This is a genomic window from Qipengyuania gaetbuli (assembly GCF_009827315.1).
GTDB lineage: Bacteria > Pseudomonadota > Alphaproteobacteria > Sphingomonadales > Sphingomonadaceae > Qipengyuania > Qipengyuania gaetbuli.
Genome location: NZ_WTYF01000002.1, coordinates 1 through 47,701 on the forward strand (window position 1 = coordinate 1; position 47,701 = coordinate 47,701).

The following is a 47,701-nucleotide window of genomic DNA, read 5'->3' on the forward strand; positions in this document are numbered from 1 at the left end:
GGGTCGTTAGCCGCCCGTCCGCTCCTGGCACATCGCTAACTCGGCAAAACTGTCGCTAGATGGGTGAAAAGCGGACTTTGGGCAGCCGGGGCCTGAAGTTGACTGCTATAGATGTTGGATTGCACGCGTAGGGGATGGCAGGTCGAACGAGTCGGCACGTCCATCACGTCCAAAACCATTCTAACCGGGGGTCAATTTGCAGCGCGTTTTGATCATTGGACCCTGTGGCTCAGGCAAATCCACCCTTTCCCGGGAACTTGGGGGTCGGCTTCATCTTCCGATTTACCATATGGACCACTTGGGCTGGCTACCCGGATGGGTAGAGACCGACAAACACGAGTTGAGAGAAAAACTGGGTGCGCTCGTAGCGACTGATCGCTGGCTGATCGAGGGTAATTACGGCAGCACGCTCGATCTCCGTCTTCCGAGAGCAGACGCGATAATCTACCTCGACTTTCCCATCGGCCTCTGCCTTTGGCGCCTGATGCTGAGAGTCTTCCGACACCGTGGCACCACACGTCCGGACATGACCGAAGGCTGCCCGGAACGCTTTGACCTAGAGTTTTTCCTCTACGTCTTGTTCTGGAACCGGGGCCCGCGTCCTCGCACAGAGCAGGCACTAGAAGGTCATCAGGCCAAGATAATTCGCCTGCGCGGACCAAAAGAGCTCAAGCGGTGGCTTGCGGCACTTTGACGCGGAAGATGTCGATAAAATTGTGTCCGCAACCGGGTCGTTAGCCGCCCGTCCGCTCCTGGCTCATCGTTAGCTCGGTGAAACGGTCACGAAGTGGGTGGGAAGCGGACATTCTCCTAGCCCTTTTCAGCCAGAAGAGCCGGCATCCAGTGCAACGAGAGTGCTCTTTGCCGATCTAAGGCGAAGTGACCGCACGGGCGCGTAGTCGGCACTATTGTACCAAGCCTTAAGCGCCGCCATGTTCGGAAACTCGATGATTACCATTCGATCAGGGGTCCAATCTCTTCCCGCTTCCAAAGTTTCTGGAATTGCGCCTCGAGACAAGAACCGGCCGCCAAAGTTCGTAATGAGTGGGAGGACCGCTCGTTTGTATTCTTCAAAAGATTCGGGGTCGGTGAGCGTTTCGTCGGCAATTAGATAGGCGGGCATACGCTCTCCTCAGCAAATGCATTCCCTGAATTTCGAATTAGCCCGGGGTAGGTGCACTCGCAAGCGCCTCAGCCGGCGATAGCGGGTCAGCATTCTGACCGCTAATGACCTTTTTGCCTCCGCCGATTGCTGCCTCTTGCAGTGGGTTACCCCCTGGGGGGAAAGCAGACTTTAGCTAGAGGCCGACCGGCATAAACAGCTTCAAGCAAAAACCAGCTCGACCATTTTACACTTGTGACTGAATCTTCGAACCATCGACCTTGAGCGGCCACCAGTTCCATCCTCCTGCAAGAGTCATCAATGCAGGACCAAGCAGAGAGCGGATGATCACGGCATCGACAATCACCGCCGTGGCTAGGCCAAGACCGGTCATCTGCAGTATCACTATCCCGGAAAAGGCGAATGCGCCGAACACCACAGCCATGATCAGTGCGGCGCCGGTTATGACGGAACCGGTCGCGGCCAGGCCTTCGACAATGCTCAAAGCGTTGTCGCCGTGCCGCAGGAATGACTCTCTCATCCTGCTGATCAGGAAAATCTCATAGTCCATACTGAGACCGAAAAGTACTGCGAAGATCACTATCGGGACGCTGGTCGGGACCAGCTCCGTGGGTTCTTCCAGCCCGAAGAGGGTCGCGCCGTACCCCAACTGGAATACGAAGACCACCATTCCATAGCCTGCACCAACCGACAGAAGATTAAGTAGCATCGCCTTGAGCGCTGCCACAGGGGCACGGAACAGGACCAGCAAGAGCATTCCCGTGGCTCCCAGCACTATGCCCACGATTGCCGCGTAGCCATCTTTCATCCGCGCGTCGAAATCGTTGAAATACTGGGCTTGTCCACCGACTTCGACGAAAAGTGATCGATCATCGAGCCAATAGGGGATTTCATCGGCCAATTGTCGCAATTCCGCGAGATCGGTCTTGGTCGACGGGACAACGCGAAGCAGTATCTTGTCCTTGGCGTCATTTGTCATTTGATCTGCGCTTGGCATGCCAAATGGCGTGTATCGTGTGCCGGGCGTAAGGCTCGGGCTGAGAACTTCGGACACGCGGGGATCGGTTCCGATCTTGGCAATGAACTGCGAAAGCGCTTCTGTTCGCTCAAGGGAGATGACCGGCCGGCCGGACGCGTCGGATACGATTATGAAAACGGGCGATACGAGCCCCTTGGCACCGAGATCCTCAAGCATCGTCAGGCCCCGTGCGGATTCCAGCTCCTCGGGGAGGAAGTCGTCTTCCGGGAAGCCGAAGACAGTCTGCATTGCAGGGGCCGCGAGCAGGGCCATAATGCAGAGACTTGAGAAGATAGCCGTCAGGGGTCGTTTCACGACTATCTGACCCCACGAGGTCCAACGTGTGCCAGCTTGAGGAGGCATTCTGATGCGCAACATACGCGGCCAATCGAGCACGTTCGGAGCAATTAGAGAAAGAAGAGCAGGAAGGAGAGTGAGGGCGCTTGCGACACTGAAGATGACAGCGCAAAGTCCGCCGAGCCCGATGGACCGTGTCTGCATCAAAGGCGTCAGGAGCAATCCTCCCATTCCTATCGCAACCACCGTGCCGCTATAGAGGACGACCTTTCCGGAGTTCGCCATAGCCTTAAGCATCGCTGCCTCGCGCGCGATTTTGGCAGACTTGTGGTCACGGTCCGCCGCGTCATTCCCGAGCTCTCGGCGGTAGCGATGATAAATGAACAGCGCATAGTCGATCCCCAGCGCGAGAGAGATCATCGTCGTAATGCTCTGTGCGAGATTCGAAACTTCCCATTCCCCGGCAATAACCAAGATAGAAGCGAATGCTGCGGTTCGAGCGGCAATTGCCAAGACGATCGGGAGGATGGCTGACAGAATTGTTCCGAACGTTAGGAGAAGGACTGTCGAAGTCAGGGGAATGGCTCTGAGCTCCGCGTCGGCGCTGTCGCGCGCGCTGAAGATATTGATATCGTAGGTCAGTGCAGCGCGACCAGTGATTGCCCATTCGAGATGCGACATTGAACTTGCGACATCGGAGAATAGGCGATCGATCTTGGCCCGGACCAGTGGGACCTGCTGCTCGGTTGCGAGTGAGTTATCCAAACGGAAGTTGATGATAAGGGCCTGCGTGCTTCCGTCCCCGCTATCCTCCACAATGTCTGTGGCGGGGATCACGCGGTCGATCGTTTCTAACTGGGCCAGAGTCTCATCGACACGTTCGGCGATCTCGTCAGCGGCGGCAGCCCGGCCGACAAGGTCTTGCGAGTGATAGACCAACACCAAGGATTGGCCCTCGCTGACCTCGAATTCGGATACCAACTGAGAATCTACTCTTTGTGAGACGCTACCTTCGATCTTGCCCGATCCGCTGAGCAAACGATCCGACATTTGAGGAATAGCAAGGGCGGCTGCCAAGCAGACGATTGTCCAGCCAGCAATCACCAGCCAGGGTTTGCGCCAGCAAATCAGGCCAAGGCGTGCCACCCGATCGCTGGAGATGTCGCTCGAGCGAACCGCACTCTCCATCCGAGTCCCTCCCTAGATGTCCCGTGGATCGACTACCGGTCCGGGAAGGAGCAGCGGTCGGCCTGCGAGCTCCCGCGCCATAATCGAAAACGGAATGAGGGGCGCAAATACTTTGGGCACATCCCGCCACAATGCACCCGGGAGTAAAGATTGAGGTGGCAGGAGGATGTGACAATGATCGACATTCGCCGCCCGCCCCTTCTGCGCTATTGCAGAAAACAGCTTGCGGGCAGCGGTTTCATCCGCCGCGTGACCATCGAACACGAGCCATGATCGGAGCGTTCCGCCGATTTTTGGCACATGCGGCATGCCGATCCGGCGCGCCAGACTCCCGCCGAAGAACTTGCTGGCTAGCTTGAGGGGTGTCGGCAGCCCGACAACAACTTCTTCGAGTATATCCTTGGTCGTCCAGATGGAGCAGCTTGCGGCGGGGCCTGAAGCGCAACGGAATGAACCAATCATCTGGTCGGAGTCGAAAGCTTCGCAAGCATGGCATTGCAGCACGGCGTCCTTACGAAACCGGAGGTAGCTGGCTCGTGTCTCCTCTGCAGGCACAACTACCAGGTCATCTGCTCCACTTCGACGGAAAGTGGGATAGGCGAGCAGGCTGAACGCTGGCGCCGAGTCTGCGCCGATCCATTCCCGCGCCATCGCCTGGATCGCGCGGTTGTCTCCCATTGAATAGGCGATCCCGATTTCTGCCTTCGGCTTTGCCCACTCGATCAGCGTTTCGGTTAGCAGACGACCGACCCCTTCGCGGCGGTAAGCCGGATCGACCCTGAAGTCGTAAAGCATGAGAGAACGTGTCTCTGAACCTTCCCAGCTCACGTCCTTGATCGCCCCGCCACCGACCGCGATCAGTTGGCCCCTGTGCCATGCGCCGATAAGTCTGGCTTCAGGAAACGCATCCGTCCTTCGGCGAAATGATTCCCGCTCAAACACGATTCTGAACGCACGCCCCTGAGGGCACCGGCGTTCCAATTCCAGAGCAGCGCTGTCTTCATGTGGGCCGACTTCCCGAACGCGGATGTCGGCTGCGGCCATCATGCAAGGGAGCCCGCTTCGAAATGCGAATAGATGAAGCCTCGATCAGATGCCCTTAAAACGTCCGATAATTCGGGATCGACATTGAAGCGATAGTCCTGGCCGAAGCGCCTGGGAGCGAGCAGATTGCGGTGAGCGATCCTGGCACCTGGCTTCGCAACCCTGACGATTTCATCTTTTGCCACTTCGAAGACATCAACCGGGCTATATTCGAACACATTCGACAACGCGAAGGCGTCGATTGAATTATCGGCCAGCGCGCGCAGACCATCCTCGATGCCTGCAGTGACGACTTGGACTCGATTGATCCGCTCGCGAATGGTAGCGAAATTCTCTTCCTGGAGGTAGGTGGGCATCGAATTTCCGGAATAGCGCCCGAGCAGGATCTGGGAGAGGAAGTAATTCTCGCGAGCCGGAAGGCGGGTTAGAACATGCTGGGCCAGGCCGGTAAAATGGCGCCCGAAATCGGCAGCTTCCGAATCCGCGAACCACGTCGGATCAAGGCGGTTACCTAGCAGGGCCTTGCTACAGCCGATCCTCATCAGCGCCCGCCAGCGCCAGCCATCCCACTGCTCTTCGTAGAATGCAGGTTGTTGGCCAGGTTCAAGTTCGAACAGACGGCTCATCGTTTTGCTCCCCACTGCCAGCGCAATGATCCGGCGCAGAATGGCAAAGTATCGCTCGAACCCTCCTTGCGTCAGCAGGCCGGCTTCAAACCAGCTCTCGCGCGCATCAAAGAAATTGCGGGCTGACAGCGAAATGGTGTCCCGAACGATCCGATATTTTTCAAAGGAGTTCGAAGTGCCGTCGACGCCCAGAAGCCGAATTAGGCCGGGATAATCAAGATGCACGAATGCCGCTCGCTTCAGCTCGAAGAGATACGCTTGCGCAGGGTTGATATCGACAGCTACGATCCTCGCCGGATCGTCAAGAAGCAGATCAAGTACGTTGTCGCCACCTGAAGTGATCGCGACAACGTCGTCTCCCGATCTGATCCGCAAGGCCTTGCGATCGCATTCCGGATCTTCCCAGGACTGGGCGAACATGAGCCTTCCACCATAAGGAGTTGCCTCGGTCACATGCACCTTTCTGCGAGCCAAAGACCAGCGTCATTGAACAAGGGAGCTGGCGACACGCCATGCGTCGAGGCCAGCGCCCAAATTTCGTCGATCCGTTGCGGGGTAATTCGGCCTCGCCCCTGCGAAAACGGCTCGTACCTGCCGGCTAGGGCGAGCACCGCACCTTCAAGCATGCAGCCGTGAGCTATGCCTTGTTGAGGAAAGCGATAGAACTGCTCAAGCATGCCATCGTGGCTAGGTAGACCTCCCGATATTTCACCCATGCCACCGTGGAACAGGTGAACTCCTTGCGGAACGCGAGCAGCAAGGTTTTTAGGGTAACCTGCATCGCAAAGGAGCGTGCCTGGCCTGCACTTGTCGAGCGGAAAGGGATTGTCGGTTGTGCTTGCGGCTGCAACCACCAGCGTGGCTTGTGACAGTGCCGCAGCCACATCATAGGCGATCTCAACCCTGCCTTCACCCGACAAGATAGCTCTTTCCCGCTCGAGCCGTTGGCGATTGCGAGCTGCAAGGGTGAGGCTCCTGCAGCGACCGGCAAGCCAGCGCGAAACACCGGATCCGATATCCCCGCTGGCTCCGATCACCAGCACGTCTTCCGTCGATAGGTTGCGACCAAGGCCTGATAATGCCCGCTCGATGCCGCGAACGATCAGCGCCGCTGTCAGCGTATTGCCGCTCGTCAGCGCAGGCGCGTCGGCAGGAATCTTCGCGCCTGCTTCCACAAAGATGGACGTGAAACCGCCTAAAGTTGCAACCTGAGCGCCCTCCTTAGATGCAACCGCGATCGCTTGCTCCACCTTTTGCAGGACGCTCTTTCCCGGCCTTCCGTTCAGTTCGTCCGGTCTGATGAAAGTTTCGATATAGATCGACTCGATCCCCTCGCTCCCATTGGAAGCGCCCACTCGAAAGCGGCTGGTTACACGAGGAGGCAGGCTGTCCATCAGCGAAAGAAGCGCTGCGCGGGAAACCGGCTTCGCTCCAGCTCGTTCTCGTTGCCGCATGCCATCGACCATCGCTGCTATAGAGGGCCAGTCCTGCTGGTGCCCTATGGCCGCGAAGGTTGGTCGGCCCATTGCGTTACAGCGGCAGCCGAGAAACCCAGGCTAGGCTCCGTTCGCCCGGAATGCCGAGGGAGTCGAGGGATTCAAGATAGTGTCGCAGGGCGCGCCCACGCAATTTGCTGCGTTCAAGGCCAACCTCGGGTAGCGATTGTTTTACGCAATTCCCTGCGCACAGACCGCAGTGCGCATCCTCGCCCTCCTCACCGGCCAGCATCTCGGCGATGGCGAACATGACCTCGTCGTGGACAGCTTCCACAAGGTCGGCAAACCCCTCCGGGTCGCGTGAAGCGGCGATCGATAAATGGTCGAGCCCGGCATCGACGTGATGCGCTTCTTCCTTCGCCGTAACCGCAAAGACTTTGGCGATGCGCTTATCCGGCAATTTACCGAGTTCCGAATATAGAGCCACGGCCATGGATTCGAGCATGACCTCTTGGATCAGCAGGCAGGCGATCAGATTGCCCTCAGTTGCATACCGCAAGAATGCGGCTCTGACCTGACCCCATCTTAGTGCGCCAGGGTTGACGATCGTCTCAAGCCCGCATTCCTTTGCAACTTGCCGGAAATTCTCCGCGTGACGAAGCTCGGCGGCGGCATGGCGCACCGCAGCAGTCTGTCCGCCGATGTCTGGAGCAAGCGTCGCAAGGGATGCATAGTTCAACATGCCAACCAACTCGCCGGTAATCGCCTGCGAAAGGAGATCGCCATAGATTTGGCTGAGATCACGTTCGATTTGGATTCCGGGCGCACTTTCCATGACAACTCCCCCTCACACACCAACGCGCAAACCCTGCACATCGACGCCCAACCATATCCGCCCCAATTGGAGAGCAAGGAGTCGTCTGGTAGATTATTCTCGCAAATCGTTGAGGATGTGAAGAAGGAAATTTGGCCCGATCTTGCTGCCCTTTTTTGCGTCAAGTTTTACTGACCTGTGAACCCCGGAGCTTCATGAATGTCCATAATCGGGGCTAGCCGCTGACCGCTCCTCGCCGATTGCTGCTTCGCCGATTTAGCCTTGAATGGGAAAACCTAAGTCGACTGACGCTTACCTCTCAGTGGTTGGGTCAATAACCTTTGAAATTTCGGTAATCTTGGTGGCGGGAAAGCCCGAACGTGCAGCGTGTTCGTGGATGCGCTCTTCGCTCTCGGCAAGATAGATGCAGAAAGTCTTCCCATCGGCCACGTATGAATGCTCCCATTGTATATTGGGAATCTCTGCGAGGGCTGCATTGGAGGCCTTGGCGGCTCCACCGAGTTCGTCTTGGTTCATTTTGCCTACACCAGGCAAATCGCGCTCGATAACGTATCGCTTAAGCATATGGGCTCTCCTTCTGCCGTTCACGCGACCGCTCTTTCGCGCAATATGAACTAAGCAATTCCCGGCTGCAATCGGGTCGTTAATTGCCATTCCGCTCCTGGCATGGCGATAGCTCGGTAAAACAGGCGCGTCGTGGGTGGAAAGCGGACATTCTGAAAAAAAGCCCCGCCTGATAGCGGGGCTCCAAAGTTGAGGAACTTAGACATAAGTCTGAGCCCTTCGGGTCACGTCTGCTTTGATGAGGGAAATAAATTGCAGATTTGTTACAGGGCAACTGCACCATCATCTGAAGAGCATTATTCCCACACTCCGCCAAGTGTCTGATCATGCATGGTGAACTGACGGAATTGGTAACAAAAAGCTGGCTGGTTGTCCCAGCTTCGCCACCTCGCCGTTCGAGTCTCCTTCAAAGTCCTTTAAGTGGCAGGCGCATCAAAAGTTCATGGTAATAATGAGACCCGAGCTTGATCGCGCCCGGCTCACGGCCATACTCTTGAAAGCCAGCGCCAGTGTACATTGCCTGAGCAGCTGTGTTCCCTTCGACAACCGTCAACAAGACCTCCTCACAACAAGTTCGTGCATGATCGAGAACCTCTTCGAGCAAGCGTTTGCCAACGCCATTCCCTCGCATTTCGTGCCTGACGAACATTCCCCACAAGATGGCCTTGTGACGCAGCTTGGTCTTCTCTCGCTGCGCCAATCCCGCACAACCCACCAATTGCTCTGCTGACCAAGCGCCGAAGACCAATCCGTCGTCTAGGCGCTCCGCGAAGGCATTTTCGGAAAGCGATGATTCCTCCTCGAAGGAGGAACCGAATGCTTCAGGATGCAATTGGAGGGCGAGGAGCCGAAGCTCTCGGTACGGACCGGCGTCGTTGCGGCCAAGACGCCTCAGGAAGATAGCTTGGTTCACCCCTTCAGGTCCTTAATAATGTTCGAAGCATCGAACATCGCACGAAGAAGCGAATGACCGCAATCGGGTCGTTTGCAGAATGACCGCTTTTGGGTCCGGAAAGCAAGAAGCAGACCTTGCGGTTGTCTCTTAGAACGCGCCCGCGCGTATTAGTCCCGAAACCTGTCCCGACCACTGGTCCCCTTAGCTACGCCTACGTGCGTATTGTTCCGCCGCTATGGCTATGCGCCCGCGCGTTAAGGCGTCCAAAAATGCCGCCGCCTCACCTTAAAACCTACCCGGTCACTCGCGCCGTCCTGCGAGATTGCGACTGGTTCCGCAGCGCTTTCCCGAGATCTGCCCGCCATTCTCGTGACCAATGCCCAGAACTAGCGCAGACTTCGGTTCGGTGCCCTTCAGTGTGTAGGCGAGAACCTCGCTCAGATTGTGACCGTAGTGGGCTCCCCACGGCTGGCTAGAGCCAGCAATCTTGCGGGTGAAGATCGCGCCCGCGCGATATGTGCGCATTGTGCACCGCGCCACCCAGCGCCGGGACAACGCACCCCTCATGGTTCTGCCCTCGGGAATATGCGCCAGGATATGCACGTGAGATCCTTTTCCCGCTCCATTCTCGCGCGTCCAGAGGTAGGCCGTTTCCCCGCGACACCATTCCCTGAGGTATTTGAGAAAGGCAGTGGTCGCTGCCATCGCTTCCCGATCGGTCAAGCCAGCCGCTTCCCAGTGCACGCAGATATGACGATTGAGCGGTCGTCCGATCTGCTCTGCAATGTGGGCAGCATTTATCAGTTTCTCGGCCTGAGCTAGTGTCAGCCAATGGCTTGTACGGCTGGCGCTGTTGCGCGCTCCGCCATGCCGAAACAACGGTAAGGAAACGGGGAAAGGCGCACACCCTATCGGTACATCTAAATTTGCAAGCCTCGTGCCAGCCGGGCGCTCGGCGCGGCATTCCGCCGTTATTTCCCGTTTTTTTACGGTGTCCGGCAATTTGCCACATCGCGCGCCGTGCTCGCGCACCGAGGACCGCCATGTCGTCAGTCCTTGTCGGGACAAAAGGCGCGAGCGCGCTTGGCAGACCATGCCGCCATGGGTATTTGCTTGGTGGAAATGTCGATGCCCGAAGCCCTCACGAACTTCTGCCAGTCCTGCACGGTGCGCAACCGCGCGATCTGCGGCGACCTGCACGACGATGAGATCAACGTCCTTAACAAGATCGGGCGCCGCCGCTGGGTCGAGGCGGGTGAGCAGGTACTCTGGGAAGGCGACGACGCCGTTGTCGTGGCGAACGTGATCGAGGGCCTGCTGAAGCTTTCGACCCAGACGAGCGAAGGCAAGGAACAGATTCTCGGCATCGCCTATCCTTCCGACTTCCTCGGGCGGCCATTCGGCGAGACCACGCCATACGGCGTCGAGGCGCTGACCCCTGCCCTCGTGTGCACGTTCCAGCGGTCGGATTTCGATCACTTTGCCCGCGAACACCCACGTCTGGAGCACAAGCTTCTCGAACGCACGCTGTCCGAACTGGACCGCACGCGCCGCTGGATGCTGCTGCTCGGCCGTATGAATGCGGAGCAGAAGATGGCGACATTCCTGCTCGACATGGCCGACCGGCTCGTGCCCGCCACCTGTGCGCCGATGCCGGAAAGCAACGAGGTCATGGAATTGCCGCTGACCCGGCAGCAGATCGCCGACGTCCTCGGCCTCACGATCGAGACGGTCAGCCGTCAGTTCACCAAGCTGCGCAAGGAAGGTCTGATCGACCTGCCGTCGCGCAGGGACGTAAGGATCATCGATCGCGCGGGACTGGAAGCGCTGGCCAGCTAGGGCCGGGAGGTTTCCCGGCGCGCGTGGACATACCACAGCGCGTGCGCAGGCCGCGCCTTCCTCGGCTCCAAATCCATCCCGCCGAACTGCCACATCCACGACCGGCGCAGGTGGTAAATCCACGACCAGGGCGCGAACGGGTTCACGACGAGCAACAGCAGCGCGGCCACGACCTTGCGTGCTGTCCAGCCTACGGTGAAATTGCCGAAGTGCCGGCTCGAGGCGATCGAGCTATACTGGTAGTCGACAGTCGTGTCCTGCAGGTGCTCCACCTCGAACCAGGGTGCGCAGAGCCGGTCGAAATCTCCGATCCGCGGATAGAGCCCGGAATAGTGTGCATGGAACGAATAGGCATGGAGCCAGTCCGAGGCCGTCCATCCGCCCGAAGCCGAACTGTGCAGCGTCGCGGAAAAAACCTTGCCCGATGCCGTGTCGGTTTTCAGCGCCTCCGACGCCGAACGGAAGACAGTGGCATAGACCTCGTCGGTGCCGCTCCGGTCGCGCATCTGGTAGGATGTGCAGAAATGTTCGAGCGAGCCGATCAGCGTGACCGCATCGAAGCTGCCCGCCAGCTTTGCCGGCAAGGGTTTGCGGAAATCGAGCACATGCGCCGCGATCCCACGCGCCTCGACAATCCTTTGCTGGTCGGGTGAAAGGGTGAGGCCCGTCCCGTCGATGCCGAGTGATTTCAGATAGGCGAGAAAGTCGCCCAGTCCGCATCCCACGTCGAGCACGCGCATGCCCGGCTTCAGGCCCAGCAGTTCGACGATCCGGCGATACTTGTCGCGGGTCGCTTGCTCGATGCTCTTGTCGAAATCTCCGTCGAACAGGCCCTCGGTAAGGTCTCCGCGAGCCGCAAGGTCGGCCCGGTCGCCGAGGAAGATCGTGAACCACTGATAGACCCGCGCGACGCGTTCGGACGAAGGGAACAGCCCGCGGTGGAACACGGTAAAGGCCAGCAGCTCGTGCAAGGCCAGCACCGCATAAGCAAGGACGGGCAGCCACCACCACGAGAGACCTGCAACAAGGCAGATGGCACCCGCAACGCCGATCATGCCGAGCCAGACCGCGGTGCTGACGGGTGTCAGGAAAAGGACCGACCTCAGGTCACCGGCCTGCCGCGAAGTCGCCCGGAGGTCTGCCTCCGCTCGGATATCGGCGCTCCGCTCAGCGAGCGCCATCTACCGGGGTCCGTTTGCGGTCGAAGTTCGAACTCAGGTCCTTAGGCACCATGCAGCCGAACCAGAAATCCTGGTCCAGTTTCTCGCCAAGCCCGACGTTAGGGTCGCTGTGCATCAGCGCGGTTCCCACCGCGAGCTGGATATAGGCGAGCCCCACCTCCTGCGCGAGACAGGTCCGCTCGCCCCTGCCAAAGGGGAAGAAATAGTCGCTCCCGAGCGGATCGCTCGCCCGCCTTTCAGCGGTCCAGCGGCCCGGCCTGTAGAGTTCGGCATCCTCCCAGTGATCGGCATGGGTATGGGCATGGCGATTGCCGATGAGCAGGCTGGTATCCGCCGGCATCCGGTATCCTGCGACCACCACGTCGGCATCCGTGCGGACATTGCGCGTCCAGAGCGAAACGGGCGGCAAGAGGCGCAAGGTTTCGAGCACTGCGGCCTGCAATTCCTCGCAAGCCCTGATCTGGGCATGGGTGGCATCGGGCCCGAGTTTGGCGAGTGCATTGCACACACGCTCCATCTCCGTGTCGGACTTGCCTAGAAGGTAGAGGGTACAGGTTACCGCGCTCGAACTGGAAACGATGCCGCCGTAATACATGTTGGCCAGTTCGGTGGCGAGCAGGTCATCATCGTGGTCGCAGCCCGCCCTGATCGCATGGCGCAGGAGATCGGTGCCTACCGGGTTGGCCTCCGCCCGCGCCTTGCGGACTGCGCCGACGAAGGCCGCATGGTTGCGGTCCTGCGCCGCCTGCGCTTCTTCGGGGAGTGTATCGAAGAGGAAGGGCATCTTGCTCTTCATCCGCCGGTCGAGTTCGCTGGCAACGATGACCCAGTCGCGGAAAGTGCTTTCCCCGAACTCCTCGCCATAGAGCATGACCGAAAACGCATCGAACGCCATGTGCAGCAGCGTGTCGTAGGTGTGCTCGAAACTCTTCCCGACAAATCCGGAAATCCGTTTCTTTAGCTGCTCGTGCATGCGCGGCAGGGCGGTGTCGAGCCAGCCATCGCGTAGGGCAAGCACCATGGGATTGCACGCCATGCGTTCCGCCCAGACCTTGCCGCCTGGCTGGGTGAATACGTCCCCTTCGTCAGTCGAAACCGGGCGCAGCGCGGCGGTCGGCGTTTTCTTGTAGAAGTCGCCCGTGTCCGTGACCATGATCTGGGTGATCGCTTCCGGATCGCTGACCAGAACGATGTCCGCCCCCGGCAAGTCGACCCGCGACAAGGCTCCCACGTCGCGCGCATAGTGGAGCATCACGTTCCACGGCGGCTGGCCATCCACGAAATCGAGCATGTCGCCGAGTATCGGCAGGCCCTTGGGCGAGGGAAGGTCGTCGATCGACGGCTGATGGCCTCCACCCTTGCCCGTCATATGTTGATGCTCGCCGGGACTTTGGACGGAAGCAGGTAGACATAGGGTGCGGAGCGCGTGACTAGGTCACGGTTTTCACGGGTGATCTGGATCTCGATCTCCTTCAGGCGCGCCTGGAACACGGCGAGAGCACCTTCGACGATCTCCGGTTCGGTGATCATGTCGGAATAGGGGAAGCTGTTGGACTTGTATTCGCCCAGATGCGTGTGGTGGACGCCGCCGAGAAGCGAAAGGAACTCGGCCTGCAGCTCTCCGAACTGGAGCGGGGGCAGGAGATCGAGCCAGTCCTGCTCGGTCGCATCCCCTTCCTTCCATTCCGCCCACAGCGCGCCGGCAAGCGCGGGAGAATAGGACATGTCCGCCCACTGCGTGAAATTGACCGCCGCGTGCTGTGCGCTGGCGGTGAACATGATCATGGCCAGTGCCTTGCGCAGGTCGGCGTGGTTGGTAATCGGCGTGAAGCCCCCGATCCCGCCTTCCGACAGCGGAGATGACAAGGTCCTAGACCACGCCCCGAGTTCGTCGTCGGCAGCAACGTCCGCATCGCTACGATAGTAATAATCGACATAAGACCGCGCCCAGTCGCCGATGGCATCCCACAGGCGCAGGGCATCGTCACGATAGGGGTAGTCGACGAGCCGACCTTCCGGACCGATCTTGCGGCGTGCGAAATCTGCCGGCGGCATGGCGGCGTGGAAGTCGTATTCCGACACGGCCCGCCCGGCGAGCCGGATCATGCTTTCCAGCGTGCCGCCGAAGGAAAGGTCGATCACGCCGCCCGGCGCCAGCATGGAATGGGCCGCAGAATTGTTGATCGCCAGCGTGCCTTCGAAATGCGGCATCAGCAACTTGTAGAGCGGATGGCGAACGGACAGGTTGCGCTTCGTCGCCAGCGCCGCCGCCTCCATGATGAGATGCGTCTGGCCGAGATGGCAGACCAGCTCGTGATAGTTCGCATCGGCGACCTGCACCGCGGTCTTCGCCTTCTGCCAGGCCCACCCGTCGGCGGGGATGGAAATCGAGAAATTTGCCGGATCCTGCCCGACCTGGATCGCGACAGGGCGCAGAGACCCGCCGGTCGGCGGCACGGCGAACAGGGCAATCGGGGCGGGTGTGTACTTGCGCTCCCCGAGGATGGGGTTTGTATTGTCCTCGACCGTATCGCCGATAAGCTCGTAGTCGAGCAGGAAGAGGCGACCCTCCTTCAGGGCCGCAGCCAGCGTGTCACCGGCCTCGGCATTTACGGAATAATGTCCTTCGGTGACCGGGAATTTGGCGGGCAAGGCATCGATGCCCTTGATCAGCATCGGGTTCTGTCCGGCGACTCGCATCTGGGCGAACCAGTTGTCGTCCTGCCAAAGTTCCATGACCGGCGGGCGTTCGACCTCGCGGTAGAGGTCGTCATAGCACTGGATGGACTTCGGCCGCCCGTGCGGAGTCAGGGGCGACATCCAGGGGCTACGGGCGGTGGCATCGTGATGGCCGGTAATGTGCTGGCCGCGCAGCACCTTCTTCATTAGTGAATGGCTGGCGTCCTCGCCGAGGTGGTCGAGCAGCTCGCCCACCTGTTCGATGCCTGCCCCGAACCCCTTGATCAGACTACTGAAAGTAAGGCCCTTGGCGACCTGCTTTTCGAACGCGCTTTCGATGTTGTGTTCTTCCTCGATGCAGCGGTTGGCCACCACGTTGGCGAGGATGTTCTTGAGCGGAATGAGCGTCCGCAGCGTCCATTCCTTGCTCGGCGTCGCCTCCTCCGGCACCTGCGCCACCATCGGAATTCCGGGCACGATATCATAGGATATCGCATAGCGAGCCTGCGCGACAGCAAGATCGGCAGATCGTTTCTGCTGATCAGGGTCGTGCTGCGGTAGTGTTGCCGTATCCCCCATGAATCAAAGTCTGTCAGCAGGTTCGGCGCCAGTCAATCGGCGGTTGACCGCCTTGTCCCGTGCGGAGAACAAAGGGCTTGGTCGAAACAGGGAGGCGTTATAGGTCGGCATTCCATGAGCGGGATCTTCATTTCCTATGCCCGGGCGGACGAGCGCAAGGCGCGATTGCTGGCGGAGATGCTGCGTCTCCAGGGCTACACGGTCTGGCGCGACGACCAGCTTCCCGCGCACCGTGCTTATGCCGAAGTAATCGAGGAGCGCCTGCGCGATGCCGAAGCGGTCGTGGCGCTTTGGTCATCGGCAGCCGCGCGGTCGCAATGGGTGCGTGCGGAAGCGGATACAGCCCGGCAGGATGGCAAGCTGGTCCAAGTCACGCTCGACGGAGCGCAGCCGCCCCTCCCCTTCAACCAGATCCACTGCCTCGACATGAGCGGATGGGACGGCAAGGAAAGCCCCGCCTGGCACCGACTATTGGCGACTATCGAGGAACTGGCCGAAGCGGGCGAGCCGGTGCCCAAGGCCTTGCCCCGGCCTGCTGCAGGCAACCAAAAGGCAACCATCCCGAGCATCGCCGTCCTGCCCTTCAAGGATCTCTCGCCGCACGAGAGCGACGAGTATTTTGCCGACGGCATCGTCGAGGAAATCGCCACCGTCCTCTCGCGGTTCAATGTCCTCTTCGTTCTCGGAGCTTCGACTAGCAGGGTCTACCGCGACAGCACGTTGCCCCTGCCGGAAATCGCGCTCGAACTGGGGGTGCGCTACTTGCTCGTAGGCAGCGTGCGCAGGGCCAGCGGAAGAGTTCGCATCGCAGTGTCGCTGATCGACGGAGAAGGCGGGGCGCAGGTCTGGGCCGGGCGCTTCGACGACGAGCTGGAGGATGTCTTCGAACTACAGGACCGGATCGCCAATTCGGTCGCCAGCGCGATCGACGCTACGATCGAGGCGCTCGAAACCCGCCGCGCGGTGGAGCGGCCGACCAGTTCTCCCAGCGCCTACGAGCTCTTCCTGCGGGCCAATGCCGCCACCATGAGCTGGGACCGCGAAGACATGGAAGTCGCGATCGAGGCAGCCGAGGAAGCACTGCGTCTCGACCCGAAATTCGCGTGGGCCGCAGTCATTCTCGCGATGAGCCATGCGGTCTATTACAATTCGCAATGGGACGAGAACGGCGAGGAGCACCGGGAAAAGGCGCATCGTTACCTTGACCTCGCCCTGCGCCTGCGGGGAGAGGACACCTATGTGCTTGCCCACGGTGCCGGGGTGCTCGTGGCGCTCGGCGAAGACCTGCCCACGGCGGAGCGCCTCATTGGCCGCGCGCTGGAGGTAAATCCCGGCTCGGCCCTCACCCGCCTCTACGCCGGATGGACTGCGCTGGCCGCCGGTCGACCGGAAGAAGGCATCGAGCATTTCGAGGAATCGCTGAGGCTCGATCCCCATTCCGCGCGGCGCTACGGCCTGCTTTCGGGCAAGGGCCTGTGCCTCGTCGGGCTGGGACGGCTGGACGAAGCGCATATGGTGCTATCGGAATCGCTGCACCTTGCGCCCGATCACAGTCCCGGCATTTTCGGCCTGACATTGTGCCTGGCGGCGATGGGCAGGCCCGAGGAAGCTCGGACCATGGCCCGCAGGCTCGATCCGCCATCGGTGATCGAACGATCGCTGGCCGTCGTGCAAGACCCGGAACAGCGCGCCACGATGCAGGCCATGCTGGCGCAGGTTATGGAATAGCCTCGGGCTAATCCGCACGAATCCGGTTCCCGGCGCCCGAAACCGGGAAGGAATCTTGCACCTTCCGTTGCGTAACGGTTGCGATTTGCTCGAACCTTCCATTACGTGAGATTCGAAAGCCGGCAGGAGCTGGCCCTTACAGGGCTGGCCGGACAGAACGGATATCGGAGCCTGAGCCAATGAATCTCGAATTCACCCCCGAGGAAAAAGCCTTCCGCGACGAAGTGCGCGCCTTCATCTCGCAGAACTATCCCGCCCATCTCGCCGATTTCGGGATGCGCGAGGACATGTCGCCCGAAGACATGGTCGCCTGGCACAAGATCCTCGGCGAAAAAGGCTGGTCCGTACCGGCCTGGCCGGTGGAATATGGCGGCACGGGATGGACGCCGACCCAGCGCTATATCTGGTCGGAAGAGAACGCCCGCGTGAACGCGTTCATGCCGCTCCCGTTCGGCGTGGCGATGGTCGGCCCGGTCATCTACACCTTCGGCAATGAAGAGCAGAAGGCGAAGCACCTGCCCGGCATCCGCAGCGGCGACGTGTGGTGGTGCCAGGGATATTCCGAACCGGGCGCCGGTTCGGACCTCGCCTCGCTGAAGACCACGGCAGTCCGCGACGGCGATCACTACGTCATCAACGGCCAGAAGACCTGGACCACGCTGGCGCAATATGCCGACTGGGGCTTCTTCCTGTGCCGCACCGATCCCGATGCCGACAAGCCACAGGAAGGCATCAGCTTCATCCTCGTCGACATGAAGACGCCCGGCGTCGAAGTGAAGCCGATCAAGCTTCTCGACGGGGGCTACGAGGTCAACGAGACCTGGCTGACCGACGTGCGCGTGCCGGTCGAGAACCTCGTCGGCCAGGAGAACAAGGGCTGGACCTACGCCAAGTTCCTGCTTGCCCACGAACGCAGCGGAATTGCCGGGGTCGCCCGTTCCAAGCGCGGCGTCGAAAAGCTGCGCGAAATCGCGGCGGAGGAAACACTCGACGGCCAGCCGCTGATCGAGGATTTCGATTTTGCGCGCAAGGTCAGCCAGCTGGAAATCGATCTCGCCGCGCTCGAGATCACCGAACTGCGCACGCTGGCCGGGGAACAGGCTGGCAAGGGACCGGGGCCCGAAAGCTCGATCCTCAAGATCAAGGGCACCGAGATTCAGCAGCGCCTGACCGAACTCACGCTCGAGGCGGTCGGCAGCTACGGCACGCCCTATTACGGCAGCATCGCTAACGACACCGGATCGAACGAATATCCGATCGGGCCGGAATACGCGCACCACTCTGCCGCGACCTATTTCAACATGCGCAAGACCTCCATCTATGGCGGATCGAACGAGATCCAGCGCAACATCATCACGAAAATGATCCTCGGCCTGTAAGGCTCGAGGTACCAGCGGAGAGAGACCCGTGGATTTCAACTTCACCGAAGAACAGGACATGGTGCGCGACGGACTTTCGCGCATGGTCCGCGAACAATACGACTGGGAAAGCCGCCGCGCGGCCATCGCGAGCGATGCGGGCTGGCGGCCTGAAGTCTGGGCCCAGCTGGCCGAACTCGGCATCCTCGGCATGCCCTTCAGCGAGGACGTCGGCGGTTTCGGCGGCGGCGCGGTCGACGCGATGATCGTGATGGAAGAATTCGGCAAGGGCCTCGTGGTCGAACCCTTCGTTCCCACCGTGGTTTGCGCCGGCGGCTTCCTGAAGCATGCCGGAAGCGAGGCCCAGCGCGAGGAACATCTCTCGGCGATCATCGACGGCAGTCGCATTTTCGCGTTTGCCTATGCCGAACCGCGCGGGCGCTATGACTTTGCCGATCTCGAAACCACCGCGAAGAAGGACGGAAGCGGATACGTCCTCAACGGCCACAAGGCCGTCGTCATCGGCGCCCCTTGGGCAAGCCACCTCGTCGTCACCGCCCGCACCGGCGGTGACCGCCGCGACCGCGAAGGCGTCAGCGTTTTCATCGTCGACAAATCGGCCGACGGCATCGTGACGCGGGACTACGAGACCGTCGACGGCCGCCGCGCATCGGAAGTCTACTTCGAAAACGTCTCGGTGCCCGGCGATGCGCTGATCGGCGACGAGGGCGCTGCCCTTCCCCTGATCGAGCTAGTCACCGACGAGGCGATCGCCGCGCAATGCGCCGAGGCTTGCGGCGCCATGAAGGTAGCTCATGCCATGACCGTCGAATATTCCCGCCAGCGCAAGCAGTTCGGCGTGCCGATCGGCAAGTTCCAGGTGCTCCAGCACCGCATGGTCGACATGTACACCGCTTACGAGCAGTCGGTTTCGCTGACCTATCTCGCGACGCTGAAGCTGGAAGCAGACGAAAGGGAGCGCAAGCGCGCGGTGTCCGCCGCCAAGGTCGGTGTCGGCCAAGCGGCCCGTCTTGTCGGACAGGAATCGATCCAGATCCACGGCGGCAACGGTGTGACCGACGAATATGCGATCGGCCACTACTTCAAGCGCCTGACGATCTTCGAATCGGAATTCGGCAACGTCGACCATCACCTGAAACGGCACGTCTCGCTGGCCTGAATCCGCTGAAGGCATTCAGGCCTTCAGTTCCGGAAAGCGTCTAAACCGGCCAATGGGGCCATCGGACCAATGTCCGGTGAGCCCCCTTTTGGCTGCGCGACGAATAAAGCGAGGCAAGCCTTTGCCGCTCATGTGATGCTTTGCTCGGCCTATTCTTCGCGCCGTGCGAATTCCTTTCGGGCCAAGGATTGGAAAAACCAGTCCAACGCCTCGCAAAACCCGATTCATTCGGTTAGCCTTCTGACAACAGAAGGGATTTTCATGCGCAACAAACTCGTTCTCGCCGTTTCCGCCATCGCTCTGGCGACCAGCCAAGCCAATGCACAGGAGAGCGCGGGGGCACCGGACACATCGCAACAGGCCTCTACTGCAGATGCCGCTGGCGAAGTGCGACTGGACTATGAGAAGTTCGTTCTGGGCAACGGGCTGGAAGTCATCCTCGCGGTGGACGATTCCGATCCGATCGTCTCGCTGATGACCGTGGCTCATGTCGGCTCCGCCCGCGAAAAACCGGGGCGCACGGGCTTTGCGCATTTCTTCGAACACATGGCGTTCAACGATTCCGAGAACGTGCCGCAGGGCGCCAATCGCCGCGATATCCCTGCATGGGGCGGCGATCGCAACGGCTACACGACCCGCGACCGCACGGTCTATTATGAGACCGTCCCGATCGACGCGTTCGACAAGCTGCTGTGGATCGATTCCGACCGCCTCGGCTTCATGATCAATACTGTCACCGAAGACGCGCTCGAGCGCGAAAAGCAGGTCGTCAAGAACGAGAAGCGCCAACGGGTCGACAATGCGCCTTACGGCTATGTCGGGGAAGTCGTCGCCGGCGCGCTCTATCCGGAAGACCACCCCTACAACTGGACCGTCATCGGATCACTGCCCGACCTGCAGGCGGCAACGCTGGCCGACGTGCGCGAGTTCTATGATGCTTACTACGGCCCGAACAATGCGACGCTCGCGATTGTGGGCGACATCGATATTGCCGAGACCAAGGCCAAGGTCGAACGCTGGTTCGGAGAGATTGCGCGCGGGCCCGACGTTCCCGACGCCACTCCCCGTCCGGTAGAGCTCGATGCCGAAGCGCGGCTGATGTTCGAGGACAATTTCGCCAAGCTTCCAGAACTACGCCTTGTGTACCCCACCCCGGCCCAGTTCGACGGGGACGAAATGGCACTGAACGTGCTCGCCAACTATCTAGGCTCGAAAGCCTCCCCGCTCTACCGCCAGGTTGTCGAAGGCGGGCTGGCCGCCAACGTATTCTCGTTCCACCGGGCCGAGGAACTGGCCGGGGAACTCGCGATCCTGGTTCGCGCCAATGCAGGCACCGACCTCGATGCCGTCCTGGCCGCGGTCGACGCCGGCCTTGCCGAAATCGCGGCCCAAGGGATTCCCGAAGGCGAGCTGCTTCGCATCCAGGCCGAATCCGAAACCGGCCTCTACAACCAGCTCTCCACAGTGCGCGGCAAGGCAGAGGCGCTGGCTATCGGCAACGAATTTGCCGGAGATCCGGCATACATCCTTAAGACCCTCGCCGACGTCCGGTCCCTCGATACATCCGATATCGAGCGTGCATTTGCCGCGCACGTCGCCGGACAGCCGCGCGTCATCACCAGCTTCGTGCCCAAGGGCGAAGCCGCGCTCGCCGTCGACAAGAGCGAAGTCGCCAAGGTCTGGATCGAGGAAGTCGGCGAAGGCAGCGCCGACGAGGAAGTGAGCCAGGGTGAAGCGGCGGAGTTCGCGAAGACGCCCACCAAATACGACAGGTCCGAGCCGGCTTTCGGCGAATTGCCGCTGTCGAAGACGGTTCCGACCTGGAAAGCCGATCTTGCGAAGAACGTCTCGCTTATCGGCACGACCTTCGACGAGACCCCCGTGGCTTCCTTCATCATCACGTTCGAAGGCGGGACACGGCTCGACACGGATGAAGGCCTCGGGACGACGGCCCTGCTCGCCAGTCTGATGGAAGAAGGCTCCGCCACGCGCAGTGCTGCGGAAATCGAGCAGGCCCTGGGACGCCTCGGTGCCGGCTATTCGGTAGGTGCGAACTCCGACGGGGTTTCCATCAGCGGGACCACTCTCGCGCGCAACCTGCCTGCGGTGGTCGAGGTGTTGTCGGAAATCATCGCGACACCGCGCTTTACCCCTGAAGCTCTGTCGCGTGCACGCGACAAGCAGTTGTCTGCCATTCGTAGCGCGCAGGCCAATCCTGCTGCGATTGCGGCCCTCGCTTTCAATGCCCTGGCGTACGGCGACCACCCGGAGGGTCGCCGCGCGATCGGAACCATCGAGACGGTCGAGGGGATCGACCTCCAGGCTCTGCGCGATCGCCACGCCGCGCTCGGCTCCAACGGCGTACGCATACACGTCGCAGGCGATGTGAGCGAAGCAGCAGCGACCGCGGCCTTCGCGCCGCTGGCAGGCTCGCTCGCGCGGGACGAAGCCCCAATCAAACTGGCGCCTGCCGCGGATACAGGCGTGGCAGGCAACGTCTACTTCATCGACGTGCCGGGTTCGAAGCAGAGCGTCATCCGCGCCGGACGTCTGACGGTCGCGTCCGACAGCCTCGAGCACGAACGGATCGAGTTCGCGAACCAGAAGCTCGGCGGCTCCATCGGCGGCGACCTGGCGCAGATGCTGCGTATCGAGAAGGGCTACACTTACGGTGCCTATTCTGCTGTAAGCGGCGGCCGTGTCACTCAGCCATGGGGCGTACAGACCAGTGTGCGCGCCAATGCGACAGGCCCGTCGCTAGAGATCATTCGCGACATGGTAGCAGCCTACGGCCAGAACTTCGGCGAGGCCGAAGCGGATCTTACTCGCAACCAGATCATCAAGGACACGGCGCGATCGCAGGAAAGCCTGGGTGCCAAGCTCGGGCTCATTGCCGAGATGGCTAAATACGGCTTGTCGGACCTTCTGGTCGAAGAACGCCAAGAGCGGCTACTCGCCATGTCCGTGGAAGATTTCCGCAAGACCGCGCAGGAATGGTTCGATCCGGAAGAAATGATCTGGGTCGTGGTCGGCGACGGGGAAACCCAACGCTCGGCAGTAAAAGAATTCGCTGCGGGCCTGCCCGGCGAGTTCATCGAATTGGATACCGAGGGCAATCCGGTGGGAGAGTGAGTCCGAGGCTGACCCGCGAGCACGACCGGTAGGAGACCATTGGAGGCTGCACGGGATTAGCGGAAGGCATCGTGTAGAGGCTCGACAGCGCGTTCGGGACCGATAGGCCAAAACATGCCATCGGCCCCGACATCGCGGTGCACCCGACTGTTCGCTACTAATTTGGAAAGTGGTGCCCCATAGACGACAAAAATGGGCACTCAAATCATTGGGAAATTTTGCTCCCACGTCCATAGCATACGACAGTTACCTGCTTAGCAGTGCTTGATGTGACTGAGACGACAGGAGGTGCGATCAGCCTTTGGCGGCACCCTCTGCGATCGTTTCAAAACCATCACATATCGGTAGACTGAAGGTGGATGAGGTGAAAGGATGCCTCACGAATGAAAGACATACTGACCCGAAGTGATAGGCGGGTTGCGGTCCTTGATATTGAAGCCTCCGCTTTGGGCTCTGGGAGCTATCCAATCGAAGTTGGTTTGGCGCTGGTCCGAGGTGAGCCCAACCCGATCGAAACCGGGGCAAGGATCATCCGCCCGACGGCCTCGTGGCTAAGAAGTGGTATCTGGTCTCCGGCCTCGGAGGCAGTCCACGGATTGTCGCTCCAAACTTTAAATCAGCACGGTTATGATCCGGGCGAGGTCTGTGATTGGCTAAATGCCCTTCTCGGTCATCAGGTGATCGTGGCCACGGATGCTCCAAGATACGATCAGGACTGGCTAGACAGGCTGTTCGACGCTGCAGGTCGGAAACAGCAATTCACGGTGTATCACTTCGAAGTTCTTACTCACGGCTTCAGTGCAGATCAGCATAGACACCTGGCCTACCTATTGAAGCGCGCACCGATCCCTCATCGCGCCGCGCCTGACGCGTTGCGGCTAGCCACTAAATTGATGGAGGCTCACCTGGGCTATCCTCCACGCACCGCACCGATGGAACCGACAGCCTCCGATTGAAGTCGGAGCCCCCACCTGTCTCCAATCACAAACGGCAGGAACGGGGCCGTAAGCCGACAGTCAGCTTCTGAGTTGCGCAGGCTCGAAAGCTGCCGTTTGTGGCTAATCAATATTCGCAGCGATCACACCGTAGGGATTGTCCCGCCATCAATGACATACTCAGATCCAGTTATGGTTGCTGCTCGATCGGAAGCCAGAAACGCGATCAGATTTGCAATCTCTGCGGGTTCAGAAGGTCGACCGATCGGAACACCGCCAAGGGAATCCATGATCATTTGCTTTCCTTGCTCTACGCTCACGCCATGATCGGCTGCGAGGCGTGTGGCGAGAGCGACGGAGCTTTCCGTCGCGATCCAACCAGGCGAGACGCGCACAACGCGAACGCCCTTGGGCGAGACTTCCTTTGAAAGCGCTTTGCTATAGGTCGATAAAGCCGCCTTTGCTGCAGCGTAGGCTGTTGTAGCCTGGGGCAGTGGCAGTTCTCTCTGGATGGATGTTACGTGGATCACCACACCCGATCCTTGCGCTGTCATCGAAGGGAGCAAGGCTCGGTCGAGGCGCACCGCGGGCATCAAGTTGAGGTCGAATTCCTTGCGCCACTCTTCCTCGTCGAGCGCTTGATACCCACCGGCCGGTGCAGAAGAACCGCCGAGCATATGCACAACGATATCTACCCCGCCAAGGCGATCGAGCACGGCTTGCGCCACGACAGCGCATCCATCCGGTGAAGTAAGGTCGGCGGCAACGAAGTCCGCCTCCTCCATGTCACTTGGCTTGCTCCTAGCCGTTGTCAAAACGTGGACGCCGAGGTCCATTAGAAGTGCGACGGTAGCCGCACCTGCGCCTCGGGTCCCCGACGTGATTAGCGCCCGCTTGCCGCTGAGCGATAGAAAGTCGCTCACGGTACGATCTCCAGTTTGGCGATCTTGTCGTCTGCGAAGGCGAAGATGTAGCGCAAGTCGACCGGGCTTCCGGGAAAATTACCGACAAGATGTCCTGTCACGACGATCCGACCGTGCTCGAGAGCGATAGTAATCGGCTTGACGGTGTAGGTATATTGAGTGGAGGCATTTGCCATCCACTGGCGGATGGCCTCGCGTCCAGTGTAGGTATTTCCTTCGTCGATAACGACAGCGTCCTCAGCAAAGCATTGGACGATCGCATCAGGGTTTGCGGTCTTATCGGCCTCGAAATACTCGCGGACCACGTCGGGCAAATGGACAGGCATTATCATTCTCCAGCTCGGATTGGTGTTCGTTGAGAAGCACCGACCGGTTCGACAAAATCCAGATAGGCCTTTACTCACGTCCCGATAATCTAGATAAAATGGGATAATCTATCCGGGATTTCAGGATAATGGCCAATTACAGCTTGAGCGATTTCGATGCCGTCCTTGCGATCGGTCGCAAAGGTTCGTTTCGAGCGGCTGCGGTCGATCTGGGGATGTCGACAAGCGCCTTGAGCAGCGCAATCGCCAAGCTGGAAAGCCAACTGGGTGTTCGCTTGTTCAATCGTACGACCCGCAGCGTTGCACTTACTGAAGCAGGCCGACGCTTTGTAGATCAGGTCACGCCCGCATTAAGAGACGTCCACCAAGCGCTGGACACAGTTCGATCGCAGCAAGATACGCCTTCTGGGACATTGCGTATCAACACATTCCCCACTGCTGCACGCGAAATCATGGGGCCGCTTATCTTGGAGTTCCTGAGGCGCTTCCCCGACGTCCACATCGATCTCGTCACTGAAGGCAATCTTACTGACATTGTCGCCGACGGTTTCGACTTCGGTGTGAGGAGCCTGGACCTGGTCCCGTCCGACATGATCGCCATTCCGGTCACTCCAGCCAGGCGGCACGTCGTCGTGGCGTCCCCAGCATTTTTGGCTGATCGAGAACGCCCGCGAGTGCCAGCGGATCTGCTCTCTCACCGATGTATCCGCGTGCGCCTTCCCAATGGAGCAATGTACCGCTGGCATTTCGAGGCCCAAGGCCAACCAGTGGATATCGAAGTCCGCGGTCCCATCATCCTCGATGAGGCAAGCGTCGCTCGAATGGCCGTCCTCGAAAACATCGGCTTCGGCTTCTTCATGGAATCTGATGTCCGGCCTGACATCGAGGCGGGGAGGATGGTGCAGGTTTTGGATGAGTGGACACCGGCGCTAGCGCCCTTGTGCCTTTATTATCCGAGCCGCCGAAATCCCCCTGCGGCGTTCAAGGTTTTCGTCGATCTGGCACGTGAGATTTCGCGCGCCTCACGGTAACTTTGGCAATTTGGGCTGCGTCCACATTTCACGATGCAGTCCCGGCTCGAACAACACTACTCTGTCCGAGCCGGGGATTATCGGGTTCATTCGCTCACTGAGACTCTCAGACGAACCGGGATGTTACGCTGCACGGCATGCGAATAAGGGCAAACCGTGTCGGCCTCCGCCACGAGCGCCTCGGCCTTGCCAAGTTCTAGACCCGGGAGAGATATTTCGAGCGATACCGTCAGGCCAAAGCCTTTGTCATCGCGCGGACCGATGCCTACAGTGGCGGAGACGCTGGCATTACTCGGCACCTGCGCGAACTGCCCCTGACTGCCGACGAACTTCAGCGCACTGAGGAAGCAAGCGGCATAGCCAGCCGCAAACAATTGCTCAGGATTATTGCCTTGGCCATTGCCGCCCAACTCCTTGGGTGCTGCGAGCGAGACTTCGAACGCACCATCATCCGTGCGCGCCGCGCCGTCACGCCCTCCGGTTGCAGTAGCGCGGGTGGTGTAGAGGATCCTGGTCATAAGGATTTCCTTTGTTGGTCAGGTTCAGCGCGAGAAGGCGTAGCGCAAACGCTGGGCGCCCTGGGCGATCGCAGCGCGGGCAGGTTCGCTGGCGGCGAGCGGGTTGAGCATCACGAAATCGTGTATGGTCCCTCCATAACGGGTCGTCGCCACGGGCACGCCAGCTTCGATCAGGCGGCGGCCATAGGCCTCACCTTCGTCGCGCAGCAGGTCGTTCTCGGCCACAATGATCGTGGCTGAGGGCAAACCGGTCAGTTGATCGAGCGAGGCGCGAAGCGGGAAGGCCAGAACGTCCTTGCGGTTCTCGGCGGGGTAGTTAGCCTCGAGGAAGTAATCCATCGCCTTGCGGGTAAGGAACGGTCCATCGCCGAACTCGCGATACGAGCTATTGTTCGAGACATCATTGGTCACCGGATAGAACAGCAACTGGTGGCTGATCTTAGGTCCCGCACGATCCTTTGCCATCATGGTGATAGCGATCGCCATGTTGCCCCCGGCGCTGTCTCCTGCGACGGCAAGACGCGAGGAGTCGATGCCGAGCGAGGCGCCATGCGCGGCAACATATTCGAGAGCTGCGTAAGACTGCTCGTTGTTGACGGGATAACGGACTTCCGGGGCGTTGTCATATTCGACGAAGACAACTGCAGCGCGTGACTGGACAGCCAGTTCGCGGATCAGGTGGTCGTGAGTGTTGCGATCTCCCATCACCCAGCCGCCGCCGTGGTAATACAGCACAGCTGGAAGCTGTCCTGATGCATCAGCCGGGCGGACGATGCGAATACGAACTTGGCCGGTGGGGCCGACCTTCCAGACCTGGTCCTCCGTCGTCGTGGCAGCCGACGCGTCGACCTTGCCAGCCTGCACGCCAGCCAGGACAGCGCGCGCCTCTTCGTAAGGCAGTTCGTAGATTGGCTGACCCGAGGCGGCTGCTTGCGCGAACGCGGCGGCGGAAGGCTCGAGGGTGTTTGCAGTTGCGGCGGACGAAAGGACGCTCAGGAGGGCGCTGGAGGCGAAAACTGCGGATTTGGTGAACTTCGACATGATATGGGCTCCTATTTAGATCGCACGCGATTGAAGCGGGTGCGACCTAAATACAACGGCGATTCGCAATGTCAACCCTTGCGATTAAATCGTGTGCGATTTATATGGATCGCATGACGAAATCAGTTCCTCCTGCCTATGAAGGCAATCCGCTTGATCAGTTCCTTTGCTTCTCCGTTTATGCGGCAGGGCTGGCGTTCAACCGCGTCTACAAGCCCTTGCTCGACCGATTTGACCTTACCTATCCGCAGTATCTTGCCTTGGTCGCGTTGCGCGGACAGGACGGACAAACGGTGAAGGAGCTCGGTGCCAAACTGCATCTAGAATCCAACACTCTCACTCCGCTCTTCAAGCGATTGGAAGCTGCAGGACTCTTAACGCGCACCCGGGACAAGCAGGATGAGCGCGTCGTACGACTTGGACTTACGCCGGCTGGCGCGAAGTTGACTGATGAGGCGCTCGGATGCGTTCCCACCTCCATCCTTGAAGCAACTGGAATGGAGGCTTCCGACCTAAAATCTCTCAACGACAAAGTCGCAGCACTCGGCGCGGCATTGCGGAACACCGCAAGCTCCTAACACTGTGCGTTCACTGTCGCCGAATTAGTGACACGGCTCTGGTAGCGGTGACAGCTCCGAACCCACATTTCGGCATAAGACGCTTAGGTTAGTGGCGCTATTGTGATCAATTTATCGCCGCAAGGGCGGCGCCGGAGCTAGCGACAGCAATTGGGCCGATTGCGGACTGTCAGGTTTTGTCCGGCTGACCGAAAAAAATACGACATCGCTACGCGCCAACATGAGCCGTACAAGACCTTGGGACGGGCTTTCGGAGACCTGCTTGAAAATACAGCCACGATATCCGACCGATCGAGATTGAAGGCGGGATATCGAGAGAAGCTGTTGCCTGCAAATCGAGGCTTTGGTGCATTTTACACACTTTGCCGGTCCGCAATTTCCTCTGTTAGAAGAACAGCCGCAACTCGCTTACGCTGTGCCCCTGACAACGAGCGTCGGCGGCATAACGATGCTTTCTGTCTCTTCGCCAGCAATTCGTCTCAGAAGCAGTTGAACGATCGCACGGGCACCACCTGCGATATCTTGCCGAATGGTCGTCAATGGTGGAGCGGTTTGCTGTGCAATCGGAAGATCATCGAAACCAACGATTTTCATGTCTTCCGGGACGTTCCGGCCAAGTTTGCGCAACTCTCCTAAGCAAGCCAAGGCAAGCAAGTCGGTCGCCGCGAAAAGGCCGTCGTAATTGCCGACTGCCTTCTCCATCAAGGTGGCGACCTCGGTCGTCATCCCCGATGTCGCGAGATGGGCAGGAAGCTCGGAAAGTGTCAGCCCGAAGGATTGGGCCACTTGGTTCGCCCCGGAATATCGTGCCGCGAATTCCGGGGCGTTCGTATCCCCCACGAAAGCCATTCGCTTTGCGCCCGCAGCTACCAGTCTCTGCATGGCTAGCTTGCCGCCTAGCAAGTTATCCGATCCGACCACGCAATGGCGCTGTCCTTCGCGGTGCTGGCCCCAGACTACCATTGGCCGATATCCGTCTGCCACCTCTTCAAGGTGGTTGAACTGATCCGACTGACCAACGACGATAACCCCGTCGATCATTCCAGAGCCAATAAAAGGGTCGAGCCAGTCTTCGTCGCTCGCCGGTACCACGCGGCGGAGCATGAGGTCGTAGCCTTTCTCGGTCAGCTCGTCGGCGAGGTGACCCAGAAGGGTGAGGAAAAACGTGTCTGAGACCTGCTGCTTCTGTTCGTGTCCGAGCGGAATGATGACGCCGATCACGCCAGTTCTCTGACGCCGCAGGCGACTGGCCATCTGGTTCGGGCGGAACCCATGCTCGCGAGCGATGGCCTCGATTTTTTCACGCGTCTTATCATTGACGAGGCTGTTACCCGCCAGGGCTCGCGAAACAGTGCCCGGTGAGACACCGGCCAGTTTCGCAAGATCGGTGATCGTGCGAACGGGCCGGTCGTCAGGTTTGCGGTCTACGGGCATGTTAGCCTCCTAGCCTAGCCAGCCTGGGGCTGCATCACTTTTGGCACCGGACGTCCTGCATCGACGAACATCGTGGCGATCGCCCCCAGGATCATCAAGCCTCCGCCAAGCAACAACACGTTGCGCGGATCCCCCCCAAGCAGCGGCTCATAGAACAGCGGCATGGTTAGTGTCTGGATCAGCATCGGGATGACGATGAACATGTTGAAAATGCCCATGTATATGCCGTTGCGTTCCGGCGGGATGGCGTCGGCGAGCATGACATATGTATTGCCCATCATGCCTGCCCAGCCGATTCCGATACCCAGCATCAACATGAACAAGGCGGCCGTGGTCTCTACTCCTGGAATCAGCAGCATGGCTATTCCCGACGCCGTGAGACAAAAGGCATGCGTCAACCGTGCGCCCAGCTTTCTTACGATAGGGATCAGGACCAGCGCTCCAAGGAAAGCGATGAAATTGTAGAGCGCACCAGCTTGCTGCGTCGTCAGGGTCGCATCGCGGAATGCCGCGCTCGAAGGATCGGACGTATCGTAGAGCGACCGCCCGACGGCGAATGTGATGTACTGCCAATAAGCAAACATCGCGTACCACTGGCACAGCATGGCGAGCGACAATTGACGCATGGCCTTGGGCATTTCGCGTATGGCACTGACTATGTCTGCAAGAGTAGCGGCTGGCGTAAGGGGTTTGTCGGCCAGTGTCGCCTTTTCTTCATCGGTCATCGGCAATTCGGGGACGCGCCAGACGGACCAGGCGATAGTGCTGATCGACAGGATCGCACCGATGATGAAGGCGATCTTCACGACCACCGGGATACCGTTGGCATCCAGCACGTCTCGCGCCACGAAGCTCGTGAGCAGGGTGGGAGCAAGATAGGACAGGGTCTGCGCGAGCCCGGTGAAGGCACTTTGCGTAAGGAACCCTATCGAACGCTGGTCCGGCACGAGGCGGTCTGCGACGTATGCGCGGTAGGGCTCCATGGTGATGTTGTTACCCGCATCGAGGATCCACAGCAGACTGGCCGCCATCCACAGCGTGCTGGAATACGGCATAAGGAACAGGCTGATCGAACAGATGATCGCGCCGATCAGGAAGTAGGGTGTGCGCCGGCCATACCGTGACGACGTCCGGTCGCTCATCGCGCCGATGATCGGCTGCACCAACAATCCGGTCATCGGTCCCGCCAGCCATAGCAAAGGCATCGTCGCCTCTTCCGCGCCCAGGAAACCGTAAATCGGACCCATGTTTGCCTGCTGTAGCCCGAAACTGAACTGCAGGCCGAAGAAGCCGATGTTCATTTCGATGATTCGCAATAGCGAAAGCCGCGGTTTTGCGATGCTTTGCATACCTTCCAATCCTCTTCCCCGGCAGGTCTGAAGCCTGCTCCATTCCCTCGACTGACACGAATCCAGATTTATTGCAAACGTTTGCAAAAATCGGTTGCAAACGTTTGCAATCGTCTTATGCCTTATAGCGAATCGTGGGCCGGCAGAGCGTCGCGATCTTGGGATAAGGAGTGGATGCCATGAAGTTTCGTGCAGTTCTGGCCGTGGGCGTTGCCCTCTCGGCCCTATCAACCACCGCCAATGCGCAGAACGCGGCGCCTGCCGCAGATGGCGATCCAGTTCTGGAAGATGAAGTCATCATCGTGACCGGCGTGGCGCGGGCGCAGAACCGCCTCGAGAGTTCCGTTTCGCTGAGCGTGCTGGACTCCGAATCCATTGCAGATGTGAACCCACGCTCGGCTGCGGACCTGGTTCGCCAGATCCCGGGTATCCGCTCGGAAGCTTCGGGTGGTGAAGGCAATGCCAATATCGCCGTGCGCGGCATCCCGGTTTCGACCGGCGGTGCGCGATACATCCAACTCCAGGAAGACGGCCTGCCGGTTCTCGAGTTCGGTGACATCATCTTCGGCAACTCGGACAACTTCGTTCGCGCTGATCGCAATGTCGGTCGCGTCGAGGCCGTTCGCGGCGGTTCGGCCTCCACCTTTGCTTCAAATTCGCCCGGCGGCATCATCAACTTCGTGTCGAAAACCGGTGAGAAGCAGGGTGGTTCGATCGTTGGATCGATTGGGCTCGACCACGAGACTTATCGGCTCGACTTCGATTACGGCGTACCGCTTGGCGACGACACCTATTTTCATGTCGGCGGCTTCTATCGCACTGGCCAAGGGGCGCGCGATATCGGCTACAACGGTAGCAATGGCGGCCAGATCCGTGCAAACCTGACGCAGGAATTCGATGGTGGTTACATCCGCTTCTTCGGCAAGTATCTGGACGACAAGACGCCAACCATCCTGCCACAGCCGGTATTCGTCGGAGGCACCAACGCCGACCCTGACTATCAGGCCATCGCCAACTTCGATCCGCGCGACGATGCTCTCTACAGCCGCTACATCAACACCGTGGCGACGCTTGACGGCAGCAACAATCCGGCCGTCTACGACTTCCACGACGGGCTTTCGGTGAAATCGAAATCGTTCGGTGTCGAAGCGGAAATCGAATTCGCCCCCGGATGGACTGCCACAAACCGCTTCCGTTATTCGGATAATTCAGGTGCTTTCCTGTCGCCGTTTCCGGCCAGCGCGGGGGCCGCGCAGGACATCGCTGATGGCATCGGCGGTCCGGGTTCTTCAATTGTATTCGCGACAGGTCCCAATGCGGGGCAAACCGCCACTGCTTCCTCGATCGGTGGCAACGGGTTGCTGACCAACATCGTGAACTTCAACACGCGCTTGAACGATCTCGGCCTGATCGCGAACGACCTTCGCATTTCGCGTGATTTCGATGTCGGTGGAGGTGCGCTGACCTTCACCGGCGGCTTTTACGCCAGCCGCCAGAATGTCGACACCGACTGGCTGTGGACTTCGCATGTGCAGACTGTGGAAGGCGACGGCAACGCCGTGCTGGTCGATATCGTCGACGCGAGCGGCAACACCGTCACGCAGAATGGCGTCGTCGGATACAGCGCGAGCTTCTTCGGCAATTGCTGCCGTCGCAATTACGATGTGCGTTACGACACCTATGCGCCCTTTGCCTCATTGTCGTTCGAAAGCGGTGCGCTCACGCTCGATGCCAGCATCCGGTATGACTACGGTAGTGCGGACGGTTCGATCACCGGATCGGACAGCGGTTATGGCAACGGTATAACCAGCTTCGATTTCGACAATGACGGCACGATCAGCCCCGCGGAAGCTTCGACGGCGGTACTGCCGCTCGGCAATTCGCGTCCGGTCAATTACGATTTCGATTATTTCAGCTTCTCGCTCGGCGCCAATTACCTTGTGATGGACGATCTTTCGGTCTTTGCGCGATACAGTCAGGGCGGGCGGCACACGGCCGACCGCAGCCTGTTCTCGCCTGCCGTGAGCACGCTGGATGGTAGCCTTCCCGGTGGCGACGACAGCGGCGTGATCGCCGAAGTCAACCAGCTCGAAGGCGGCGTGAAATACCAGGCCGGCGGACTGCGCCTCTACGGTACCGTCTTCTATGCCGAGACTGCGGAAACCAATGTCGAGATTGCGCCGCTCGAACTGACCGATAACCGTTACGAAGCAATCGGTGTCGAATTGGAAGGAAGCTATTCCTTTGGTCCGTTCTCGATCTCCGGCGGCGCCACCTACACAGACTCGGAAATCGTGGATGCGCTCAACGCGTCGGTCATCGGCAACACGCCCCGCAGGCAGGCCGATTTCGTCTATCAGGGCACCGCTCAGTACGAGGACGATCTCCTGACCGCTGGTGTCAATATGATCGGCACGACGGAAAGCTTCACCCAGGACAGCAACGAACTCGTCCTGCCGGCCTATACGCAGGTCAACGCTTTCCTGGCCGTGCGCCCGCTTGAGCGTCTGGAAGTGTCGCTCAATGCGAACAACCTGTTCGACGCATTCGGCTACACCGAGGCCGAAGAAGGTTCGATCCCGGGTAACGGCATCGTGCGCGCAAGGTCGATCGCAGGTCGAACGGTTACGGCCTCGGTTCGCATCGATTTCTGATCCTCCCTTCGATCAGATCGATTGGCCGGCGAACCGATCCTCCCCGGTTCGCCGGCCAATTTTTTCCCGACGGCAATTCTAGGGTGAACTTGTGACCACTGCCTGGACCAGAACACACGTCGAAGCCGTAGCAAACCTGCAGGTTGCGCAGCTGCCGAAGCTGTCTGCAACCGAGGTCGTGCGACCCCGGCCTGAACTCTATTACTGGGACATGTGGCCAGTACAGGATCGTGATGGAAACATCGCCGATATCGCTGGGCGCGAGTTCTGGATGATCCTGACCGCTCCTGACGATGGCGATCCTTCGGGACGGCATTTTAAGGCCAAGATACATCTGCTTGAACGAAAGGATGCCAAGTGGGTCGATCTCGGCCCTCTCCTACCCGACTTCGGCGGCCCATATGAGCGGGAATGGTCCGGCTCCTCGATCTGGGACCAAGGAAAATACGTGCTCTGGTTCACCGGGGCCGGACTGGAAGCGTCGCCCGGTGGCTACCAGCAGGCTTTGTTCGAGACCACAGCCAGTACGGACTCGAGCGGACTGCCAATCGAATGGAGGAGCCCGCAACCGATCCTGACTGAATTGACCTCGGACTACATCGCCGCCGATGCTCACGAAGGTGAGGCGGGACGTATCAAAGCCTATCGCGATCCTGCTTATTTCAGGGATCCGGCGGATGAGCGCGAATACTTGGTCTTTTCCGCATCGCGCCCAGCAGGCGAGAGCGAGTATACCGGCGCAATCGGACTTGCCGAAAAGGTGGATGGAAAGTGGACCTTGTTGCCACCCATCATCCATTCTGGCGGAGTGAACAACGAGTTGGAGCGCGCGCACATCGTCTTTCACAAGGGACGCTATCTGGCGTTTTGGGCCACTCAGTCGAGTACCTTCGCGCCGGAATTGCAGCATGCGCCAACCGGCCTATACGGAATGTCCGCCCAGGCTTTTCGCGGATCCTACACACCATTGAACGGGTCTGGACTAGTACTGGCCAACCCTGCTGGTCGCCCTGCACAGGCCTACAGCTGGTCGGTGACAAAGGAATTGCTTGTCTCCAGCTTCATCGAATGCGCAGATGACGAGTGTAGCGAATTCGCAGGCGCTCCTGCGCCTCTTTGCGCGCTGGCTATCGGACCTGAGGCCAAAGATGCCCGGCCAGTTCGGATGGAGGTGGTAAGATGAGTGACGGTCTGCTTGGAGGGATTGAAGCGGGCGGCACCAAATTCGTCCTTGCGGTAGGTGAAAGTCCAAACCGCGTACGCGCCACGCACACAATCCCGACCCGTGACCCATCCGCAACCCTTGCGGAGGCGCGAGAATGGTTCGAGCAACAGGGTAAGCTTTGCGCTATCGGCATTGCCAGCTTCGGGCCTGTCGAACTCGACAAGGCGTCACCCGCCTGGGGCCATATTCTCAAGACACCCAAACCCAACTGGTCCGACTGTGACCTCGCAGGATACTTCGGACGGGCTTTTTCCGTCCCGATCGGATTTGAGACCGATGTAAACGGCGCGGCTCTTGCAGAGTATTACCACGGCGCCGGGAGGGGAGCGTCCTCGCTCACCTACGTTACGGTCGGAACTGGAATAGGAGGCGGGACCATCATAAATGGCCGCCTCGTGCACGGAGCAGGCCATTCGGAACTGGGCCACATCTACCCTCGACGTGTCCCGGGCGATCAGGATTTTGCAGGTTTCTGCCCTTTTCATGGGGACTGCCTCGAAGGACTGGCGTGCGGGCCAGCGATTCTTGAACGCTGGGGGTCGAGCCTTTCGGACCTTCCCTCAAACCACGAAGCCCATGATCTTGTGGCGGGTTATCTCGCCCAGATGTGTCACAGTATCTATGCTTCAATGGCGACAGAAGTAATCGTGCTGGGAGGAGGGGTCATGAAAACACCGGGGCTACTGGACAAGGTCGTCAAACGGGCGGAGGAACTTGGGGCAGGTTATTTCCCCAGCCGAGAGAACCACAAGATAGTGTCTCCGGCGCTCGGAGATAAGGCTGGCCTGGCTGGAACTTTGCTGCTGGCAGAAGCAGCACTCCGAGGCGAACAGAGCTAGCTTTGCACTCACACCCTGTTGATCGCTTAGGTACCTAGGCAGGTACAGGTTTGGCAGCTTTCGGGAAGCAATTTTGGTAGATCGAGCGTCCGGAATGGGGGCGCAAAGCCGACATGGAAGCGCGTTGCTCGTTCGGAAGTTCTCAGCAGTCAGGAGTGGGGTGGCCAAGAAATGGCCGTTTTCTGCGGTTCACGAAAAATGGTGCCGCTTACGTGACTCGAACACGTGACCCCATCATTACGAAAACCTGTGACAAGCCGCAAACGAGCTATGGATTACAGTAACTTATACGCAGCTGCATCCCGCTCATGCTCGTCGACCCACCTCGTTCCCAAATTACCTTCCAAGCAAGGCGTAAATTCAATCAGGTGAAAGCGCCTTGACCCAATCGTTTGCACTTATGCGCCCCACCCTCTCCCACTTTTGTCACTGCGCGGACCGAACTGGAGGTCTTCTTTCGGCTCCGTTGGGAAGTCACAATCACGGCCGCCTTTGGGTGGAGATCCGACCTTAGAATTGAGGAGCGACTGGCTCCTTATGCGACCTTCTTTAGCGCAGGCGCCTGCATGTAAGTCAGATAACGCCACAGCCATTCCAGCGGGCCCATCTTGTAATATCTGAGCCAGAGCGGGCTGAGCACCAGCTGCACCAAACAGATCGCCAACACGACATAATAGAGCTCGTACCGCTGGAGCTGTCCGAAATAGCCGAACCCCACGAAGAAGATCGCGCACACCACTGAGGGGGTCAGGTAATTGGTGAATGCCATCCTGCCGACCGAAGCGAGCGCGTTCTGAAACAGCTGGAAGACACCCGAACGCGCGAACAGCAGCAACAGGCCCAAATGGCCTGCAGTTGTTGACAGTCGGCCCAGGTCGTAGGTGATTGCTGCCTGGTTGAACGCCAACAGGCCAAATCCGCCGTCCATAATCAAACGGGTCTCAATCGTGTTGACGGTAAAACCGATCCCGTACCCCACGATGACCAGCGCCCAATAGAAGCCGTTCGACCGCTCGAGCGTGAACACGCCCAGCTTGAACAGCGCCATGCCGATCATCATCATCGGGAAGATATCCAGAAAGAAAAAGCGGTAGAAGCGCGTACTTTCCATGTTGGCAGTCTCGGAGGCATTGAGCCAGAAAGAGCTGGAATAGCTAGCGGTCGCCTGTTCGATATATTTGCTCTGTTCTTCGGCAGTATATTCGTGCCTTTCCAGCGCCTGTTCCCAAGCCTTTGCCTGCTCCTGCTGTTCCCCGGTAACGTTCGCGCCGCCCGCCTGCACAGCCTGATAGGCGTTGTAATCGCTGAGCGATTCATTGGTATTCTTCAACGCGAACAACGCGCCGAGCAGCATTGCCCCCGCGCCGATCAGCAGCAGGTATCTGGGCATCATTCGGCGAAACGGGAACACGATCAGCGCGATTAGCCCATAGAAGTACAGGATATCGCCGCTCCACAGGAATAGGTAGCCGTTGACCATACCGAACGCCGCCAGCCACAGATTGCGCCGCATGTATATGTCTGCAACGTCGCCCCTGCCCTTAGCCTCTAACCGGCTGGTGAACAGGACGATCCCTGCTCCGAACAGCATCGAGAACAGCCCGCGCTGGGTGCCCTCAAATCCAATCTGGATGATCAGCCAGGCCACCAGGTTCGCTCCCTCGGCCCCGCCATAATTTACCGGATTGTTATAGGCATGAGGCAACCCAAACCCTGTAATGTTCATGAGCAGGATGCCAAAAAGGGCCGCACCGCGGACGAAATCCAGCGCCACGATGCGATTGGCAGTCGGGCCGGTCTTCTCCATGTCAGGAGTCGAAATGTCTGAAAACGTCGAACCGAATTCTGTTGCATTGCTTGCCATCGTCACCCCCAGAGGAATGGCTAAACCAATGCGACCCACGAACTTAAGGCGAGAGACACTGAATCTCGGCCCCGGTTCGTCTTTGGCGGGTAAACGCGCTTTGACGCAATTGGAAGCGCTAAACCAATGCTGTCGAGAAGCATTCACGATCTTCCCGCCGATATCAAAGGACTGGACCTTCCGACGCTCGGCGCAACTTGCTGGATGGGGTTGGACCCGCAATTAGGCCGCTCTCGGGTAGTTAGCTGACTGTCCGCTCTTGGGGCAAGGCTAGCTCGGTGAAACCGTCGTCAGATGGGTGGAAAGCGGTCATGCTGGGCCAACACCTACGAGAGGCTGGAGATTGCTTTAGAATGCTGACCTGCTTCCTACAATTTGCCTACAAAGGAAGAGCGATAACGAAGGCACAACAATCCACATAGCGAGGGGGACAAGCCCAATTCCGAATATCTCAGGCATCAACGAGGAATATTTCCAGCCCCATCCGGACCGCACTGCCAGCCATTCGATTGCGATGGTTACGCCGATACCTGCGCCAAGATAGATCAAAATTGCGGAACGGCTCGGCTTCTCCATCCAAAGCGATCCCTTGGACACCCTGTCCGTCACCCATGCGGCCGCCACCATGATCCCGGCATCGCCGAGAGAAGCGGCGCCGCAGACCTTTGTCGCAGCCCAAGGTGTCTCAGCTTCCATCTCATAAAAAGGCATCTGGAACATTTCCCAGACGAAGGCGACGAGGAAGCCATGTATAGCGAGCCAAATAACCGGTGATCCTTGCGTCGTCACGACTTCCTTTTCCAAAGGCGCTTTCCTCTAATATCCACCTGGTGGATCGCTGGCTGGAAAGCTTTCGTCGAGGTCCTCGTCGGTTTCTGACCACTCTCGCCGCGGGGCATCCCGCATGGCTTCGGGGCCGGCATCACGAATATCCAAATGGCTTTCATGAGGCTGGTCAGGAGCATAAGCGGCGTTTCTTTTGCGTACCTTCCCCCTGCGCAATACAGCGGCCACGATGGCTACTAACCTGTTGATCATAGCCTTTCCCCCAATGGAGATAAGCACCCTAGCACAAGGCCGGTTTCATTTCACTCTGCAGCCGGACCGGCCAAGGCTCTTTCAGTCTACCAGCCGATTGTAAACAACGGCAGTCGCACCGGCGATCAAACCAGCACCAATCGACCAAGCGAGCAGGCCTACCACAAGGCCTGAGGAATTGAGTTGCCAGTTCATATGACTGAAATCGGCGTGGACCATATGACCAGTCACTTGCATCATCGCCTGCGGCGCTCCGATTACGAGGAGGCTGCAAATCACCCAAGCGGCCCCAAACACGGCCGCAGTGGAGATGCTGAGCTTGAAAGCGTTGATTTTCATGGTTCTCTCCTCAGACATGCGGAATGTATAGCAGAAGAAGAACTGGCTGAAGTTGATTGAGATCAATCTCGTGGTTTAAAGCAGGACGGTCGCTGGTCGTTCGGGCACATCGCTAGCTCGATGAAAGCGCATTGCGATGGGTAGGAAGCGGACTGGGAATGCTCTCGCTCTTCAAGGTGACTTGGCTGGTTTCCTAAACGCAACTAGCTTCATGCTCTCGGACAGTTTGGAGGTGGCATGACTGGCTCGGCGAAGCTCTCTGCGAATGAACATCGGTTTGTCCAAATTTGGTCGTTTCTTGCAATTTTGACGATTGTGGTCGGCTTCACGCCAAGTTTTTATGGGCGAGCTTTCGTCGATGATCCACCAGGCAATCCGCTCAATGCGCTGACCGTAGCGCATGGATTGCTTTTTACGGCTTGGATCCTTCTTTTTGCATGGCAGGTCCTGAATATCGCGCGCGGTCGGTATGCGCGACACCGTGCCTTAGGCTGGACGGCATTGGCATTTGTCCCGATCGCATTGGCCAGTGGCCTGATAGTCGCGCTTGAGCATGCGTCGAGGCCAACCACTGGCGACGAACCGATACCTCCCGATGTCTTTCTACTTTTGCCTATTTTCGAGGTGGTGAACGCGTGCATCCTAATTCTGCTGGGCTGGTTGCATCGCAAAACACCGCACATTCACAAGCGCATGATGCTCTTCGCCATTGCAGCCATGGTAGGAACGGGGAGTGGTCGAATCGCAGGGTTCCTTGGCACCTTTGTCGTACCAGCCCTGTTTGTCCTCGCGATTTGGGCGTTCGATCTAATTAGAGCCAAACGGCTTCATCGATGGGTCCTTGGTGGTGGCGCTATCGCCGTCTCGACCTATTTGGTTCCTCTGGCAGTCGGCTTCAGTGAGCCGTGGCGCACCATGGCGCGAGCAATTATCGAGACTTGGAAGATGCTATCCTAGCGCTTCATCGCAGCGCGTACCCCAATGACAGCAATCGGGTCGAAAGCGGATGGTCGGCTTTCGAGTTGACGACGGTGACTTGATACCCGCTATTTTTCAGTCGCCGCCCGGCTTTCAGCCAAGGCAAAGACGTATTGATATATATCTGTGCGTTCGGACGGCGTGAGCGGATATGCTGCATGCGTCCCACCCCATTCATTCGGCGGCATTGGACCAGAGACCGTCATATCACTACCCAGGAGTGCGTCGAAGGTTGCCCCGTCATATGAAAGTGCGGCTTGGACATCTCCGCTGTTTTCGCCTTTGCCGTCGAGCGCAGCTCCATGACACACACTGCAAACAGTCGTTGCGATGTAGCGCCCCCGTTCGAGGGAAGAGCCTAGGTTCGGCACGCGGTTCGCAACGTAATAGGCCACCTCATCAGCAGCCGATGGGTAGAAGCGTCTCCCGTACTCCTTCTCTCGCCAATAGTCTCTTGGCAACCGATCTGCGACGGCGTCGGCAAATCCAGCAGGTGGTTCGGGGGTTGGCGCGCCTGCTGGTTTTATGGTTCGGAGAAAAGCAATTAAGGCGCTCATGTCTTGCTCTGAAAGAAAATGAGTTTGCCTCGACGGCATTAGGTAGAGTTCGCGATCAGAACGCTTGCCTTCGCGAAGAATGAGTTCCAGCTCAGCATCGGACATCTGAGGCATGGTTAGGGAGATGTTGGTTGCCCAAAGCCCTTCCACCAATGGAATCATCTCACCAAAATTGGCCCCAGTGTAATCTTCGAGGTGACAACTATTGCAGGCGAAGACTTCGGCCATTCGCTCGCCGTGCATGAGTTTTTCAGCATCAGCCTTATAATCGGCTCCATCGAAGGCGATCAACGAACTCTGACCCTCATCAATATCCGTGGCTCGATCCGAGCAGCCTCCAAGTAATGCAATCACAATGATTGTTGCAGCTACAGCCCTGATCATCGATGTAAGCCCCGCTCAAATTTATTCCGTGGCTGGCAGACGTAACACATAAGGGCGGAATGTCTGCAATCGGGTCGTTAGCCGCCCGTCCGCTACTGGCCCAGCGCTAGCTCGGTGAAAGCGTCGCCAGTTGGGTGGAAAGCGGACGTAGCCAAAGGTTTAGGCCATCGTCACTTTTGCTGGCGGTTTCGGCGGATAGGTAAGGCGCCGCCAAAGCCATTCGAGGGGGCCTTGTTTGTAGCGGGAAAGCCAGAGGCGGCTCCAAACCAGCATCAAGGCGAAAAAAAGCAGTCCAATGGCGTAGGTTTCTGGAACCTTGAGAGTCCCCATCATCCCAAGTCCAATTCCGTAGAATATGAGACCCATGACCACGCTTGTCCCGATGTAGTTGGTCAGCGCCATGCGCCCCGCATCCGCAAGAATACGTCGTAGGCGTGGTGTATAAGGAATAATCAAGAGAAACGCCGCCGCGTAAGCGAAGCCCAGTGGCGCGGTGCCCAACAGCGACGACCAGTGCGACTGTTGGTGCGGCATTTGTTGTGCATATACGATGCTGCATGGCACACCGATGGCAAGGCCGACCAGCAGGACGCGCCACAACAGGGTGCGATTTCCGATCAGATTTCCGCGCACAAGCAACCGCCCGGCCCACATTCCCAAGAGCATTGTCCCCAAAACCTTCAGGAATCGCCAATCCTCGATGCGTCCGACAATTCCAAAGGCCCATTCAGATGCTGCGCGAGGTATTAATTCAGCCACACCTCCGGTGGCGAGGTCGTTGAAATATTCGCTATCCGTCGTCGCAGTCCCTCCCGCTGCCACATAGATATTCATAGCCCAATCCCACATTGGCGATGCCCACCCAGGGCTCTGGTTGTTGACGAAGAAAACCAGAAGAGACGGAAGAACGAATATCAATACCGCTGACGTCGCGAGCAGAACGCGATCGGAAAGCGGTCGGAAAAGGGGAAGCGTGAAGCCGAGCAACGCATAGAGCATTAAAATATCGCCCGGCCAGATCAGACAGATATGGATTAGTCCGAAAACCAGAAGCACGGCCATTCGCCTTATAAAAATGCGTCGGCCATCGGCACCACGCGCGTCCAGGCGCTCAAGTTGAAGCGAGAAGCCAAGTCCAAACAGCGCGGAGAAAATCGTATAAAACTTGCCGTCCAGTATGCCGTTAAACACGGCTGCGAACTGCTGCTGGGTGACCGATCCCATCAATTCTGGCACGCGTTCACCAGCGAACGGTATCCCAATCCAAACAGGCAGATTGGCAAGCAGAATGCCAAAGAGTGCGAAACCTCTCAGGGCATCGATCTCCGTGAAGCGATCAGATGCTCCAGCAGGTTCAATAAGTCCGCTTACTTTCGTCAAATCGCTGCCCACACGCCGCCTAGAGCACCGTAGCCATATCGGGCGAGCAGTCCAGAATCATCATTGAGCAAGGGCTGTATCGTCAGCATTCGGGTCGATCGCCGACGGTCCGCTCCTGGCCCATCGCCACCTTGGTGGAAGCGTCGTCAGATGGGTAAAAAGCGGAAATGGGCTTATTCACTGACGGTGATTTCAGAGACTCGCCTTTGGACTTCCGTTTCCAAAATGGCCTCAAAGTCCCCTAACCATGACGCATGGTGGTGCCAAATGCGCCAGCCATCCTCCTCGCGACGAAAGACAAATGTCCGGCGATTGTCGAGTGCAGGGCCAAGGACAAAGCTAGCGATGGCCACATCACCTCGGCGGTCGACACGGAGAGAAACCGGATTGATATCCAAAACATCTTCCTGAGAGGCTTGGCGCCCGCCAAAGAACTTATCGAACGTAGCCAGGATCTGGTCGCGACCATTCAATCGTCCCGGCCCGGCTTCACCAATCAATAACGGTAGGAATGCCGTGGCGTCCTCTGTCCACATTTGATTGAAGCAAGCCTGATCGAGCCTAGTGAAAGCATAGAGTAATCGCTCCGCCGCTACTTCTGGCCCCAAAGCGGGATCAGGCGGACAAGGCAATTCGGCCAAGTTCAAATCAGACTCAGGCGGTTCGTTGGCAAGCGCGGTATTGCCGAGGGTGGAGCAACACAAAATCGCGCTGATGAGCGAATACAGCAAGAAAGGCCTCAACATCCCAACTCCCATAATTTCACCGGGAGATAATGCCATATTCTTGATGATCATCGCAAATTGCCCCCATAAAGCTCGGCTTCTGGGTGGGAAGCGGACGTAGCCGATATCAAATCACAGCCGATCCACATTTGATCTGCATCTAAAGATAGGGTCTATAGTTCTCACAACAATTCGGGGAGAGCCATGACACGCTATTTACTATGTGCACTCGCGCTATTGATCTGTTCTCCGTCCTATGCCGGTGACGATCCCTCGCTGGAACAGCTGCTTGCTGAGGAAGTGAATGCTGGCGTTTTCATGGGCAATGTACTGATTGCCGATGGTGATGAGGTAATATTCGAGGCCAGCTACGGCAGCGCGAATTTGGAATGGGGCATAGCCAACGCCAGTGATACAAAGTTCCAGATCGGATCGCTTGCCAAGCAGATCAATGCTGCCGCCATTTTGCTCCTGAAGGAGCGAGGTCTTCTTGATTTGGACGACCCGGTAAAGGCTCATTTTCCTAAGGCACCACCTCACTGGGATAGAATAACGCTGCGGCATCTGCTGACCCACACTTCGGGGATCGTCAACATCACCGCGCATTCTGATATCGACCGGCTGGTTAGACTTCCGTTATCCCAGGAAGAGCAATTCGCGCTCTTTATCGAAGAGCCTCTCGAATTCGCGCCGGGCGAGAGGTGGCAATACTCGAATTCCGGCTATCTCGTGCTCGATGCCGTGATCGAAAACGTCAGTGGTGAGACATGGGAAGAGTTCACAACAAGCAATATTTTCGCGCCATTGGGCATGAATGATACAGGTCTTGATGACTTGCGTCGGATTCTGCCAAAGCGCGCCTCCGGCTATAGCCTTTCAGACGGCTTGCTGCGCAATGCCGAGTTTGAGGAGGTCGCGATCCGAAAGGGGGCTGGCGGACTCTATTCGACCACGCACGACCTGCTTAAATGGCAAAGGGGCTTGTTCAACGGGAAACTATTGAGCGCCGCTTCAGTCGATGAAATGATGACGCCCGCTGCAGATGCGATACGAGGTTCCTCCTATGGATTGGGGTTCCTTATTCAAGATGACGACGACGGTCGATTGATTTGGCATCGCGGTTCCAACAACGGGTTTAAGGGCTGGGTCGGTTATGATCCCGATGCAGATATTACTGTGATAATCCTCACAAACATCCGCGATAGCCAATTACTCGATCTTGGCCCGCGTCTTGTGCAGGTGTCGCGGGCGCGGGCCACACCACCGAACTAGTCATTGAAAGACAGGACTAAAGTGAAAGTCGGCAACCCGATCGATCTGCAGGTGAATTCAGTCCTGAGAACTAAGTCTGCAATCGGGTCGTTAGCTGTCTGTCTGCTCCTGGCGCATCGCTAGCTCGGTAAAACAGTCACGAACTGGGGTGGAAAGCGGAGGCAAGTGATAGGAAAAGACCTCGAGACAACAAGCCGAATAGCTGCTTTCAATCACCCAAGGATCGAGTGGCCGGGTCTGAGAGGGACGCTCACGCAAACACCTGACCACAATTACCGATTTCTTCCGAAAACATCGCTGATGGCAAAGTAAGCGTCGACCAAGAAAAACCAGACCTTTATCGCGACCCACAGTGGCGCGATCCAGATAAGATCCGCGTTAGTAACCGGGCGATTTTTGGTGCTGGCAGCGGCGATCGTCTCTTCTCGATCAGGCCTCGCCAAGGCGTCTGAATTCGGCGGTAGTGATGCGAGGCGAATGGCGGACACTGCCGAGCTTGAAATCGGTTCGCTAAATTCTATCCCAATCTGGACGTCAGCTTGGCGTACTACGAGCCCTGAGGCCTTCGAACCGTCGAGTAAGCAGACCCCAACTTTGTCACCGAGCTTGAGATCGCAGCTAGTCATCAACCGCATACCCGATCGGGAGATGTCTAGGATCAACGCTCTAGAGGCGGAACCCTGAGGACATTCAAGAGCCGACTTAAAATGTACGACATGCCGTGGTTCCTTGCGACTTTCGCGCGCCGTGAAAGTATCTGAGGTGATTGTTGCCCAGGAAGATAGTGATTGTTTCGCCACCAGGTCGCCCTACCAGAATTTGCTGATTTTGGGTGTGCTGCTCATCGGAAATCGAAGACGGATGCGCGCTCGCCGGAAAGTTCAAACCCATCTTATGGGGAGTACAAATCCCTGAAAAGGACAGCACATCGCACCTTAGTGCGCACAACGGTTGCGACAAGTCGAGCCAGACATCAGGCAGCCTGACGCATAGGTTTGGCAGGCTTTAATCTTTCTTCTGTGTATTGGAGCTCGGAGGTCTACCATGCTTCCTAAGCTCGCTCAGATTTCAAATTCAGCCGAACCTTCCGAAAGGAGGCGCGCGGAACGCCGCGTTATCTCATTCGGTTTCGATGCTGGTCGAAGCCAATCTTCCGCTCGGATTCTGATACTCGATATCTCGCCAACAGGTGCACTTCTCCAGACTTCGGCCGATCTGGGAGTTGGGGAAATCATCGACTTCGATATTCCTGAAGCAGGTCTCGTTAGGGCCGTTATCGTACGGCGTACTGCTGACAATTTCGGCGTCGAATTCATGACGCCGGTTAGTTCTGCTGTCGTGAGCGCGGTCCTGCTTGCATCCCCGGCAAAGCCACCCATTCTTGATGAGTTTGAGCTGGAAGCTGCGCGCCGCTCAGTTCCGACATATGACCCCGTTCCCGAGTGGCTTATGTGGACCGTCATGCTCGCATGCTGCGGAGCAATAGCACTTTTTATTTTCGCGCTTGGCTTCCTGCCCGTCACCTTGTGAGGGCCTTGTAATGCAGTGCGACTACAGCAATTCCCAACCCGTGGGGCAGGTGCGTTCGTAAGAAACAAGCTGAGCCAGTGTTATCTGGGGCTGGAAAAAATTGTAAATTTCCGACATTGTCATCGCAATAGCTGGCGTTTGAATGCCATTACGAGGGGTGGCGATGATATTTCGGGTCAAACAAATGTCGAAAGCTGATTTCTTGGAGTTCGAAGCTCGATATCGCGGTGTCTACAGAGCCTTAGGAAGGCCATCGGGGGCGGCGCTGTTGGCAAGTCGGGTATCGGAGGGTGGAATTGTGGCGATCTTGTCCCAAGACTTTTGCGATCCATTCGAACAGCTGTCCTACGATGGTTGGGTAAGCCTCTACGACCCGGTCGATCTTCAGTGCGAGTTCGTTGCTGGAGACCGGAATCTTGGTGATTGCCTGGAGCGCAGCAAGCAAACCGAAGATCATTCCTCGACCAGTAGCCTCTAAAATCTGACGGGCCATTGCTGGATGTCGCGGAAAGTTACCTTTTCGCGTCGCTAGTCTGAAATGTCAGGGTGTGGATCGCCAAGCTTCGGGGAAAGGTCTGCCGATCTGAATAAGGTCAGGTGCCGATAGACGTGGTGATTGAATTACAGGCCGCGCGCTGTAGCGAAATACAGTGAAAGGTTGAAGGGCTGGCGGGAAGAGGAACTCTAGCCAGCCCTTCTGGCAGTCCCCCATTTAAAGACCACCGATACTCTCATTGTTTCAACAGTTTTAGAGAATGGCAAATCTGAGGGGAGGAACGGCAAGGCCTCTAGAAGGCTCACCCTGTGCAGGGTCGCAGAACACAGGGTGGCTTGCCGCTCCAATCTTGAAACTGCGCGGACTTCATCCCGCCGTCACGCGAGGAAAACTTTTCGCTCACCAGAAAAGGTGGCGGGCCGCCCCCTCGGAGGAAAAGGAGGGCGGATCTGGCGACCCGTGCAGTATATCGGCACACATTAGACCGTCTAACAGCCGTGCGCCGAACCCGTAATCGGAGTGACGTGATCCAGGATCAGAGCCCAGATTGTTTCCTGCGTTGAAAGGCAGCCTACATCATATTGATTTGGATTGCGAATCTGCTGGCATGCTTGTCGCCCTCCGCAAAATTCGACGAACTGCATGGAGTGCGGGCAGAGCGCTGTTAGTGCGTATCGGCATGGAAGAGGCCGATGCACGGTAATTTGGGGCCAGAAGACAAGAACCGCGAGCGCGTGCTCTGGTGGTCCGTCACATTCGTGATGACCCTATTCGCTGTCATACTCGGCATCGCAATGGTCGCCTAGGCGAGCTCCCAGCGCTTTTCTTCTAGTAAAGCAAAGTAAGGCCTTTTGTCATGCGTCCTAGCGGTGGCGCGCTTGGAAGCCGTCGATCCTGTCCGCAATCGGGTCGTTAGCTGCCCGTCAGCTCATGGCATGGCGCTAGATCGGTGAAACCGTCGTCAGATGGGTGGATTGCGGACATTGCTCTTGCTTCTGTTTATGGCAGGTAGCTCCTTTGAGTGGGAGATGGACCATGGGAAGCTTGAGCATTCGAAATCTTACTCTGATGGCGGCGATTACGAGTTGCTTCCTGCAAGCTGGCGGTGGGCTATTCGCAATCTCGGTATTGGTCAGCACAATCACGGAAGCACCGCCTAGATCATTCGCGATGCTAGAAGGAGCATACAGCTACGACAGTAGCGCATTCTGGGAAACATTGCCGCCGATCACCGCTGCTTTGATCGTAATTGCATTAGCTGCGAACTGGAAGACTTCCCGCCGCTGGTTGATGGTGACCGCATTTGCCCTATTCATTTTAGGTGGGCTTCTTGCAGGAATCCTTCTGGAGCCGGAGTTCGCTCGCATTACGGAGGGTGGTTATAATGACTGGGTCGATCCTGAATTGAAAGAACGCGCACGCAGTTGGTATGCTCTCGACTGGGCAACTTGGAGCCTTACGCTGTTTGCTGGCATTGCTTTGCTATTGGCGCTCGCTCTTCCCGCAATCGCTGAAGACCGACCCAAAGCACGGCCATTTGGGTAAGGCTAACGCGCGCCCCAGAAATGTCCCCAATCGGGTCG

Annotated in this window: 41 protein-coding genes; 16 read left to right on the top strand and 25 right to left on the bottom strand. The window is 58.4% G+C overall.

The window, feature by feature from the left end; all coding sequences use genetic code 11:
• The first annotated feature begins 289 nt into the window (after positions 1-289).
• The gene (locus tag GRI42_RS00070) at positions 290-694 is read left to right on the top strand and encodes a P-loop NTPase family protein (protein WP_234033733.1); all 405 of its coding nucleotides are present in this window, start codon (positions 290-292) and stop codon (positions 692-694) included.
• 126 nt (positions 695-820) lie between these two features.
• Here the strand turns inward: GRI42_RS00070 and GRI42_RS14185 are convergent, their stop codons facing one another.
• The 9 genes from GRI42_RS14185 to GRI42_RS00115 form a co-directional block, all read right to left on the bottom strand.
• Positions 821-1,123 carry a DUF1330 domain-containing protein gene (locus tag GRI42_RS14185; RefSeq protein ID WP_160606046.1) on the bottom strand — a complete coding sequence of 101 codons (303 nt, stop codon included), beginning with the start codon at positions 1,121-1,123 and terminating at the stop codon, positions 821-823.
• A 226-nt stretch (positions 1,124-1,349) separates the two neighbouring features.
• A complete protein-coding gene (locus GRI42_RS00080) occupies positions 1,350-3,626 on the bottom strand; it encodes an MMPL family transporter (protein ID WP_160606047.1) in 2,277 nt (758 codons plus the stop codon).
• A 12-nt stretch (positions 3,627-3,638) separates the two neighbouring features.
• Positions 3,639-4,673, bottom strand: coding sequence for a GNAT family N-acetyltransferase (locus GRI42_RS00085; protein ID WP_234033738.1), 1,035 nt, complete (start codon positions 4,671-4,673; stop codon positions 3,639-3,641).
• Positions 4,670-5,716, bottom strand: coding sequence for a DUF3419 family protein (locus tag GRI42_RS00090; protein WP_234033739.1), 1,047 nt, complete (start codon positions 5,714-5,716; stop codon positions 4,670-4,672). The genes GRI42_RS00085 and GRI42_RS00090 overlap by 4 nt, the downstream gene beginning before the upstream one ends.
• A gap of 29 nt (positions 5,717-5,745) precedes the next feature.
• Positions 5,746-6,762: a hypothetical protein gene (locus tag GRI42_RS00095; RefSeq protein WP_160606050.1), complete on the bottom strand. Its 1,017-nt coding sequence runs from the start codon at positions 6,760-6,762 to the stop codon at positions 5,746-5,748.
• Between the two features lie 64 nt (positions 6,763-6,826).
• Positions 6,827-7,567 carry a ferritin-like domain-containing protein gene (locus GRI42_RS00100; RefSeq protein ID WP_160606051.1) on the bottom strand — a complete coding sequence of 247 codons (741 nt, stop codon included), beginning with the start codon at positions 7,565-7,567 and terminating at the stop codon, positions 6,827-6,829.
• A gap of 291 nt (positions 7,568-7,858) precedes the next feature.
• Positions 7,859-8,131 (bottom strand): DUF4242 domain-containing protein, encoded by a 273-nt coding sequence (locus GRI42_RS00105; RefSeq protein WP_160606052.1) that lies wholly within the window; start codon positions 8,129-8,131, stop codon positions 7,859-7,861.
• 406 nt (positions 8,132-8,537) lie between these two features.
• Positions 8,538-9,044: a GNAT family N-acetyltransferase gene (locus GRI42_RS00110; RefSeq protein WP_160606053.1), complete on the bottom strand. Its 507-nt coding sequence runs from the start codon at positions 9,042-9,044 to the stop codon at positions 8,538-8,540.
• A 282-nt stretch (positions 9,045-9,326) separates the two neighbouring features.
• The gene (locus GRI42_RS00115) at positions 9,327-10,058 is read right to left on the bottom strand and encodes a hypothetical protein (RefSeq protein WP_160606054.1); all 732 of its coding nucleotides are present in this window, start codon (positions 10,056-10,058) and stop codon (positions 9,327-9,329) included.
• A 96-nt stretch (positions 10,059-10,154) separates the two neighbouring features.
• Between GRI42_RS00115 and GRI42_RS00120 the strand changes: the two genes are divergently transcribed.
• Positions 10,155-10,865: a Crp/Fnr family transcriptional regulator gene (locus tag GRI42_RS00120; RefSeq protein ID WP_226700155.1), complete on the top strand. Its 711-nt coding sequence runs from the start codon at positions 10,155-10,157 to the stop codon at positions 10,863-10,865.
• Here the strand turns inward: GRI42_RS00120 and GRI42_RS00125 are convergent.
• Genes GRI42_RS00125 through GRI42_RS00135 form a run of 3 tightly spaced genes read right to left on the bottom strand, consistent with a single transcriptional unit; the run spans position 10,862 to position 15,304 of the window.
• Positions 10,862-12,046, bottom strand: coding sequence for an SAM-dependent methyltransferase (locus GRI42_RS00125; protein WP_160606055.1), 1,185 nt, complete (start codon positions 12,044-12,046; stop codon positions 10,862-10,864). The two genes, GRI42_RS00120 and GRI42_RS00125, sit on opposite strands and share 4 nt — an antisense overlap.
• A complete protein-coding gene (locus GRI42_RS00130; RefSeq protein ID WP_160606056.1) occupies positions 12,033-13,415 on the bottom strand; it encodes a cytochrome P450 in 1,383 nt (460 codons plus the stop codon). Before GRI42_RS00130 ends, GRI42_RS00125 begins: the two co-directional genes overlap by 14 nt.
• On the bottom strand, positions 13,412-15,304 hold the full coding sequence (locus GRI42_RS00135) for a lipoxygenase family protein (RefSeq protein WP_160606057.1): 1,893 nt from the start codon (positions 15,302-15,304) through the stop codon (positions 13,412-13,414). Before GRI42_RS00135 ends, GRI42_RS00130 begins: the two co-directional genes overlap by 4 nt.
• Positions 15,305-15,418: 114 nt before the next feature.
• On the opposite strand from GRI42_RS00135, the gene GRI42_RS00140 reads away from it, so the two are divergent.
• From GRI42_RS00140 to GRI42_RS00160, 5 genes are all read left to right on the top strand, one after another.
• Entirely contained in the window at positions 15,419-17,032 is a 1,614-nt protein-coding gene (locus GRI42_RS00140; protein WP_160606058.1) for a TIR domain-containing protein, read from the top strand.
• 179 nt (positions 17,033-17,211) lie between these two features.
• Complete coding sequence (locus GRI42_RS00145) at positions 17,212-18,411, top strand: acyl-CoA dehydrogenase family protein (RefSeq protein WP_160606059.1); 1,200 nt, start codon at positions 17,212-17,214, stop codon at positions 18,409-18,411.
• Between the two features lie 28 nt (positions 18,412-18,439).
• The gene (locus tag GRI42_RS00150) at positions 18,440-19,570 is read left to right on the top strand and encodes an acyl-CoA dehydrogenase family protein (protein ID WP_160606060.1); all 1,131 of its coding nucleotides are present in this window, start codon (positions 18,440-18,442) and stop codon (positions 19,568-19,570) included.
• 261 nt (positions 19,571-19,831) lie between these two features.
• The gene (locus tag GRI42_RS00155; protein ID WP_199800374.1) at positions 19,832-22,702 is read left to right on the top strand and encodes a M16 family metallopeptidase; all 2,871 of its coding nucleotides are present in this window, start codon (positions 19,832-19,834) and stop codon (positions 22,700-22,702) included.
• 383 nt (positions 22,703-23,085) lie between these two features.
• Complete coding sequence (locus GRI42_RS00160) at positions 23,086-23,658, top strand: 3'-5' exonuclease (protein ID WP_160606061.1); 573 nt, start codon at positions 23,086-23,088, stop codon at positions 23,656-23,658.
• Positions 23,659-23,780: 122 nt separating this feature from the next.
• Here the strand turns inward: GRI42_RS00160 and GRI42_RS00165 are convergent, their stop codons facing one another.
• Both GRI42_RS00165 and GRI42_RS00170 read right to left on the bottom strand, forming a co-directional pair.
• A complete protein-coding gene (locus GRI42_RS00165; protein ID WP_160606062.1) occupies positions 23,781-24,560 on the bottom strand; it encodes an SDR family oxidoreductase in 780 nt (259 codons plus the stop codon).
• Positions 24,557-24,886 (bottom strand): nuclear transport factor 2 family protein, encoded by a 330-nt coding sequence (locus tag GRI42_RS00170; RefSeq protein ID WP_160606063.1) that lies wholly within the window; start codon positions 24,884-24,886, stop codon positions 24,557-24,559. The genes GRI42_RS00165 and GRI42_RS00170 overlap by 4 nt, the downstream gene beginning before the upstream one ends.
• 128 nt (positions 24,887-25,014) lie before the next feature.
• On the opposite strand from GRI42_RS00170, the gene GRI42_RS00175 reads away from it, so the two are divergent.
• Positions 25,015-25,917, top strand: coding sequence for a LysR family transcriptional regulator (locus GRI42_RS00175; RefSeq protein WP_160606064.1), 903 nt, complete (start codon positions 25,015-25,017; stop codon positions 25,915-25,917).
• 86 nt (positions 25,918-26,003) lie between these two features.
• Here GRI42_RS00175 and GRI42_RS00180 read toward each other — a convergent pair whose 3' ends face one another.
• Together GRI42_RS00180 and GRI42_RS00185 are read right to left on the bottom strand one after the other, a co-directional pair.
• A complete protein-coding gene (locus tag GRI42_RS00180) occupies positions 26,004-26,435 on the bottom strand; it encodes an organic hydroperoxide resistance protein (protein WP_160606065.1) in 432 nt (143 codons plus the stop codon).
• A gap of 24 nt (positions 26,436-26,459) precedes the next feature.
• Positions 26,460-27,476 carry an alpha/beta hydrolase gene (locus GRI42_RS00185; protein ID WP_160606066.1) on the bottom strand — a complete coding sequence of 339 codons (1,017 nt, stop codon included), beginning with the start codon at positions 27,474-27,476 and terminating at the stop codon, positions 26,460-26,462.
• Between the two features lie 113 nt (positions 27,477-27,589).
• Between GRI42_RS00185 and GRI42_RS00190 the strand changes: the two genes are divergently transcribed.
• Entirely contained in the window at positions 27,590-28,054 is a 465-nt protein-coding gene (locus GRI42_RS00190) for a MarR family winged helix-turn-helix transcriptional regulator (protein WP_160606067.1), read from the top strand.
• A 408-nt stretch (positions 28,055-28,462) separates the two neighbouring features.
• Here the strand turns inward: GRI42_RS00190 and GRI42_RS00195 are convergent, their stop codons facing one another.
• Both GRI42_RS00195 and GRI42_RS00200 read right to left on the bottom strand, forming a co-directional pair.
• Positions 28,463-29,488: a LacI family DNA-binding transcriptional regulator gene (locus GRI42_RS00195; RefSeq protein WP_160606068.1), complete on the bottom strand. Its 1,026-nt coding sequence runs from the start codon at positions 29,486-29,488 to the stop codon at positions 28,463-28,465.
• Between the two features lie 14 nt (positions 29,489-29,502).
• Complete coding sequence (locus GRI42_RS00200) at positions 29,503-30,837, bottom strand: MFS transporter (RefSeq protein ID WP_160606069.1); 1,335 nt, start codon at positions 30,835-30,837, stop codon at positions 29,503-29,505.
• Between the two features lie 179 nt (positions 30,838-31,016).
• Between GRI42_RS00200 and GRI42_RS00205 the strand changes: the two genes are divergently transcribed.
• The 3 genes from GRI42_RS00205 to GRI42_RS00215 all read left to right on the top strand — a co-directional run bounded on the left by GRI42_RS00205 (position 31,017) and on the right by GRI42_RS00215 (position 35,555).
• Entirely contained in the window at positions 31,017-33,491 is a 2,475-nt protein-coding gene (locus GRI42_RS00205; RefSeq protein WP_160606070.1) for a TonB-dependent receptor domain-containing protein, read from the top strand.
• 91 nt (positions 33,492-33,582) lie between these two features.
• Positions 33,583-34,674 carry a glycoside hydrolase family 68 protein gene (locus tag GRI42_RS00210; RefSeq protein ID WP_160606071.1) on the top strand — a complete coding sequence of 364 codons (1,092 nt, stop codon included), beginning with the start codon at positions 33,583-33,585 and terminating at the stop codon, positions 34,672-34,674.
• A complete protein-coding gene (locus GRI42_RS00215; RefSeq protein ID WP_160606072.1) occupies positions 34,671-35,555 on the top strand; it encodes an ROK family protein in 885 nt (294 codons plus the stop codon). Before GRI42_RS00210 ends, GRI42_RS00215 begins: the two co-directional genes overlap by 4 nt.
• A gap of 535 nt (positions 35,556-36,090) precedes the next feature.
• Here GRI42_RS00215 and GRI42_RS00220 read toward each other — a convergent pair.
• The 3 genes from GRI42_RS00220 to GRI42_RS00235 all read right to left on the bottom strand — a co-directional run bounded on the left by GRI42_RS00220 (position 36,091) and on the right by GRI42_RS00235 (position 38,796).
• Positions 36,091-37,362: a DUF418 domain-containing protein gene (locus tag GRI42_RS00220; protein WP_234033740.1), complete on the bottom strand. Its 1,272-nt coding sequence runs from the start codon at positions 37,360-37,362 to the stop codon at positions 36,091-36,093.
• 405 nt (positions 37,363-37,767) lie between these two features.
• On the bottom strand, positions 37,768-38,223 hold the full coding sequence (locus GRI42_RS00225) for a hypothetical protein (RefSeq protein WP_160606074.1): 456 nt from the start codon (positions 38,221-38,223) through the stop codon (positions 37,768-37,770).
• Between the two features lie 315 nt (positions 38,224-38,538).
• On the bottom strand, positions 38,539-38,796 hold the full coding sequence (locus GRI42_RS00235) for a DUF5676 family membrane protein (RefSeq protein ID WP_160606076.1): 258 nt from the start codon (positions 38,794-38,796) through the stop codon (positions 38,539-38,541).
• Positions 38,797-39,033: 237 nt separating this feature from the next.
• On the opposite strand from GRI42_RS00235, the gene GRI42_RS00240 reads away from it, so the two are divergent.
• A complete protein-coding gene (locus tag GRI42_RS00240; protein ID WP_160606077.1) occupies positions 39,034-39,753 on the top strand; it encodes a hypothetical protein in 720 nt (239 codons plus the stop codon).
• 89 nt (positions 39,754-39,842) lie between these two features.
• Here the strand turns inward: GRI42_RS00240 and GRI42_RS00245 are convergent, their stop codons facing one another.
• The 3 genes from GRI42_RS00245 to GRI42_RS00255 form a co-directional block, all read right to left on the bottom strand.
• A complete protein-coding gene (locus tag GRI42_RS00245; protein WP_160606078.1) occupies positions 39,843-40,715 on the bottom strand; it encodes a c-type cytochrome in 873 nt (290 codons plus the stop codon).
• Positions 40,716-40,874: 159 nt separating this feature from the next.
• Positions 40,875-42,095 (bottom strand): DUF418 domain-containing protein, encoded by a 1,221-nt coding sequence (locus GRI42_RS00250; protein ID WP_160606079.1) that lies wholly within the window; start codon positions 42,093-42,095, stop codon positions 40,875-40,877.
• A gap of 173 nt (positions 42,096-42,268) precedes the next feature.
• Positions 42,269-42,892, bottom strand: coding sequence for a YybH family protein (locus GRI42_RS00255; protein WP_160606080.1), 624 nt, complete (start codon positions 42,890-42,892; stop codon positions 42,269-42,271).
• A gap of 132 nt (positions 42,893-43,024) precedes the next feature.
• On the opposite strand from GRI42_RS00255, the gene GRI42_RS00260 reads away from it, so the two are divergent.
• Positions 43,025-44,092, top strand: a complete 1,068-nt coding sequence (locus GRI42_RS00260; protein WP_160606081.1) for a serine hydrolase domain-containing protein — start codon at positions 43,025-43,027, stop codon at positions 44,090-44,092.
• A 272-nt stretch (positions 44,093-44,364) separates the two neighbouring features.
• Here GRI42_RS00260 and GRI42_RS14190 read toward each other — a convergent pair whose 3' ends face one another.
• The gene (locus tag GRI42_RS14190; RefSeq protein WP_160606082.1) at positions 44,365-44,892 is read right to left on the bottom strand and encodes a PilZ domain-containing protein; all 528 of its coding nucleotides are present in this window, start codon (positions 44,890-44,892) and stop codon (positions 44,365-44,367) included.
• A 244-nt stretch (positions 44,893-45,136) separates the two neighbouring features.
• Between GRI42_RS14190 and GRI42_RS00270 the strand changes: the two genes are divergently transcribed.
• Both GRI42_RS00270 and GRI42_RS00275 read left to right on the top strand, forming a co-directional pair.
• Positions 45,137-45,622, top strand: coding sequence for a PilZ domain-containing protein (locus tag GRI42_RS00270; protein ID WP_160606083.1), 486 nt, complete (start codon positions 45,137-45,139; stop codon positions 45,620-45,622).
• A 1,564-nt stretch (positions 45,623-47,186) separates the two neighbouring features.
• Positions 47,187-47,663: a hypothetical protein gene (locus GRI42_RS00275; RefSeq protein WP_160606045.1), complete on the top strand. Its 477-nt coding sequence runs from the start codon at positions 47,187-47,189 to the stop codon at positions 47,661-47,663.
• The last annotated feature ends 38 nt before the right edge of the window (positions 47,664-47,701 follow it).

What these genes read in the sequence shown, in the direction of transcription:
- GRI42_RS00070 (WP_234033733.1), top strand. Translation starts at nt 290, where the DNA reads ATGGACCACTTGGGCTGGCTACCCGGATGGGTAGAGACCGACAAACAC.
- GRI42_RS14185 (WP_160606046.1), bottom strand. Translation starts at nt 1,123, where the DNA reads ATGCCCGCCTATCTAATTGCCGACGAAACGCTCACCGACCCCGAATCT.
- GRI42_RS00080 (WP_160606047.1), bottom strand. Translation starts at nt 3,626, where the DNA reads ATGGAGAGTGCGGTTCGCTCGAGCGACATCTCCAGCGATCGGGTGGCA.
- GRI42_RS00085 (WP_234033738.1), bottom strand. Translation starts at nt 4,673, where the DNA reads ATGATGGCCGCAGCCGACATCCGCGTTCGGGAAGTCGGCCCACATGAA.
- GRI42_RS00090 (WP_234033739.1), bottom strand. Translation starts at nt 5,716, where the DNA reads ATGTTCGCCCAGTCCTGGGAAGATCCGGAATGCGATCGCAAGGCCTTG.
- GRI42_RS00095 (WP_160606050.1), bottom strand. Translation starts at nt 6,762, where the DNA reads ATGGTCGATGGCATGCGGCAACGAGAACGAGCTGGAGCGAAGCCGGTT.
- GRI42_RS00100 (WP_160606051.1), bottom strand. Translation starts at nt 7,567, where the DNA reads ATGGAAAGTGCGCCCGGAATCCAAATCGAACGTGATCTCAGCCAAATC.
- GRI42_RS00105 (WP_160606052.1), bottom strand. Translation starts at nt 8,131, where the DNA reads ATGCTTAAGCGATACGTTATCGAGCGCGATTTGCCTGGTGTAGGCAAA.
- GRI42_RS00120 (WP_226700155.1), top strand. Translation starts at nt 10,155, where the DNA reads ATGCCCGAAGCCCTCACGAACTTCTGCCAGTCCTGCACGGTGCGCAAC.
- GRI42_RS00125 (WP_160606055.1), bottom strand. Translation starts at nt 12,046, where the DNA reads ATGGCGCTCGCTGAGCGGAGCGCCGATATCCGAGCGGAGGCAGACCTC.
- GRI42_RS00130 (WP_160606056.1), bottom strand. Translation starts at nt 13,415, where the DNA reads ATGACGGGCAAGGGTGGAGGCCATCAGCCGTCGATCGACGACCTTCCC.
- GRI42_RS00135 (WP_160606057.1), bottom strand. Translation starts at nt 15,304, where the DNA reads ATGGGGGATACGGCAACACTACCGCAGCACGACCCTGATCAGCAGAAA.
- GRI42_RS00140 (WP_160606058.1), top strand. Translation starts at nt 15,419, where the DNA reads ATGAGCGGGATCTTCATTTCCTATGCCCGGGCGGACGAGCGCAAGGCG.
- GRI42_RS00145 (WP_160606059.1), top strand. Translation starts at nt 17,212, where the DNA reads ATGAATCTCGAATTCACCCCCGAGGAAAAAGCCTTCCGCGACGAAGTG.
- GRI42_RS00155 (WP_199800374.1), top strand. Translation starts at nt 19,832, where the DNA reads ATGCGCAACAAACTCGTTCTCGCCGTTTCCGCCATCGCTCTGGCGACC.
- GRI42_RS00160 (WP_160606061.1), top strand. Translation starts at nt 23,086, where the DNA reads ATGAAAGACATACTGACCCGAAGTGATAGGCGGGTTGCGGTCCTTGAT.
- GRI42_RS00170 (WP_160606063.1), bottom strand. Translation starts at nt 24,886, where the DNA reads ATGCCTGTCCATTTGCCCGACGTGGTCCGCGAGTATTTCGAGGCCGAT.
- GRI42_RS00175 (WP_160606064.1), top strand. Translation starts at nt 25,015, where the DNA reads ATGGCCAATTACAGCTTGAGCGATTTCGATGCCGTCCTTGCGATCGGT.
- GRI42_RS00180 (WP_160606065.1), bottom strand. Translation starts at nt 26,435, where the DNA reads ATGACCAGGATCCTCTACACCACCCGCGCTACTGCAACCGGAGGGCGT.
- GRI42_RS00185 (WP_160606066.1), bottom strand. Translation starts at nt 27,476, where the DNA reads ATGTCGAAGTTCACCAAATCCGCAGTTTTCGCCTCCAGCGCCCTCCTG.
- GRI42_RS00190 (WP_160606067.1), top strand. Translation starts at nt 27,590, where the DNA reads ATGACGAAATCAGTTCCTCCTGCCTATGAAGGCAATCCGCTTGATCAG.
- GRI42_RS00195 (WP_160606068.1), bottom strand. Translation starts at nt 29,488, where the DNA reads ATGCCCGTAGACCGCAAACCTGACGACCGGCCCGTTCGCACGATCACC.
- GRI42_RS00200 (WP_160606069.1), bottom strand. Translation starts at nt 30,837, where the DNA reads ATGCAAAGCATCGCAAAACCGCGGCTTTCGCTATTGCGAATCATCGAA.
- GRI42_RS00205 (WP_160606070.1), top strand. Translation starts at nt 31,017, where the DNA reads ATGAAGTTTCGTGCAGTTCTGGCCGTGGGCGTTGCCCTCTCGGCCCTA.
- GRI42_RS00215 (WP_160606072.1), top strand. Translation starts at nt 34,671, where the DNA reads ATGAGTGACGGTCTGCTTGGAGGGATTGAAGCGGGCGGCACCAAATTC.
- GRI42_RS00220 (WP_234033740.1), bottom strand. Translation starts at nt 37,362, where the DNA reads ATGGAGAAGACCGGCCCGACTGCCAATCGCATCGTGGCGCTGGATTTC.
- GRI42_RS00235 (WP_160606076.1), bottom strand. Translation starts at nt 38,796, where the DNA reads ATGAAAATCAACGCTTTCAAGCTCAGCATCTCCACTGCGGCCGTGTTT.
- GRI42_RS00240 (WP_160606077.1), top strand. Translation starts at nt 39,034, where the DNA reads ATGACTGGCTCGGCGAAGCTCTCTGCGAATGAACATCGGTTTGTCCAA.
- GRI42_RS00245 (WP_160606078.1), bottom strand. Translation starts at nt 40,715, where the DNA reads ATGATCAGGGCTGTAGCTGCAACAATCATTGTGATTGCATTACTTGGA.
- GRI42_RS00255 (WP_160606080.1), bottom strand. Translation starts at nt 42,892, where the DNA reads ATGATCATCAAGAATATGGCATTATCTCCCGGTGAAATTATGGGAGTT.
- GRI42_RS00260 (WP_160606081.1), top strand. Translation starts at nt 43,025, where the DNA reads ATGACACGCTATTTACTATGTGCACTCGCGCTATTGATCTGTTCTCCG.
- GRI42_RS00270 (WP_160606083.1), top strand. Translation starts at nt 45,137, where the DNA reads ATGCTTCCTAAGCTCGCTCAGATTTCAAATTCAGCCGAACCTTCCGAA.
- GRI42_RS00275 (WP_160606045.1), top strand. Translation starts at nt 47,187, where the DNA reads ATGGCGGCGATTACGAGTTGCTTCCTGCAAGCTGGCGGTGGGCTATTC.